Origin of the sequence: Thermococcus sp., assembly GCF_026991495.1 — an archaeon.
Taxonomy (GTDB): Archaea; Methanobacteriota_B; Thermococci; order Thermococcales; family Thermococcaceae; genus Thermococcus.
The window spans coordinates 1-55,478 of sequence record NZ_JALXBJ010000034.1 but is presented as its reverse complement, the minus strand read 5'-3'; the positions used below and the strand labels follow the sequence as shown (position 1 = coordinate 55,478).

Below are 55,478 nucleotides of genomic sequence, written 5' to 3'. Positions count from 1 at the left end.
CGTCGGCCTTTGCCTCCGCTGGGATTCCAACCACCTGGTCGCTCGCGTTGAGTAGCTGGACCACCTCAAGGGCCGAAGTTGAGAGGATTGCTGCCCTCTGGACGGGAACTTTAAGGGTAACGGTTCTCCCCGCGAAGTCCTTGACGGTTATCTCCTTCGGGGTTGCCGTTGTGGAGTTGTTAGAACTTTCAATGCAGCCGGCACCGAGGACCGAAACCAGGAGGATTCCAACTACTAAGAAAGCTTTCCACTTCATCTTTACCACCTCAGACAGGTTTTTGCTCCCCGAAGGTGCCAACCGGGAGGTTTAATCCAAATTTCTCGGCGAGCTTAAGGTAAGTTCCCGGCTCGTAGGGGCAGGCAGGGTCTTCGGCAAGCGGATCAACGTGGTAGGCGTAGGCCCTGGCCCTGCTCCCACCGCAGACATCCCTGAATTCACAGACCCCACATCTCCCCTTGAACTCGGCCGAGCGGAGCTTTCTCATGAGTTCCGAGTTCCGGTAAATCTCTGCCAAGCCCTTCTCCCTCACGTTTCCAACGCTGTAAGGCAGGAACCCGCTCGGATAAACGTTCCCGTTGTAGGCAATGAAAACTATGCCCTTCCCGTCGCGCGTTCCCATCGTCTGTGCCCTCGCCTCTCCCCCATCACCGAGGAGTTCAACCAGCTTACGCTTGAGCCTGAAGTAGAGTTCTCCCGGTTTCAGAACTTCATCCGGGTTTGTTCCCTTCTCCTCAAGGGCCTTTCTCATTATTGCCACACGCCTGAACATCGGACCTTCTGTTGTCCTGACGAGGAGGTGCTTCGATGCTTCGTAAAGGAAGTGGGTTACATCCTCCCACTCCTCCGGCCTTAAATCGCTCTCGAAGTTGCCCCTGCCGGTTGGAACGAGGTAGAAGACCTCCCAGATTTCGACGCCCAAATCTTTCAAAAGCTTCACCATCTCGGGTAAGCCTTCAACGGTCTCGCGCATAACAACGGTGTTAACCTGCACCGAAACGTTTCTCTTCAGGAACTCCCTTATCGCCCAGACGGTTCTCTCCCACGTTCCCTCGATGCCCCTTATCGCGTCGTGAACCTCAGGGAACGGACTGTCGAGGCTTATGCTGACCGCTTTAACGCCGTGCTCGACGATTTTATCTATCGTTTCCTCGGTGAGAAGGGGAGTTACAGCCGGAGCCAAACCAACGCGGATGCCCTTCTCAACCGCGCGATCAATGAGCTCGAGGATGCCCTTCCTCATGAGCGGGTCTCCACCTGTGAGGATTAGAATAGGATATGGCCTTCCGAAGTCGGTTAGAGAATCTATGAGTTTCTCCCCTTCTTCGGTTGTCAACTCGCCCGGGAGGGCCTGAAGGATAGCCTCCGCCCGACAGTGCTTGCACTTGAGCTGGCAGGCCTTTGTGGTTTCCCAGAAGACGAGGAGGGGCTTCTTATCATAGGGCCGTGAACTATTAGATTTGCCTCGGTGCATTTCGACCACCGTCTCTTAGGTTACCAGAATAAACCTTGGCCTACCGAATTATAAACTTTTCCCCAAAAAATTCGAAATTCAAAGGTAAAGAAAAAGGGCAAAAAGGCTCAGTAATAGCCCTCTGCCTCGGTGACCTTGCCCCCGAACATCTTGTAGACGTAGAGGGTGTAGCTCATGATTATCACTGCCAATATCACCGAGATCCCTAAGACCGCCTGGAGGGTCAGCGGCGAGGCCGCGAGCGTTTGGATGCTGAGCTTGAACTTCGGGTCGGTTGTTGAGATGACCCAGTTGGGGTACATTGAGTAGTAGACGAGGTAGACCACCAGCGGGAACGCGAGCCAGCTTATGTAGAAGCTGAGCTTTTCGTCGCCCTTCTTGATGAGGTAGCCGTCCAAGAGGGCCGCTATTAGGATTATCAGCGTCAGTGTAAGCCCGAGTGGTGTCAGCGCCCTGTCGAATCTTGAGGGTGCCCAGACCTTCATGCCGACGACGACGAGCAGGAGGAACACCACCGTGAGGATCCAGAAGTTGAAGGCGTGCTTCCTCATCTGCTCCTGTATCTTTCCTGTCGTCTTGTAGACCGCCCAGTTGGCCCCGTGCCACATCACCGCGAAGAGCACGAAGAGACCCACTATGAGCGGGAAGGGCCTGAAGAGCGTCAGGAGCGAGCCGTGGAAGCCTTTGGCGTCTATCGGGATCCCCTGGATTAGATTGCCGACTATGACCCCTATGATGAGCGGGATTAGCGCGCTGACGGTGGCGAAGAGGTAGTCCCAGAGCTTCTTGTACTTGTTCCTGAACTCAAAGCTGACCGCCCTGAAGATGAAGAGGAACGCGAGCAGCCAGACCGCAAGGTAGAACGTGCTGAAGAGTACGGCGTAGAGGGCCGGCCACATTGCGAATATCCCTGCACCCCAGGTGATGAACCAGACCTCGTTGCCGTCCCAGACCGGAGCGATGGTGTTTACGAGTATGTCTTTGTCCCTCTCGTCCTTGATGAAAAACAGCAGTGAGCCAAGTCCGAGGTCGAAGCCGTCAAAGGCAAGGTACATTCCCAGGAGGAAGGCCGAAAAGTAAAACCAGGCAGTCGCGTAGTCCATCACTGGCCACCTCCCGCGGCGCTGACTGCAGGGGCTGGTTTGGCAGTAACATCACCCTCAACCGGCTCGGGCCCCTCTCTGACGAGCTTCTTAACAAAGTAGAGCCAGATGTAGAACAGTATGGTGTAAACTACCACGAATCCTATGAGCGTCGTCAGCACGCTTGCCGCTGAGACGTTCGCTGAGGCGCCGTTTTTGACAGTCACCATACCCCATACCATCCAAGGCTGTCTCCCGACCTCGTGGGTGAACCAGCCCGCTTCTCCGGCGAGCCACGGGAGCGGGAGTGTAACGACGAGCACCTTGAGGAACCACCTTGCGTCGTAGAGCCTGCCGATGAGGAGCAGGAGAAGCCCAACGAGGCCGATCAGGATGAAGAGCGTTCCCAGGCCGACCATGACGCGGTAGGCGTAGAACATGAAGGCAACGGGCACGGACTTCTCAAGAATCTGAACCATCTTCTCGTTTGCCTGCGGGTCGTTCGGGTTGATGCCGTAGGCCTTCATTATGCTGTCAACTACCTGCTTCTTGACCTTTTCATTGGCGTAGTTCGGGTTGTTGAGAACCTGCTGGTACCATACGTATTTTGCTGCATCGTGAAGGCCGAGAACCTTCGCGTTCCAGTCGCCGAATGAGAGCCAGCTCAGGAGCTTTGGAATCCCGATTGCAGCCTTGACCTCCTGGTTCTTCTCGTCGACGATCCCGAAGACTATCATCGGTGCCCCAGTTTCCGTCTTGAAGAGGCCCTCGTCCGCGGCCAACTTGGTCGGTTGGTACTTGGCTATGACCCTGCCCTCGGCGTGGCCAGTTGGGTACAGCTGGATCACAGAGCTTATGGCGAGAACGACGATGCCTATTGCAACGGCGCTCCTCGCGACCTGGACGTGCCTCTTCTTGAGAAGGTAGTAGGCCCCAACCGCCGCGACTATGTAGGAACCGGTTAGTATGGCCGAGTTTATGGTATGGGTGTACTGGGAAACTAAGAGCGGGTTGAATACCGCTTTCATAAAGTCCGTAAGCTCTGCCCTTGGACCGAGCGCAGCGTTTTTGATTATGTACGCACTTGGCGTCTGCTGCCAGCTGTTTGCTATGAGGATCCAGAGACCTGAAAGGCTTGAGCCTATGAAGACGAAGAACGACGAGATCCAGCTTATGACCTTGGGGAGCCTGTCCATGCCGAAGAGGAGGACGCCTATGAACGTTGACTCAAGGGCGAAGGCGAAGAGTCCCTCGAGCATCAGCGGCGGCCCGAATATCGAACCTACAAAGGTTGAATAGTTGGCCCAATTTGCCCCGAACTCGAACTCCATGACGATTCCAGTAGGAACTCCAAGGACGAAGAAGACTCCGAGCCACTTGCTGAAGAACTTCGCCGCCTTGTACCACTGATCCTCATTGGTTATCGCCGCCATTGTCCATATCAGAAACACCATAAAGCCCATCCCTATGCTCGCCGGCACGAAAATCCAATGGTAGCCGGCGGTTAGGGCGAACTGTATCCTCGAAAGCAGCACCGGATCCATTCCGTGTCACCTCCCTGTTTGACCCTCAAACTATTCTCAGTGGGGTTCAAACTTATAATGTTTTCGGCTTTTCAAACATATGTACCCGACAAAAAACGAAAAGGTAGAGCAGGCAAACTAACCCTTGACCTTCGGCTTTGTGAAGAAGCCCAAGCCGTGCACCTCTGCCTCGTAGAGAATGAAGCAGACCGTAAAGAGCATTCCTGCGACAATCCAGACAACGTTGTGGAGCAAGAACGCAAACAAGACAAACAGCAACGTCAATGTTATCGCAGCCAGCCCGTATATAACCTCCTTTCCGGTTTCAGCTTCCACCCCCATGGGGACCACCAAGCTCAATTTTTCTCTTAACTTCTTATATCATTTTCGCTTCTGGCTCTTTTCAAACCTTGAAGGTGCGATAATCAAAAGTGTTATATACCCCCGAGCCATAAAGCTTTTGGACAGTCCACGTGGGAGGTGCTGTTATGGCGAAGGTTCTTATTTTGGGCGGTGGAACTGCCGGCCTGGTCGCCGGGAGGTACATAACGGCCGAAGCTAAAAGGCTCGGCATCGATGCAGACGTCACGATGGTGACGGCGAGCGAGAGGCACTACATGCCGCCCCTATTCATGGAGGTGGCTTTGGGCTCTGCTTCCGCCGATGAGACATGGGCACCGATAAAGAACGCGGAAAAGGTCTACGGCTTCAAGGTTGACATCGACAGGGTCACAGAGATAGACCTCGCCAACAGGCAGGTGAAAACTGAGAGCGGTAAGGTTTATGACTACGACTACCTGTTCCTTGGGTTGGGCGTCAAGTACGTCTGGGACAAGTACAAAGGCTTTGCCGAGTACGGTTACCACAACTACACCCTTGAGGGTGCTCTTGAGCTTCACAAAGCCCTTTCGGAGTTCAAGGGCGGGAAGATAGTCATCTACGCTCCAGAAGGGCCGCACCGCTGCGGTATCTACCCCTACGAGATGAGCCTCAACCTGAGGATGTACTTCGAGCACCGCGGGATTGAGGGAGTTGAGATAACCGTCGTCCACCCCGACAAGAGGCCCGGAATCGGCCTTGGGCCTGACCTGGTCAAGTTCTTCGAGGGGGAGATGGAGAAGGCCAAAGTTAACTTCATCCCCAACGGCGGCCACGTCGAGATAACGCCGAACAAGGTTGTAACCAAGAACGCCGAGGTTGACTACGATTTGCTCATCAAGATACCGCCGATAGCTATTCCCGACGTTATGTCCTTTATGGCGAGCGAGAAGGACCCGCGCTGGGCGAAGGTAATCGGCCCCGACTTCCGCTACCCGGACTACGACGAAGTTTACATCGTCAGCGAAGCGAGCATGCCGCCTCTCGGGCTCCTCACCGCTGGAGTTCCGCTCCACAACGCCTCCATCGTTGCAGCAACCAGCATTCTCCACAGGATACACGGCGGCTACCCCGTTGCGGAATATGCGCCAACGCTCTGCGTCGGCCACGGCTACAACACCGGCTTCTCAGGAAACTGCGAGTACGAGTGGGCAGGGAGCAAGTACAAGCGCGAGTGCTACCTGCTCGTCAAGAGCCCGCTCGTGAGGCTGATGAAGGACTCGTTCTACAGGGGCTGGCTTGACAGTTTGAGGCTGTGAGGTGGTGAAGATGAGCGAGCTTACCCTTACCCCCGAAGAGGTTGCAGCCATAAGGGAACTTGCCGAAGTCGCCTTAGCCCTTAAGAAGGGCGGAACCCTTGGGCTTCTCAAGGCGATGACCGAGAACGGCGACAAGCTCCTCGAAACGATAGCGGAAGAGAAGGCTCTCCTGAGGCTCCTCGGCGTTGGGAACGCCGCCTTAGAGCCGGTCAGGGAGCTCGAAACTGCGGAGGCCAGGGAGATAGAGTGGAACACCGAGGAACTCGTGAGGGCTCTTCTGAAAGCTTTAGCGAAGACCGACCCGAAGGAGGCACCGAGGGTCGGCATGACGGCAGCGTTGGGCTACCTCCGCGACGAGGACGTTCAGAAGGGACTCGGCTTCCTCTTAGTCCTTGCGAAGAACCTCGGAGCGGCTTTGAACGGCAAGCTCTGATCCTTTCCTTCTTTTGGAGGTGAAACCTTGAGGGTTCTCTTCACCTACATGGGGGCACCAACCGAGCCGGATGAAATCGAGGACTTCATATTTCGCTTTCTCTACGATGTGAGGTACCACATAGGGCTCAACGTTCCCGGGGCTAAGGCGATAATCAAAGGTATAGCCAAGGCCCGCGCGAGGCAGGTCAGGGGGCACTATAAGGTCATAGGCGGTAAAAGCCCCCTCGTCGAGTACATGATGGAGATAGCAGGGGCTGTAAGCGAAAAGACGGGCCACGAGGTAAGGCTTGGCATGTGCTACTCAAGGCCCCTCCTCGAGGAACTTAACTGGGACTTCGATCTCGTCTTCCCGCTCTACCACGTCTACTCAAGCTCAACAACCGAACGCTGTCTGGCTAAGATAAGGGAGCTCTTCGGGGAGAAGCCCTACGTGAGGGAGTGGTGGGACAACGCGAAGTTTATCCGCTGGGTTCAGAGGAACATCAAAACCGGTCTGGAGGATAGCGGTTTTGAAGAGCCCTACGTGATCCTGAGCGTTCACAGTCTCCCAAAGAGGGTAATCGACGAGGGCGACCCCTACGAGAGAACCCACAGAAAGCTCGCAGAGAGGGTTATGAAGGCCTTCGACCTGCCCTGGGAAATAGCCTTCCAGAGCAAGTTCGGGAGGGGCCAGTGGCTCGGGCCCGAGGTGCCTGAGGTTTTAGAGAGGCTGAAATCCGAGGGAGTGAGCGAGGTTCTCGTTTACCCACTCAGCTTCATCGTCGAGAACATCGAGACCCTCTACGAGCTGGACGTTGAGTATGGCGAAGTGGCTGAAAGGCTCGGCCTTAGATACAAAAGGGCCGGGCTCAACCACCGCGATCCGCTTTTGAGCGAAGCTGTAGCGGAGGTGATTGAAAATGCCGTTAACGAGAACTGAAGGTGTGGAGGTAAGGGGAACGGAGAGGTTCACGAACGCCTTCATAGCCTACATCATGGGCTTCGTCGGTGGAATTCCACTCCTCCTCATGAAGGACACCGACGAGTTCACAAAGCTGCACGCGGCCTATTCAAGCGTCATGGGCTTCTTCGCCTGGCTGGCCTTCATGGCCCTCTGGCACATGCCGATGGTGAACCCCAACTACCCGCACTTTGGACCGGCCCTCTACGTCGCCTACGCCTGGCTTATATACGCGATCTTCGGCATGTACACCTTCATAAGGGGGAAGACCTATCTCATCCCGGGGGTTGACTGGATGGCGAAAGGTCTAATAAGGGCCCTCTCCAATGCCGTGTGAGGGATGGCAATGAGAAAACTCGGCCTCGCGGCAGGGGCCCTTGCCCTGCTCCTACTCCTGCCCGCAGCGGGGGCGGTCAATCCAACGAATTTTATGGATTCCTTCATAAAAGCCCTCAACACAGGCAACTACTCGCTCATAGAGCCCTACCTGAGCGGCACGCTCGGAGAGCAGTTCACGGAGGACTATTTCAACCGGATCAGGGGGTTCACCCTGAAGAACTACGGGGAGCTGAAGGGCTACACCCCCATCGGGAACGGGACGTCGGGGGGCCTCCTAAAGTTCGAATATCGGGTAAGGGCAGAGAAGGGTTCTTTCCCAGTTCTGCTGGCGTATAGGAACGGCACCCTCGTTGGAATAGCCCTCGGCATAGCCCCGAGGCCGAATCCCTTAGGCATGGTGGCGAGCATACTCTCATCCACTGCCGCCATCCTCCTGCTGGCCTTCCGGAGGAGGCCCTCCCTTTCTGACTTCTTCCTTGGTTCCGGCCTCGCCCTGGGGCTCGCGGTGATAATACCCTTCTACAGCATCGCCCTTCTAACCGTTGGAAACCCGGTGCGGAGGGCGCTTATCCTTGCCCTGGTCTCGGCGGCGACCGTGGAGGGGTTGAAGTTCTACTTCTCACGCGGAAGGAACGGGCTCTCTTTAGGCCTCGGATTGGGCTTCGGCAAGTACGTTCTCCTAGCCATAGGCACCTTCGTCTCCGCCAACTTCCTGATGAAGATACCGGTGGCCTTCTCGGGAGGGGCGCTCTACGTCGTCCTCGAAGCCTTCCTCCTGACCGCTTACCACGGGATCACCGGGGCAATCTACTCAAGGAGCCGCAGATGGATCTATCCAACTGGCTTTTCCCTTCTACTGGCGGCCGTCTACTTTTCCCTTGCGGAAGGCCGCCCCTTGGGTATCCTGCTCTCCCTCACGGCCTTTCTTCCATTGGTGAAGGGGTGGGATCATGGAGTCCCTTGACAGGAACATACTCGAGCTACTTGAGGGGAGCGTCGAACTCGCGAAGAAGGTCGGTGAGTACGTCATAAGGAGCGGCGGGAAGAGGATAAGGCCGAGGATCGTCCTCGCGGTGGCCGAGGACCTCGGGCTTGAGGAGAGGGACGCCCTCGACCTGGCCTCGGCAGTTGAGCTCATCCACACCGCCAGCCTCGTCCACGACGACGTCATCGACCTCGCTGAAAAGAGGAGGAACAGCCCAACTGTGCTCATGCGCTGGGGCCCGGAGCTGGCCGTCTTAACCGGGGACTTCCTCTTCGTCAGGGCCCTCAGGGTCATAGGGGGCAAGAGGCTTGAAACCGTCGACTACGTGGCCCGGGCCGTGGAGGATATGGTGAAGGCGGAGATACTCCAGGAGGCCGTCCGCGGGAGGATCCACCTCGGTGTGGATACCTATTACAAGATAATAGATGGCAAAACGGGACGGCTCTTCGGCGTGGCCTTTGCGCTCCCAGCCTACTACGCTGGAAAGCCCTTCTGGGGGGAACTCGACAGGGCCGGAAACCTCGTGGGCAGGGCGTTTCAGATCGTCGACGACGTCCTCGACTACTTCCCTGGAACAGGAAAAGACCGCTTTAAAGACCTGCTCAACGGCAAGGCGACCCTCCCGCTTATCCTCTACACGGAGAGCTACGGCTCGGGCTTTGTGGAGAGCGTCCTGAGGGAGCCGAGGGAGGAGCGCCTATTGGAGCTCTTCGACAGGATGAAGGAGGCAGGGATCTTCGGAAAGTCCATTGAGGTCGCCAAGGGCTTCCTAAACAAAGCGCTCAAGATGGTGGAGGAAGCCCCCTTCGACTCCACCCGCGTCGTCTCGCTCGTTAGGGGGTACTTTGACGATGTCTTTGGGCGTTTCCCCTTGCGGAGTCGATAGCCTTTCAGGAGCTTTGACAATCGTCCAAAATCCTTTCGAGAAAAGACGAAAGACTTAAAAGGCCTAATTAGCCCAACCTAATGGAATCGGGTGGGAGGGGCATGATAGGGGTCTTGACCACTCTAACTTTCACGGTACCCATCCTGGGCGGGCTTATGCTGTTCAAACTGGACGAAAAACCCGCCGATTTCCTTATGCTGATCTCTTTTGGGTCGGCTATGCTGTTCCAGCTGTGGACTGCTTACGTCTACGTCGCCGGCCGCTTCGGCGAAATCGTTCACCTCACCTACCTGAGGAGCACCCAGTTCGGCGAGGCCTACGGCATCATAATCGACCCGATGAGCGTTCTAATCGGCACCGTTGTCGCGGTCGCCGGCTTCATCTTCATGTTCTACGGTGTGGAGTACATGAGCGAGAGGAACGTGGGGCACCCGGGCGGAAAGGGGAGGGGCCTCTTCTACGCCTGGATGACCCTCTTCGAGGGCGCGACCTTGGGCTTCATCTACTCCTCAACCTTCCTCGGCCTTCTCATCTTCTTCGAGCTCATGGGGCTCGCATGCTGGGGGGTGGTAAGCTACTACAACACGCCCGCCGCGCGGAGGGCCGGCTTCAAGGCCTTCATAATCCCAAACGTCGGGGCCATGATAGGCTTTTATACGGCCCTGGGAGTTGGCTTCACCCAGCTTCACGACCTGAGCCTCTTCTCGCTCTCACGCCTCTCACCCTCGGTAAAACCCTGGCTCTTCATAGCCCTCCTCTTCGCAGGCTACACCAAGAGCGCCCAGTTCCCCACCTACTCGTGGATTCCCGATGCCATGGAGGCTCCAACGCCAGCGAGTGCCTTCCTGCACGGCGCCGCGATGGTCGAGATGGGGGTCTACCTCGTAGCCAGGGTTCTGCAGTTCATAGGCCCCCTCCCAACGTGGATCTTCTACTTCATGGCCGCCATGGTCTCGGCGACCCTCCTCGTCCCGATGCTTAATTACCCCCTCCAGGTGGACGCCAAGAGGCTTCTCGCCTACTCCACCGTTGCCGAGGCCGGGATAATGTTCTCCGGGCTTACCTTCGCCTCCCTCGGTCTCGACGTCGGCATAAGGGCCGCGATGTTCCAGCTGACAACGCACGCATTTATAAAGGGGCTCGGCTTCCTGACGGCGGGAACCTTCACCTACTCCCTCGGTACCCTCGACCTCCGGCGGATAAGCGGGCTTAAGGAAGTTCTCCCAGTAAACGGACTCTCCTGGAGCGTCGCCCTCCTCGGACTGGCCGGCCTGCCGCCGATGGGCATAGCCTTCAGCAAGGCCGAACTGCTGATGAGCCTGAGGGCCCTCCACGTTACCCCCGTTGCCTGGATTCCAGTGATCCTCGTGCTCCTCGACTCGGTGGTCTTCCTCTGGGTCGGCCTCAAGTGGATAGGCAGGAACGTCTTCGGGAGGCCAAGCTCGGCGAGGGCGGAAACCCACTGGATCATAAACGCCTCCCTCATAGCGCTCGTCATCCTCACGCTGATCTCCGCCTACCTCGCCTACCCGCTGGTCGAGGAGATAGGCTTCGCGGGGGTGGTCTGATGGCCCACCTCTGGATTGTCAGCGCGGTTCTCACCGCATACCTCTTAGGAGCCCTCGCCGGCCTTTTCAACCACAGGAAAACAGCCTACTCCCTCTCCCTCCTCGCTTCCCTCTTGGCCTTCCCGCTGGCGGTGTACGGGATCGGCGGGGTTCATGGTGAGGTTGTTCCCTTCCTCCCCACCGAAGTCTCCATCGACGCCTTCTCAGCCCTCTTCCTCCTCGTCTTTGCGATCGTTGGCAGCTCCCTCTCCCTCTACCTCCTCTCCTACTCTCAGGGCGGGAGCGTCAGGCTCACGAGCATGGCCCTCAACGGGGCCCTCATGTCGGCGTTCCTCTTCCTCATAACGGACAGCCTCGAAAGGATGACCCTTGCCTACGAGCTCTTCGCCTTCTTCACCTTCACGATAACCCTCGCCTCCGGCATAAGAAGGGCCGAGGAGAGCGCCCGCAGATACCTGTGGAACACCCAGGTGTTCGGTATGGTGCCCCTGCTCTTGGCTACGGGCCTTGCATATTCAGCGGTTGGGAGCCTTCACGGGCTCACCTTTGAGGGCCTCTCAGCGAACGCCGAAAAGCTCCCATCGCCCTGGCTCGTCTATGCCTTCTACATCTCGGCCGCCCTCGTGAGGAGCGGCGTCTTCCCCCTTCACACCTGGGTTCCATCGACCTACAGGAGAACCCCCGCCGCCTTCGTCCCCGTCTACCTCGTGGGGGAAGCCATGGGCTTCTACATGCTCCTCAGGCTCCTCTTCTTTGCCCTTCCCCCCTCCCAGGTAGCAGGCTATACGCTGGCCCTACTGGGAGCTTCCTCCGCCTTCGCCACCCTCTACTCCTTCAGAGAGATAAGGCTCAAGCGCAAGTTTTCCTATCACAGCATAATGGACATGGGCGTCTCCTACTTCGGTCTCGGAACGGCGCTCGTCCTCGGCGGCGTCCCCGGGGTGGCGGCCCTCTTAGGTTCCATCCTGCACACCCTCTACCAAACGGTTTACAAGAGCGCTGTCTTCTTGGGGATAGGCTCCATAGAGCACTACGGCGAGGAACCCAACATATGCTCCCTCAGAAAGCTCCTCCGGGGGCACGTGATGGCGTTCATGATAATGCTCTCCGCCCTCTCCCTCGCCGCCGTCCCGCCCCTCTCGTCCTTCGTATCGCGCTGGCTTATCTACTCGGCCGCCTTCGGAACTCTCAGCCCCTACCTGTGGACAATGGGCCTCACGATAGCCTTCCTCGGCCTCTTCCCGCTCGCCTCCGTGGTGCAGCTCAGAAGGATAAACAGGCTCATCTGCAAGAGGGAGGTTGAGAGGGAGGAGATACCCCTTCTCCTGAGAGCTTCAACAGGGTTTTTAGCCCTTACGAGTCTTTTAATGGCCCTCTTCCCCGTCCTGCTCCTTCCCTGGCTCAAGGCTTCCATCGAGGGCTTTGCAGTCTTTCCCGAAAACCTGCCGCACACCCTGCTCTCGAACCCCGGCACCTCCATCGGCGGCTCTCTCCTCCTGCTCTCCCTGATAGCCGGCTGGAAGGTTGGGAACATTCCCACAGACAGGACCAGCGAGCTCCTCCTGATATTCTACAACGTCGGCGACATCCTCGGCGAGGCCTGGAGGTACCTCGTGTGGCGGGGAAAGGAGTTTTACCTCCACTCTGTGGCCCCGGTCATCAAGGTCATCCCGAAGCACGAAATACCCCTGATCGAGGACTACGACGACGCCCTCGACTACCCGGTCAGGCACCTCGATGAGGCAATGTTCTCACCGCTACTCAGGGCGATCGAGTGGCTCGCGGAATTCGGCTCCTCCGAAAGGCCGGACATGAACTACCTGATAGGGGGTTTTGCCATAGCCATGGCCCTGCTGATAGTCTTCCTGGGGGTGTTCGCGTGAACATCGTGAGTGCCTTCGACAGCGTCCTCTACTTCGCGGCGGTCATCTACACGCTGGCCTTCGTCCTCTACGGGATAAGGGCCATAAGGGGGCCCACCACCGCAGACATAATCCTCGCGGTGGACTGCCTCTCCTTCGACATGGCCGCCTTCATGGTCATCCTCGGGATCTACTTCAAGTCGATAATGCTCGCGAGCGGTGCGATAATACTGTCGCTGTGGGCCTTCATGTTGGACATCTACTACACCAAGTACGTCCTCTACGGGGAGGTGGAGGTATGATCGAGGAGGCCGTCTTCCTCATCGGCTCGATTGCGATACTCCTCGGCGCCGTTTACGACCTCATAGCCGCCATAGGGATCCTTCGCTTCCCCGATTTCTACATGAGGACGCACGCCGCAACTGTTGGGACTATAGGAGGTGCAGCGTTGCCTGTCTTCGGCGCCGGGCTCGTTGCCCTCGTCTACCATCCCCTCGGAAGCCAGAGGTTCTTCATGGCCGGCATAGCTTTCACGGTCGGCGTTCTCATCCTGGTCATAGCCCCCACGGGTTCCCACTCCATAGTCTCAGCCGTTTACTTCGGCAGGATCGGGAAGAAGCCTAAGTTAAAGGTCGACCAATTGGAGGAGGATCTCCCGGAGAGGAGCGATGTCGCCGAGCTCGTGAGGGAGCACGAGGAAACCCCCGGGGAGGAGGAAGAGCCGAAGTTCACCTTCAGGAGGTTGGGGCGGTGATAGAGCTTCACCTCATCATACTGGCCATAGTCGTTTCATTCGGCTTCGTCTTCAGCTACCTCGCCATGAAGGAGCGCGACCTGCTCAAGGCTTTAGCCCTGAGTTCAGTCCAGTCTACCTTCTTCGCCCTCGGCTTCTACATCCTCGCCGCCCCGGACATAGTCCTCGCCTACCTCGCCATAGCAGTCGGCGCCTACACGGCGCTCGTGATCCTCGCCATAAACAAGACAGAGCGCTACGAGGTGGGAGAATGAAAAAGGATGTTTTCGTGGCGCTTTCGTTCCTAATCGCCTTCCTGTTCGTATCCTACGCCGTGACCGTAAGGGACGTGCTCGGGATAGCCGAGAACCCCCTGAGACCCTTGGGGGAGTTCTACCTGAGCCACGCCTTCGCCCACGAGGGCCTGACGAGCCACAGCCCGGAGGTTGTGACGGCAATAGTCTGGAACTACCGCGGCTTCGATACCCTGTTTGAGACCTTCGTTTTCTTCCTCGCGATAATGGGGGCGTTGAGCGTCCTCAGGCTCACGAGGGAGCAGGGGATGGAGGTCCGGGCCCTTGAGGCAAGGGAACCGCACAGACACATGGACACGATAACGCGCACGACTACAAAACTCGTCGTCGTCATGATAGTCTCGATCTCAGCCTCCATAGCGCTCCACGGACACCTGACCCCGGGCGGCGGCTTCCAGGCCGGCTCCGCCATGGCCGTCGCCACGCTCCTCCTCTTCGCGGCCTTCTCCAAGTTTACGCTGGAGAGGCAGGGGCTCACACTGAGGCACACCATCTCCGCCTACGCCCTCGGCCTCGCCATAATCCTCGCAACAGTCGTTGCACCCGTGCTCCTGTACGGCGGGAAGGTGCTTGAGATAGACCTCCTGCCGGGTGAGACAGGTCTCTTCAACCTCGACGTCGGCGAGTACACGGCAGTTACCTTCGGCTTCCTGACGGTATTCCTGGCCCTCGGCGTCCCAGAGTGGATCTTCAAGCTGGTTCTGAGGAGGGAGATGAAGTGATAGCGGCTTTCCTCATATTCTACATCACGATAACGCTCTTTGCGATGATCTTCCTGGGGATCTACGGCGTTGCGACGCGCTCAAACCTCATCAAGAAGATAATAATGCTCAACGTCATGGGCGATGCCATAAACATGCTCTTCATCCTGATAGGCTACCGCCTCGTCTACCCGGTTTTCCCGCCCATCTACGAGAAGCACATAACCTTCGAAGAGTTCCTGAGAAGGGCCGTTGATCCCGTGCCGCAGGCCCTCGTCCTGACGGCGGTCGTCATAGGGATGGCAATGAACATACTCCTCACTACCTACGCGATCCAGTTCTACAGGCTGCACGGAACCGTCGATGCGAGGGACATGGCGGAGATAATGGGAGGTGAGAGGGAATGAGCTTTTCCGGCCGCCTCTCCCCGGGAACCTTCGTCTTAGTGCTCGCCGTCTACCTCTTCTACACGGGCTCGGTGAGCGAGTACGACCTCGCTACCGGCTCGGTTGTGGCCCTCGTCGTCTCCCTGATAGTCGGCCACTGGATCATAGAGGACGACCGCAAGGCATTCTCGCCGAGGAGGTGGTTCTACGCGGTGCTCTACGGCCTCCGCTACTTCCTCATAGAGGAGACGAAGACCCACATAGACGTCGCCAAGAGGGTCTTCACGCTCAGGGCGAACCCGGGAATAGTAAGGGTCCCGCTCGAAGTCGAGAGCGATTATGGCAAGGTTCTCGTGGCAAACTCGATAACCAACACTCCCGGGACAATAGTGGTGGACATAAGCGACGACGGAAAGTGGCTCTACGTCCACTGGATAGACGTCTCCACGCTCGACGAGAGGGAAGTGAAGGAGAACATCGTGGCCTACTTCGAGGACTACGCGAGGAAAATATTCGACTGAGGTGGTAAAATGGAGGTAGGGCTCGTTCCAGTAGTACCGCTCGGCTTTGCCTTCTTCCTCCCCTTCACGGCCTTCTTCACCCGCAAGAACAGGAAGGTTGTGATAGCCTACGCCCTGACCGCCCTGACTGCAGCCTTTCTCTCGGCCCTCTGGCTTTTTGCCAAGGCCTACTCCTCAAGCGAGCCCCTCGTCTACGCCTTCGGGAACTGGATAGCCCCGATAGGCATAGTGTTCGAGGTTGACAGGTTCTCCGCCAACATAGTCCTCACCGCGGCCTTTGGCTTCCTCTTGGCCGGTCTCTACTCCGCGGTCTTCATACGATCCCATGGCCTGGAGTTCTTCTACACCTTCCTCCTCGGCCTTGAGGCGGGGGCCTTCGGGGCCTTCATGACCGGCGACGCCTTCAACCTCTTCGTCATGCTCGAGGTTCTCGGTGCCTCAGCCTACGCCATCGTCGGCTTCTACAGGAACAGGAGCGACGCGGTCGAGGGCGCCTTCAAGTACGGCATAAGCGGGGCCGTTGCAACGAGCCTCTACTTCCTCGCCCTCGGCTTCGTCTACGCCTCCCTCGGCACTGTCAACATGGCCGACCTGAGCGCAAAGTTCCATGGGATAGGGTTCCCGGTAACGGTTAAGGTCTTCGGCGACCCCTCTCTCGCCCTCGCGATCTTCTTCGCCTTAACGATCTCAACCGTCATCGTGAAGAGCGCAATCTTCCCGGGCCACTACTGGCTTCCGGACGCTTATCAGGGGGCTCCAATCCCGGTGGGGGCTGTTCTAAGCGGCTTTGTTGAGGTGGTAGGGATATACGCCCTCTCAAGGTTCCTCTACACGGTCTTCCAGGGCTACCTCCCGGAGGCGCTCAGCCTGACCTTCTTCACCCTCGGGGCATCAACGGCCTTCCTTGGCTCGGTGATGATGCTCGTTCAGAAGAACGTGAAGAGGATCATAGCTTACTCGACAATACTCCACATGGGCTACCTCTTCATGACCCTCGGGGTCGGTAGCCAGCTGGCGCTGCTCGCCATAAACTTCCACATTGTGAACCACGCCCTTGCCAAGGGGCTCCTCTTCTTCACCGTTGGGGCGTTCATCTACAGGACTGGGGAGAGCAGCCTCGATGGCCTGGCCGGGGTTGGGAAGGGAATGCCCCTCACCACCGCCCTCTTCGCGGTGGCTGTCCTGAGCCTCGTTGGAGTGCCTCCGCTCAACGTCTTCTTCAGCAAGATGCTCATCTACAACGCCCTCCTGCAGGTCAGCCCGTGGCTCGCGTCGGTTGTCATAATAACGAGCGCCATCGCGGCTTGGGCCTACTTCAGGCTCTTCATAACCCTGTGGCGCGGGAAGCCTGCTGAAGTGCACGGACATCACGCCGGACAGCACGAAGGAAGCCCGGCAACTGGGGATCCCGGCCTATTCACGGGCATCAATCTCCTGCTGGCCCTCCTCGTAATCGGCATCGGTCTGCTGGCCCCGACCGTCATAGACCTCTACTTCCACCCTGCTGCGGTTCAGGCGATGGACTACGGAGCCTACATTGACGCGGTCAGGAAGCTCGCACTCGGGGTCTTTCACTAACCTCCTTCTCCACAGACCAATCCTCAAGGAGAAGACCGATCTCGTTGTACAGCTCGATTCTTTCGAAACCCTGCTCCCTGAGTACGCTTATCGCGTCCCTTAAAATCCTCCTCTGGACGTTCACTGCTATCGTCTGGCAGAAGTGGCACTCGGGCGTTGACCTCGCCAAGAGGAGGAAGACCTGGACGAGCTTTCCCTCAACCGTCAAACCGTACACGAGCCCCTCATCGACTATATCAAGGCCCGTCTCGGGGTCAATGACGCTTTTGAGCCTCTCAACGACGGCCATTACCTCGGGGGGAAGGTCTTCCCTCGGCCCCTTCTTGGGCCTCCTCTTGGGCCCCTTAAATATTCCGAAGAGCCCCACGCTACACCCTCTCCCCGCTGAGGTCTCCTGCCTTGTAGCCCTTCTTGTTCTCGAAGACGCCGACGAGATGGTTGCCGAGGTCGTAGACGTAGACGTTGTCGAACTTAACCAGGGCGAAGCGCTCCATTATGTCCCCGATTATCTTGGAGTAGGCTATCGCGCTCTCGCCGATTATGTTGTGTTCCGCGTTGCTCTCGAACTTCAGCCACACCTTGAGAACCCTCTCCCCGACTTCAAGGCCGGCTATAACCCCGGAGTCGAGGACATCTCCCCCTGTGACAGGATCGGTTATCTTCCCGAGCTCCTCGAGGACCTCCCTGTACTCGGGGGGCCACTCCCTGTCTGGCGTGTAGACCTTCATGCTCTCACCGGCTGGAGTTCAATGACCATGTTATAAGCTTTCTTGGGCATTTTTGGGGAATTGAATCCGGTTTAAGCGCTTCACCCAGAGGTTCAAGACCCCACCGGGAACCGGGAAAAGCTTTATAACCGGGCCTTTTAAGTTAAGCCGAAAGCTCATACTGGAAAGGTGGTGTGTTATGGGAAGAAGGGAAGAGATGATCGCAAAGATCAAAGAGCTCATGACCCAGCCTGAGAGGATCAGGAACATGGGCATCGCCGCTCATATTGACCACGGCAAGACGACTCTGAGCGACAACCTGCTCGCCGGAGCCGGGATGATTAGCGAAGAATTAGCTGGAAAGCAGCTCGTCCTCGATTTCGACGAGCAGGAGCAGGCGAGGGGCATCACAATCAACGCCGCCAACGTCTCGATGGTCCACAAGTACGAGGGGCAGGACTACCTCATAAACCTCATCGACACCCCCGGCCACGTGGACTTCGGAGGAGACGTTACGAGGGCCATGCGTGCAATAGACGGCGCGATAATAGTGGTTGACGCCGTCGAAGGCGTTATGCCCCAGACCGAGACCGTTCTCAGGCAGGCCCTCAGGGAGTACGTTACCCCCGTGCTCTTCATAAACAAGGTGGACAGGCTCATAAAGGAGCTCAAGCTCGGGCCGAACGAGATACTCAACAGGTTCGCGAAGATCATCACCGACGTCAACAGGCTCATCAAGCGCTACGCCCCGGACGAGTTCAAGAAGAAGTGGCTCGTCAACGTCAACGACGGCAGCGTGGCCTTCGGTAGTGCGTACTACAACTGGGCCCTGAGCGTTCCGTTCATGAAGAGAACCGGCGTGACCTTCAAGGATATAGTTGAGCTCACCAACGCCGGCGACCTGAAGACCCTAAGGAAGAAGGCCCCGCTTCACGTCGTCGTCCTCGATATGGTCGTCAGACACCTCCCCAACCCGCTCGAAGCCCAGAAGTACAGGATCCCCCATCTCTGGAGGGGAGACATAGACACCGAGATAGGGCAGGCCATGATGGGCTGCGACCCCAAGGGCAAGATGGTCATGGTTGTAACGAAGATAATCCTCGACAAGCACGCCGGTGAAGTGGCAACCGGGCGCGTCTGGAGCGGCACCGTGAAGGCGGGCCAGGAGGTCTACCTGATAAACAGCAAGAGGAAGGCGAGGATACAGCAGGTCGGCATCTACATGGGGCCGGAGAGGATCAACATGGAGGCGGTGCCTGCCGGGAACATAGTGGCCGTAACGGGGCTCCGCGACGCAATGGCCGGTGAGACGGTCTCGGTTGAGAAGATCGAGCCCTTTGAGGCACTCCACTACACGAGCGAGCCCGTTGTTACCGTCGCTATAGAGGCCAAGAACGTCAAAGACCTTCCAAAGCTGATCGAGGCCCTGAGGCAGCTGGCGAAGGAAGACCCGACACTCCACGTCAAGATAGACGAAGAGACCGGTCAGCACCTCCTCAGCGGCATGGGCGAGCTCCACCTTGAGGTAAAGCTCTACAGGCTCAAGACTGAGTGGAAGCTGGACGTTGACGTCTCGCCGCCGATCGTCGTCTACCGCGAGAGCATAACCAAGGTGAGCCCCATAGTCGAAGGGAAGTCCCCGAACAAGCACAACAGGTTCTACATAACCGTCGAGCCGATGCCGGATGAGATATACGAGGCGATACACGAGGGGGACATACCCGAGGGCCGGCCCAAGAACCCGAAGGAGGTCGCCAAGAAGCTCGCCGAGCTCGGCATGGACTACGAAATCGCCAAGGGCATCGTCGACGTCTACAACGGCAACATGTTCCTCGACAACACCAAGGGTATCCAGTACCTCAACGAGGTCATGGACCTGCTCGTGGACGGCTTCCACATGGCCATGGACGAGGGCCCGCTCGCCAAGGAGCCCGTTATGAAGGTAATTGTCAGACTCCACGACGCCAAGATACACGAGGACAACGTCCACCGCGGCCCCGCCCAGATCTACCCCGCGATAAGGACGGCCATCCACTGCGCCATGATGAAGGCCAACCCCGTCCTCTACGAGCCGTACCAGAAGGTCATCATCAACATCCCCTACGAGTACATGGGGCCCGTCAGCAGGGAGCTCAACCAGAGGCGCGGCCAGCTCATAGACATGCGCCAGGAGGGCGAGGTCATGATAATCATAGGCGAGGCCCCGGTCGCCGAGATGTTCGGGTTCGCCGGTGCCATACGCGGCGCGACCAGCGGAAAGGCCCTCTGGACAACGGAGCACGCTGGCTTCAAGCGCGTCCCGAGCGAGCTCGCGGTCAACGTGATAAGGCAGATAAGGCAGAGGAAGGGGCTCAACCCCAACCCGCCCACGGAGAAGGACGTCTGCCCGCAGCAGTGAGCCTTTCTTTACCTTTTCTAAATGTTTCAGCGCGCGTACCTGATCTTCCCCTCCCTGAGCTCAACGTACCTCGCCATGAGGAAGAGCAGGTCGCTGAGCCTGTTGAGGTAGACCAGGGCGCTGTGCCCAAAGCCGTGTTCAAGGACGAGCCTGGATACCATCCTCTCGGCCCTCCTCGCCACCGCCCGGCAGACGTCGAGCTTTGCGCTCGCAGGGGTTGAACCGGGTATTACGAAGCCCTCAAGGGTCACCTCGGACTCGTACTTCCCAATGAGATCTTCCAGCCACTTTATGTCCTCCCCCTTTACCTTATCAAGCTTTCCCCTGCTCGCTACCTCGGCCATGAGGTCGTACAGCTTCACCTGTAACTTCTCTATTATTCCAGCCATATCCTCGGGCAGCTGGTGCTTTGCCTCGCCGAGGAAGCTGTCGAGCTCGTCTATCGTGCCGTTGGCCTCCATTATCGCCGAGAACTTGGCCACCCTCTCCCCAGTGAAGAGGCCGGTCATACCCTTATCTCCCGTCTTCGTCGTTATCGGCATAGCACTCACCACCTCTAAAGCGACCTGAACCTTTTTATCCCTTTGCCGGGCCAAAAAGTTCATAATCAGTGGGGATTAGTTGGGACGGTGGTCGGCGTGAAGAAGATAGGCCTAATCGGCGGAATGACACCCGAGTCAACCCTCTACTACTACCGGAACTACATACGGATGAGCCGCGAGCTTTTAGGCCCCTTCACATTCCCGGAGCTGATGATCTACTCCATAAACTTCTCGGAGTTCAAGGACAACCCCCGGGGCTGGGAGGGAAGGAAGGAGCTCCTCATAAACGCGGCGAGGGCCCTTGAGAGAGCGGGGGCAGAGATAATCGCCATGACCGCCAACACGCCACACATGGTCTTTCCGGAGGTTCAGGAAGCGGTGAACGTTCCAATGGTCAGCATAATAGATACCCTCATCGAGGAGATGAAGCGCAGGAGAGTTAAGAAAGTCCTCCTCCTTGGGACGAAAACCACCATGACGGCCGGCTTTTATAAAAACGCCCTTCGCGAGGCAGGCTTTGACGTGGTAACACCGACCGAGGAGGAGATGGACGAGGTCAACAGGGTAATCTTCGAGGAACTGTCCTTCGAGAACCTGAAGAGCAAGCCCTATCTGATAGAGCTGGTCGAGAGATACGCGAGGGAAAAGGGCATAGAAGGAGTTATCCTCGGTTGCACTGAGCTTCCCCTTGCCATAAAGCCCGGCGACGTTCCGGTTGAGGTCTTCGACACCGCGAAAATCCACATGAAGAAGCTAATCGAGCTGGCGAGCGGTTTTTAAGCCCCTCGGGTGAGAGAGATGGAGATAAGGGAATTCCAGGAGATGATCAGGGAGATATACTTCCACAAGGACTCCAAGAGGGGTGTCGAGAGAACCTTCCTCTGGTTCGTGGAGGAGGTCGGCGAGCTGAGCGAGGCGATAAGGAAAAGGAACAGAGAAGCCATGGAGGAGGAGTTCGCAGATGTTTTAGCGTGGCTCGCCAGTTTGGCGAACCTCCTCGGAGTAGACCTTGAAGATGCCGCAAAGAAGAAGTACCCCGGCGTCTGCCCATACTGCGGGAAGAAGCCGTGCGAGTGCGAGGAGAGGTTCTGAGACAAAATCAAAAACGAGAAGCGGGGTCAGAAAACTTCCCCTGCCCCCTGGGGGACTTCTTGGACGTTCTCAGATGGCAGCGAGACCGCCCCTATCAGTATTATCAGGCCGCCGATGAGGCTGTTGAACAGGAGGGAGATTATGGAGGGTATCATGACCTTGTCCTTTGCCTCCCTGTACCGCCCTGCGTCGATGAGCTCCAGCGCGTCCTTAACCCTCATGTGCGTCCATATGGCTATGACGAGTGGTATCCAGCCAACTATTATGCCGATGCCGAGGCTGAACACCGTTATCACCAAAAACACGAGCACCCCTATTATCAGGTTTATTATGTCCCCAATGTGTATCAGGCTTCTTGCGGAATCCGGGTCACCCATGGTATCACCTCAAATGTTATCTTTTTAAGAGTTAAAAAACTTTACTGCCACATGCTGTCTCAAAGGAATCCCCCGAACTCAAACTCCAGGCAGCCGAGAAGATCCCGGAGGGAACCGGCCTTTTTAATGGCCCTCTCAAGCGAGCCGTGGCAGAGGCCCCTGCACACAACCGTTACAACCGGGCACTCCCCTCCCCCGACTTTTATATCCCAAACCGCCTGGTTAAGGGAGTAGTCAAGGCCGTCCGCTACCCGTAGTATTGAGGCCAGGGCCCTGACAGGGTAGCCCTCCCCCCGGAGGTCAGTTGAAGGCCTGTGATGATAGATCAGCCCTGAAAAGAGCTCGGCCTCAAAGCCCTCCAGCCAGCCAACGCTCCTAACGATGACCGCGCCCACGAAGTTGTGGTTCTCCTCATCAATCCCCACTCCAATGTCGTGGAGAACGGCGGCCAGAACCAGGGGCTCTAAGCTCCCTTCCCCAAGGCCGAGCCGTTCAGCCAGCGCCAGCCAGAGGAGAATCGCCATCTGGGTGACCTTCGAAGCGTGCCCGATGCCCCGCCCGAAATCGTAGACTTCTCCAAACTCGATTGCACGATCCAGTTTATTCCTGGGCAGCTTCATCAGGGCATGTAAAGCCCTCAGCATTCCCGAGAACCGACCTTCCCTCGGAGGAGAGCCCGTGTAGACTTCCCAGCCGAGGTTCAGGAGCTCAAGGTTCTCGGGGTTTGAGGTCTCTGTGGGCACTGGACCCATCGCTTCGGCCCAGCGGAGGACTTTCCACAGCTGGAGGAGCTGGATATCTGCGTAGGGCGGGAGGGGGATGTGAAGGAGGCTCCCCCGGCGGGAGGATCCGCCGATGACGAGCAGGGGGTTCGGTGATCGGACGAACTTCATATTACCAAGTAAAGTCCGTTGCTCAAAAACCCTCTTTTCGACCACCATCTAAACGGAAAGGATTTTATACCTTGGCGGGCACCTTTAATGCAGTGAACCGAGGTGGTGCGCATGCATGAACTTGTAGAATTCGCCGTCGAGAAGGCCCTTGAGCTCGGCGCAGACTACGCCGAGGCCCGCTTTGAGGAGAAGAACGGCACTTCCTTAGCAATGAAGAACGGCTCTCCAGAGGGCCTGGAGATTTTAGCAGATAGGGGCATTGGAGTTCGCGTTCTGCTCGGCGGAGGAATGGGCTTCGCAAGCACGAACGTCCTCACGAGGGAAAGCGTTGGAGAAGCCGTGAAGAAGGCTGTAAAGCTCGCTAAATCTGCCTCCCGCGTCAGGAACGAGCCGATTCGTTTTTCGGAGGAGGACTTCCACGAGGTCTATTATGAGGTCAAGATGAGGAAGGACTTCCGCGACGTTTCTCCGGAGGAGAAGCTTGAGCTCCTCAGGAAAATCGAGGAGGAGGTAAAGGGCACGGGCGTAAACGTGCCGATGCGCTACCTCGGCTATTCAGACCAGGTGTGGCACAAGATAATGGTCAACAGCGATGGAGCCTTCATCGAGAGCATCATCCCGCGCGTCTCCACGATGTACAACCTCGTTGTTTTCGAGAACGGTCAGATGGAGCAGGCGCCCTTTGTTGAGAGGGCCTTTTCCGGCGGTTTGGAGCTCATCGAGAAGGACGAGCCCTGGGAGTGGGCGGTTAAAGACGTTAAAGCTTTGAAAAGGCTCATCACCGAGGGCAAGAAGCCGCCCGAGGGGAAGGTCGACCTCGTGATAAGCCCTGAAGTGGCGGGCATAGCCGTCCACGAGAGTGTCGGGCACCCATACGAGTCCGACAGGATATTCGGAAGGGAGGCAGCTCAGGCTGGAGAGAGCTTCGTTAAACCTGAGATGCTCGGAGAGAGGATTGGCAGTGAAGTCGTTACGGTAATAGACGACCCGACTCTGCCGAACAGCTGGGGCTTCTACCTCTACGACGACGAGGGCGTGAAAGCGAGACCGAGGTACCTTATACGGAACGGGATCATCACCGAGTTCCTGACGAACAGGGAATATGCTTACAAGCTCGGTCAGCGCTCAAATGCCGCAGCTCGTGCCATCAACTACAACCGCGAGCCTATAGTCAGGATGGCGAACACCTATCTCGCTCCCGGCGACTACAGCTTTGAAGAGCTGATAGAGGATGTGAAGCTCGGCGTCTACATGGTGAGCTTCAACGAGTGGAACATAGACGACCGCAGGTATCAGCAGAGGTACATAGGCACGGAAGCTTACCTCATCGAGAACGGGGAAATAAAGCACCCTGTTAGGAGGCCGATCTTAGAGATAACGACGAGGGCACTGTGGAGCAGTGTTGACGCCGTTGGTAAAGAGGTTGAGTTCTATCCGGGAACCTGTGGAAAGGGCGAGCCCGGACAGGGCGTCCCGGTCTGGATGGGGGGAGCGCATGCAAGGCTTCGCGACATACCCCTGAGGAGGCCGTGAGGTGAGAAAGATGTTCGAGCTTAACGATTTCATCCTTAGGAATGCGAAGGAGCTCGGCTTCGGCGATGTGGTTGTTCTCGCCTATGAGAGCAACAGGAGGCAGGTTAGATTCGCGAACAACGAGATAACCGTCGCCAAAAACTGGCACGAGAGAAAGGTCGAGCTCTTCGTTGAGCTGGAGAAGAGAATAGCTGGAACGACGATAACCGAGCTGAGCGAGGAGAACATCGAGCGCACCCTCAAAACGCTCCTGAGCAACATGAAGGGGATGGCGCCAAAGGAGGACTACTACGGAATAGCGGAGGGGCCCTTTGAGTATAGGGACATCCCGGAGACCTTTGATAAAGCCATCGTAGAACTCGACGAGCCGAACGAGTACGTCGAGAGGGCCATAAACTCGGCCCTTGAGGAAGGCGCTAAAAGAGTTGCCGGGGTTCTCTACACCGACCACAACAGGGTTTACCTCACCACGAGCAACGGTGTGGAAGCCTTCGATGAGGGAGCGGGCATAGAGATAAGCGTTAGGGCCTTCATCGGCGACCTTGAGAGCGGGCACGGGACGAACTCAGTTAGGGTTCTCAAAAAGTTCGACCCCGAATCGGCTGGAAGAAAGGCAGGAGAGATAGCGAGCTTAGCTAAAAATCCGGAGCAGGGGCCTGAAGGGAAGTTTGATGTCGTCTTTGATCCTCTGGCATTTGCAAACCTGCTGAGCTACATGAGCTTCATGACGTCAGCCTACGCTGCAGAGGCGGGCTTTTCGCCCTTCGTGAACAAACTCGGCCAGAAGGTCGCGAACGAGATAGTCACGATCAAGGACGTCGGAAACCTGCCCAACGGCTACGGAAGCAGGAAGTTCGACGACGAGGGCGTTCCAACGAGGGAGACGACGATAATTGAGAACGGAACCTTCAAGAGCTTCCTCCTCAACACGAGTTTAGCGAGGAAGTACAAGACCGAGACAACGGCTAACGCCGGCCTGATAATGCCGCACGCGTGGAACGTCGTCCTTGAGCCGGGCAACTACTCAAAGGAGGAGCTCTTCGGCGAGGTTGAGCGGGGAATCTACGTAACCAACGTCTGGTACACGCGCTTCCAGAACTACGTCACCGGGGACTTCTCGACCATCCCGAGGGACGGTATTTTCCTCATCGAGGACTGTGAGCTTAAGCCTATAAGGAACATCCGCGTTAGCGACAACCTCCTTGGGATACTGAGCAGGATTACAGCCCTTACAAAGGAGAGCTGCCACGTCCACTGGTGGGAGGTGGAAACTCCGGTAACGACGCCCTACGTGCTTGTGAAGGACGTCGGGATAACGAGGGCGACGAAATGATTTTTTATTTTTTACTCTGAACGTGAAAGGATGATCAAAAAATGGTTCTCAATCTTTTAGATGGACGATTTCTTAATCTTTAATTTTGTCGTAGTTTAATTTTGAAAATGCCCGAAATTCCTATATACTCTTTCCTCGAATATGACCAGGGGGGAAGAACATGGTCGTTGGAAAAAATTACAAGCACATTAGCGTTGATGAGGTTCTCAAAGAACTCGGGACGTCGAGAAACGGACTGAGCTCTGATGAAGCTGAGAGGAGGCTTGAGAAGTACGGGCCAAACGAGATACCTGAGAAGAAGGTAAACCCTGTCATAAAGTTTCTCTCATACTTCTGGGGCCCAATTCCATGGATGATAGAGCTTGCGGCGGTTCTTTCGGCAATAATAAGGCACTGGGCTGACTTCTGGATAATCATGACCCTTTTGGCTCTCAACGGTATCGTCGGCTTCTGGGAGGAGCACAAAGCTGAGAACGTTATTGAATACCTCAAGCAGAAGATGGCGCTGAAGGCGAGGGTTCTGCGCGACGGCCAGTGGAAAGTCATCCCGGCGAGGGAGCTCGTCCCGGGCGATATAATCCGCCTGAGGATGGGAGACATAATCCCCGCTGACGTCAAGCTCATAGAGGGTGAATACCTCCTCGTTGATGAATCGGCACTCACCGGTGAGTCACTTCCAGTTGAGAAAAAGGTAGGAGACATAGCATTCTCAGGTTCTCTCGTTAAGAAGGGCGAAATGACGGCAGTTGTCACCGGAACCGGTCTGAACACCTACTTCGGCAAGACGGTTCAGCTCGTTGAGAGCGCTAAAACGGTCAGCTCGTTCCAGAAGATGGTCATCAAGGTCGGTGACTACCTTATAATCCTCGCCCTCCTTCTCGTCTCCGTCGTGTTCATTGTGGCTATCCACAGGCACGAGAGCCTCATCGAGGCCCTACGCTTCAGCCTCGTCTTAACGGTGGCGGCTATACCAGCAGCGATGCCGGCGGTACTCTCAATAACAATGGCGATAGGGGCCTTAAATCTCGCCAAGAAGCAGGCCGTTGTTACGAAGCTCGTCTCAATCGAGGAGTTGGCTGGAGTTGACGTCCTCTGCTCCGATAAAACTGGGACGCTCACGAAGAACGAGCTGACGGTTGGAGATCCGGTTCCCTTCAACGGCTACAAAAAGGAGGACGTCGTTTTCTATGGCGCGCTGGCGAGCAGGGAAGAGGACAACGACCCGATAGACCTTGCGATTTTAAGGGCCCTTGACAGGTTCAAGCTTAAGGATGCGATATCGAAGTTCAGGCAGGTTCACTTCACGCCCTTTGACCCGGTGATAAAGAGAACCGAGGCCGAGATAAGCAACAATGAGAAGTTCAAGGTAGCCAAGGGCGCACCGCAGGTTATCCTCGACCTCTGTAAGGCGGATGAGAGGCTCAGGGAGGAGGCAACAAAGGTCGTTGATGAACTGGCAGGGGAAGGCTACAGGGCCCTCGGAGTTGCGAGAACACGGGACGGTAAATGGGAGTTCGTGGGCATAATCCCTCTCTTCGATCCGCCAAGGGACGACGCGCCGAAGGCCATAAAGGCCATAAGGAGGCTCGGCGTTAACGTCAAGATGGTCACGGGCGACCACATAGCGATAGCGAGGCACATAGCAAAGATACTCGGCCTCGGGACGAGGATAGTTTCCATGACCGAACTGCTCAAGGCGAAGCGCGATTCTGAGGTTGAGAGGCTCGTTGAGGAAGCCGATGGATTCTCCGAGGTCTATCCGGAGCACAAGTTTAGAATAGTTGACGCCCTTCAGAGGACGGGGCACATGGTGGCTATGACCGGCGACGGCGTAAACGATGCTCCCGCACTCAAGAAGGCCAACTGTGGTATAGCGGTCTCGGGAGCGACCGACGCGGCGAGGGCAGCCGCCGATGTTGTCCTCCTCCAGCCAGGGCTGTCGGTTATAGCCCATGCAATTGAAGAGGCAAGGAGAATCTTCCAGAGGATGGAGAGCTACGTCGTCTACCGCATAACCGAGACGATAAGGGTTCTTTTCTTCGTAACGTTCGCCATACTCGTCTTCAACTTCTACCCAATAACAGCCATAATGATAGTCCTCCTTGCCCTCTTCAACGACGCACCCATACTGGCTATAGCGTACGACAACGTCGTAACGCCGAGAAAACCCGTCCGCTGGAACATGTACAAGGTTCTCGTCCTCTCAACACTTCTCGGCTTCGTCGGGGTGATAAGCTCCTTCCTCCTGTTCTACATAGCCGAGAGGATTCTCCTGCTCAGCAGACCGGAGATACAGTCCTTCGTCTTCCTGAAGCTCGCGGTGGCGGGGCACCTAACAATCTTTGTGACGAGGGCGAGGGGCCACCTCTGGGAGAAGCCCTATCCGAGCGGTCTCCTCTTCTGGTCGGCGGTGATAACAAAAGTCCTCGCGACGCTCATAGTGGTCTACGGCATCTTCGTGACCCCGATAGGCTGGAAGCTTTCGCTCCTCATCTGGGGCTACGCCCTCGCCTGGATGCTGGCGCTCGACGAGGCAAAGGTAATCGTCCTAAGGAGGATGGAGGGACTCTGAGAACCTAAAGATTTGTTCCCGTATCTTTTTATCAATCTTCTGCCAGATGTCTCAGCTCAAGGGCATCGCCGAGGACGCCGAGGGCCTGAATGGCCTTAAGAGCTACTCCTATCCCGAGGAGGAGAACTGCAAAGGCCAGCCTCGCCTTTCGAAGTCCAAGCCAGTCAACCGCAAAGCCGTAGAGAGTGTAGAAGACCGCCATCACAATGGCGGAGAACATCATGTTAAGGGAGGTTATAGTGGCTCTCTTCTCGCTCGGTATCCTGTGCTGGAACTCGATGACAACGTTAAAGGCAAACGCCGCGTTCACTAACGTAGCTACTATTCCGAGGATGACCACGAAGAGCGGGTTCATGTATACGGTAGAGAGGAGGGTCAAAAACGGGGTCAGAACGGGTGCCAGTTCGTAGGCTTTTCTGCTCCACTCGTCCCTCATCCTCACCCCAAGGAGTTTGGGGAGGGCTTTAATGAGGACTTCAACGACTCCGAGGAGGCCGAGGGTGCCCATCAGAGTCGTCCGAAGGCTCTTCGCAAGCATCTCCCCGAGGTAGGGCTCGAAGAACTTCCTGAACTGGTTCATAGAGAGGGCCACGAAGATCGAGAAGAGCACGAACCAGAAGATGTCCTGTCTAAGGAGCTCCCTGGCGGAGCCGAGCACGTGGAGAGGGTAAGAAACATCGGGCTTTTTGAACTCGTACTCCGGGATTGAAAAAGCCACGAAGAACATGAGAACTTCAACCGCCAGCGTCATCGCGAGGGGCAGGGTAAAGCCGTAGAACTGGGCAAGGAAAGCACCTAAGGGAATCGTAACTGCCGAGATTAAAAGGCCGAGGCTTTTAGCATCTCTCATGACCTCTCTAAACCTTCCTTCCATCCCAAGGTGCTTGAGGTCGTCAAAGAGCCACGCCTGGAGGCTCCCGCTCACGAAAGTCGCGCCGAGGGAAGAGATTAGGGCGTAGACAACGAGCATAAGGAAGTTCTGGAGGAAGAGGAGTATGACGGAGCCGAGGGAGAAGAGGGCAATCCCAATGAGAACGCTCGTCTTTCTGCTCACCTTGTCAGCAACAACACCTGTAGGAACTTCAAACAGAAAGAAGCCGAGGGCGCTGAGGGCACTGACAAGACCGATCTGGCCGTAGGTGAACCCCTTGTGGAGGTAGTAGATTACAAGGAGATTCCCTAAAAAACCGGTGCCTATGAGGACGAGCAGGAGCTTGAACCTCCTCAGAACGTCCATTTGACCACCCCGGGTGGAAAGATGCAACCGCTGAGGATTTAATGTTTTGAAGGATACCACTTTAATGCTTGGTTTCCAGCTTCAGTTATCAACACTGTTTCCCGAACCAGAAAAACCTTTTGGTCATACATGATTGCTTTTTGTCATTTCTGTAAACACCTTCTCTATTGGAGGTTCTTTTGGTTTTACTTCGTATACATTGACCCCTTGTGTTAAGAGTATCTTCATTATTGCAGGAGTCTCCTCATTATAATTAGAAACCCTCACAGCAACTCCGGTGCTTTCCACCTCAACAGGATATCCGAACTTCTCCAGTAGTTCTTTTGCCCGTTGTTTTTTGTCGACTTTAAAAAGTACCTCAATGTTGCTGATTCTGTTGAGCAGGTTCTCCAGTTTTTCCTCCAAAATGAGTTTTCCATCTTTCATTATTCCAACCCTGCATCTTGTCCCCTCAAAGTTCTGGAGCTCACTTAGAATGTGCGTTGAGAATAAAATTGTCTTGCCTTCTTCCAGCATTTCAAAGATCTTATCCCTCAAGCTTAAAACTGTGGGAATGTCCAAGTTACTGAAGGGCTCGTCTAAAACCAAAATATCTGGATCGTGAAGCAATGCCCTGGTTAGAGCCAGCCGTTTCCTGAGCCCCCTGCTCAAATATCCCGCTTTTGTATCTCGATATTTTTCAAGTCCAAATTCTTTTAGAAGTTCATTAATCCGCTCTTCTTCAACATCATAAATTCTGGCGAAAAATCGCAGATTCTTGTAGACAGTTAAATCCGGATAAACTCGCTCCCCCTCTGGCAGATACCCGATCTTTCTTTTAGCTTTTTCAGGTTCCACCCAAAGATCGATTCCATCAACCACTACTCTGCCCTGAGAAAGGGGTAAAATACCGGTGATTGCTCTAAATGTCGTGGTTTTACCTGCACCATTGGCTCCCAGCAATACATAAATTTCCCCTTTAATTGCGATAAAACTTAGATTTTTTATCACATCGCCATTACCATAACCTGCACTAATATTTTCAACCTCAAGCATGGAATCACCCCTTTAATTTGTAATGAATACTAGGCGGTTGATAACACGCTTGCCAAACATTGCAGTTATAAGTGATACCACTATTGAGACAGTCCCTAGGAGCATATAAACTTGAAGAACACCTTCCAGTCTCATTCTGTAAGAGATGAAGGATATCACGATTGGAACTAAAACTAAAGGGAAGCTTATGACGTTCACTAGCTCGGGGCTTTTTATTTTTATACTAACTATTAACCCGACACTAATAGAAAGAAAGATCATTGAGAAGGGGACAAATACCGCAATAACAAGAAAGTATTTCGTTGGGATCCACATGCTTCCCAGAGTCTTTAAATGTAGGTACTGCAAAAGGCCGAGAACGGCCACAAAATTAGAACCCCACGAAAGTAGGCTAAAGAGCAATCCAGACAACAGTTTTCCCAAAAGAATCTCAGATTCAGAGAGAGGAGACGAAAAAAGGATCTCCATTGTTTTATTTGACTTCTCATGAAATAGTGACGCCACCATCGAGACGTAAGAACTTAAGGCTGAGGCCAATATTATTATAACCGGTAATTGTGATACCAATGAGGCAAAGGTTATTGCACTCTCACCCATTCTTGCTACATCTTCCTTGGACAGTCCGAATACTGAAGGATTCTCCGATATTTGATTTATAGCCACTTGTTTTGAATATGGGGTTAGATACTGCGGTCCGGTCATAATCAGCAATAGACCGATGACAAGTATGACCAAAGCGTTTGTCGAGAGCACAATCAAGTTCTTGTTCGAAAAATACTGCCAAAATTCTTTTACAACGATCGGCTTAATTCTCATTATTTTCTCACCTCTATGACTTTCTCTTTTATGCTATTGTCTAGTATAGCGTCTATAACTTCGTGGATATTGTCAAAAGCTAGGTAGTATCTTTTTCCATCTATGTCATCTATAAGCAAGCCAGAATCTGAAATAGCATATGAAAACACCTTGCCATATTTGCCTTTATATCTGCCAAGTCTATATCGGCCAAATTCTAGTCCCCAAAGTCTCCAGACAAGCACATCTCGATAATCTTTAATTTGAAAATCTTTAAGTTTAATTGAAATGTTTTTTCTTTTCGTTTTTATTGCAAGAATCGTCTGATTGTTTTCGTGTTTAATAATCACTGCTTGAGGGGTGTGGGCATCGAAGTAATATTTTATGATCACAAGGACCAATCCAACTATCCCTAAAGAGAAAAGTAGGGACAGTAAAAGGGGACTACCCCTCACCGCTCTCACACTCCATTATGATTAATATTTTGAGCAGCCTTCTGTATTATGTCTATAAAGTGAACATTCTTATTCCCTTTTTGTAGATATATGAACTCATTTGTAAACAACCATAGTATGGCGCTCTTCAGATCATTTTTTATTATTTTCCTTGGGATTTCGGGATATATAAAGTGCAGATGCATGACAAGGTCTGAAAATTTTACACTCCCCCTTTTCTGAAGTATTCTTATAATCTCCCCCATAGTGGGATTCATCACTGTGATTTTCCAGGTAATTGGATTGAATCCAATAACTCTTCCATCATGCTCAAACCTAAATTTTGAGTTCTTGGGTAGGTTAATTGTGTATTTATCGGAGCTTACTTCATGTAACAAATTTTTAACATGATCATTAATATTGACTATTAAGTTACTAGTTATCATATTGATAGCACCTCCTTAATCTTTCTTGCTAGATTAAACAAATCCTCCTCGTCTAAGCGTAGAAGATTTAAGTAATCCGAATCTATCCTCGTCATAAACAGAGATTTTAACCTGAGAAAATCCTTTTCAGTTTTTAGATAGGAGGATATTGACAAAAGCACTGGATTAGTCCTCCACACATATTCTAACCCTTCTTTCCATAGTTTTTCTATCCCATCTGAAACGTGACCATATGCCAGACTTAGATAGGGCGTTGGAAGTATGTATCCTTCTGCACTTATTGAAAGAGAGATTAATGAAGTATATGGCCCAATTATAATATGCTCAGTTGGATCCCCAAATTCGATTCTGGTAGAGTACTCATGACTGTGTTCAGATATCCATGTTATTAGTTTTCTGTACTGATCATCGGTTGGTATTAACTTTATATGTCCATAGGTTTCAGGAACAAAATACATTGTGCGAATAGATAAAACACCAAGTTTCTCACCTAACTCAACGATGTTTGGGAAGTCACTTATGTTCAATCTTGTTGAACAGAAACTTACAATTGTCGGAATACTGTATCCGGTTAGATTCTTTATTGCATTAATAGCCCTATCATATGAACCTTTAGGTCTTAGTTTTTCCATAATCTCAGGTTTAGAGCCATCCAAGGATACTTGAACCGCAGCAATACCACTTTCAGCAAGTTTTGAAGCAAAGTTATCAGATATTAATGAGCCGTTAGTTACCATGTTAACATCAATCCCCCTTCCGTTAGCATACTGTATAATATCAAACAAATCCTTACGAAGTGTTGGCTCGCCTCCACATAAACATAAGACTAAAACATCTAATTTTGCGAGTTCATCTATGACATCAAATATTTCTTCTTTACTGAGCTCTCTGCGAGTTGCATTTGAGAAACAACCAACATAACAGTAGGGACAATTATAGTTACATCGATACGTAATATCGATTGCTGCAGAAACAGGACCTTTCAGATCTTCTGGCCAGATGTGATACTTGCGATAAAGCTTTCTAAGCTCACTAAATATCTCCGGAAGCTCTTTTAATTCTCCGGCCCTGTAAGGTACAGGTACACTATTGGACATTCGAATAAATCTGTCGAAAATAGCCGAAAAAGAATAATAAAACGTTTGAAGCTCATTTGACAAATTGTCAACACTTACTCTCATTATCTTCATCCTCCATCTGTAGTTTTTAGTCAAAGATACTATCGCTGTATTCTCAAATCTTTAATTGTGGAGACATTACCCTGTAAAAGCCACTTTGCTATTGGTCCAAAAATTCCCCAAACAATTGCAATGTACATTCCGGCAATAACCCATACTGCAGCTACTGCTGTGACTGTACCCCCAATATTCAACACATATGCATGACTTATTGCTATTTTCTCAGTAATTCCAGAATTAATACCAACATCACCACCAACAGGGGGCACGTAGCTCATGCGTTTTCACCTCCTGATGTTTTGTCTTTTAACGGTAAGGACCAAATAACTACGAAAAGAACTGGCATAATCTGAGTGAATATTGGCCCCGGACCACCGACTTCAACTACAACACTGCCAAGTTCATGTCCGAGGTCTTCTCCGACGGGAGGGATATACCCTTCCATTAATACCCCCTCAATCTTATGATCATACATGATTCGACTGATTTAATGAATATTTATGATTTTCGTAAACTTATAGTTTACAACATAGAGTTAATAATTTTTAAAGAAGTAAGCTTTCAGAAGACTCCTTAGAAAAGATAGGGGAGAAGTAATGTAATAAAATTTTGGATAGTATTCAATTTGAAAAAATACACCACAGGAGTGAGAACTATACCCTAACTAAAACAACCATACAGTCACATCAATCCTCGACGAGTGCAATAGCCTTCAGCTTCTTCAACCTCGGTGCATGGGGGGCGATATACGCCTACACCCCGGAGCTCTACCCGACTGAGGTCAGGGGGACTGGAACGGGCTGGGCCGGGACGATGGCGAGGATTGGCGGCGGCATAGCGCCGATACTGGCCGGAAAGATAATGGAGCTCAGCGGGGTGGCGCTGGCCGTTTTGCTCATAGCGGTCGTCGCGATAGCGGGAGCGCTGGACGTTCTTGCGCTTGGAGAGGAAACGATGGGGAAGGAGCTCTCCTGATTTTTCTCTCCCAGTGGGCGATGATATTCAGAGAGTTTGGGAGGTTAGAGAACCTCAGGCCCTCCTGACCTCCACCCACGTTGAGTGGTACGCTGAGCCGTTCCCGTAGCCCTCAACGGTCTTGTCCGCCGTGAGGAAGTTGGCGTTCCAGCCCAGTAAGCTAACCCAGAAGGCCTTGTAGAGGAGAACGACACCCTCAGGAACGTCTTCGCTCAGCTTTGCCCTTGTCTGGATCCTTCCGTAGTCGTTGAAGACCTCTACCGCCTCGCCGTCTTGGATGCCCCTCTCTTCAGCGTCCGCGGGGTTGATGTAGAGGTTAGGGTCTATCATTCCGTACGTGTTGTGGTACTGGCTCGTTATCGTCATCCTGTGGGTGGGAGTGAGGAGCCTGAGCGGGTATCCCCCCTCAAAGCGGCGATACTCTGGGAAGGGACTCAGGCCCCTTTCGACGGCCCTCTGGGAGTAGAACTCTATCTTCCCGCTCGGTGTCTCCCACCTTCTCCGCTTTTCTGGCACTTTGACGAAGCCTCTCTCTTTAAGCTCATCCCAACTCAGACCGTTGACTTCGAGGACTTTCCTTGTCACTTCCTCGTCGCTCTCGTAGAGATATGGGTTGTCTATTCCCAGGGCGCTCGCGAGCAACCTCGTCACCTCGCTGTTGCTCTTTCCGTAGAGCTTCGCCACAGGCTCGTTTAAAGCCACGTAGCGGTGGTAGTAGCTGTCCGCTATGTCCAAGCGCTCGAAGAAAGTATTTGCAGGCAGAACGACATCCGAGTAGAGTGCAGTATCGGTCAAAAAGATGTCGTGCGTAACTACGAAGACGTCACTCTCTTTCAGGGCTTTTCTCAGTCTGCTCTGGTTCGGCAGGCTCGCGAGCGGATTAGAGTTGTATATGTAGAGGAACCTTATCTCCCCGCGCTCGATGTACTCTGCCAGCTTCATCTGGGGTATCACCTTTGCTGGCTTCTTCCTCAGGAAAGCGCCCTCGGCGTAGCTCTTGTCTATAGTCTTCATGTCGTAGATGAAGCCGAAACGGTGGCCGACCAAAGCAGGCAGGATGGCTATCGCCCTGACGGCTTCACCTCCTGCCAAAGAGCGCTGGAAGCCGTAGCCGATGTGGATTACGCCCCTCTTTTCGACGTATTCTCTGGCGAACTCCTCGATCTTCTCAATGCTCAAGCCCGTCTCCTGGCTTACATAATCAAGCGATAACCTTTTTACATAATTCTTGAATTCTTCAAAACCGTATACGTTCTCGCGGACAAAGGCTCTATCGTAGATGTCCTCCTCTATGATGACCTTCGCAACACCGAGGGCAAGTAGAACGTCGGTGCCGGGCCTTATCTGGAAGAACCTGCCGCTCCTCTTGGCCGTCTCTGTTCTGACGACGTCAACCGTCCAGACTTCGAGGTTGTTTCTCCTCGCGAGCATGAAGCCGTGAAGGTTAGTCCAAAAAGCGTTTAGTCCCCAGTAGACGATTAGCCTCTGGTTTCCCAGCTCCTCGGGGTCGAGGCCAACTGCAGTGCCGTAGACGTCCTTTAGGGCCTCCTGTCCGGCCCTGTCGCAGATGCCGTAGTCGAGCATCGCCGCGTTGAGGTGGTGGAAGAGCCTCAGCGGGAAGGCGTAGTTCACAACCCCCCTGTCGCCGGCGTATTGGTAGACGAGGACGCTCTCGCTTCCGTGCTGCTCGATCGTCTCTCTCAGCTTATCCGCAACGAGCTTTACTGCCTCTTCCCAGCTTACTTCCCTGAACTCGCCGCTCCCCCTCTCACCGGTTCTCAAGAGTGGGCTTTTCAGCCTGTCCTTTGAATGAAACCACCTCGGCAAAAGCGCCCCCTTCGGACAGAGGAAGCCAGCAGTTACCGGGTGCTGGGGATTCCCCCTAACCCTGAGCTCTCCACCTTTAAACTCGCTTATGATTGAGCAGGTGTCGTAGCAGTCGCGCATGCACACGGTGAACATATTTCGACCCTAAGGTGGTGCCCTCAAACTTTTTTAACCTTTTTTCACCCATAACGCTATGTGCAGCAAAGTACCCAAAAGTACATCTAAGGTTCACAGTGAGAAACAAAAAACTTTATTAATCTCCCGTGCCCATATATATCTAACAACTCTCGGAGGTGCCTTAAATGAAGAAGGTGCTCGGAATACTGGCGGTTTTGACCGTTTTTGCCGTCCTCGTGACCCCGGCGGGAGCCTTTAGCCTTGGAGGCAACAGCTACTACCACCCATACCCAACTGGGATACAGCCCGGGGACATAGTCATAGGGCACAACCCAATAAGCGACCTCTTCATACCCGGCTACTGGACGCACACGGGGATGATAGTCTACTACGACTCAAACGCCAAGGACTGGGTCGTTGTCGAGGCGTGGGACAACCCGAGTGAGGTAAGGCTCGTCTACCTGAGCGACTTCCTCAAGAGGTACGATGCCGTCGCGGTTCTCCGCGTTAGAACCACCGATGCCGTTAGGGAAGGTGCCATCAGCTTCGCTCTCCAGCAGCTCGGGAAGCCGTACGACTGGGAGTGGTGGACCAAGCACGTCTATGGGGACAAGTACTACTGCTCAGAGCTCGTCTGGGCCTCCTACATGGCCGCTGGAGGGCCTGACATCGACGCTCACCCCGGTTTCAGCTGGAAGTACCTATGGGGCGTCGCCCCGCAGGAGATATACGACGATGACGACACCTACGTGATATACTACGACTCGGCCTGATCCCTTCTTTTTTCACATTCTCAGGCCGAGCGCCGGTCCGAGTGTTATGGCCATGCTAAGCAGCCCGCCGAGGAGTAAGGCCGGGACAACCTGTCTCTTCTCTACCCCGAGGAGGTAGGCCGCGAGGGAGCCCGTCCACACCCCCGTCCCGGGAAGCGGTACCGCAACGAATATCAAGAGGCCCCAGAAGCCCCACTTCTCGACGTAATGGTGGGCTTTTCTCCTCACTCTCTCAACGTAGGTTAGGTAGAGCCGGGCCATCTTTCCCAAGGAAGTGCCTTCGAGCCAGAGCATCAGCCTGTCTATGTAGGGGAGCAGCGGGGGGAGAGTGAGGGAGAGCAGGAGAACACCGAGGGAAGCCGACAAGAGCGTCCCCCAGAGGGAGTAGCCCCTCCCTATCCCGTAGACTATCGCGTAGCGCCCCTCAAAGGTTGGAATGAGGGAGAGAAGGAAGATCTGAAGGAACTCATTCAACGTCCAGCACCCCCAGTCCCAATCTCCTGATGGTTTCCCTGTACCCCGGGAGCCACAGCCCCTCGGTGAGCTCGACCAGCAAACCGACCCACGGCCCGAGGAGGAGGGCGAAGAGAACGTCGCTGAACCAGTGAACGTGGAGGAGGAGCCTCGTCAGGGCTATGGCGAGGGCCCAGCTCCACCAGAGAGGCCAGAGCTTTTTCCAGCGTTTTGAGAGGAAGTAGGCGAAGAGCGACGCCCTCGCGGTGTGACCGGAGGGAAAGGAGAAGTAGCTCACATTTCCAATGCGCTCAAGAAAGCCCCAGCCGACTGGAGCCTCTTCCGGCCTCGGAAAGTCTGTTAAGGCCTTGAGGAGGGCAACGATTAGCGTTGAGAGAACAAAGGCGACGGTAAGGTTGAGGGTAAACCTGCTGAGCCTTCCGCTTTTCACAACATCAAGGAAGAAGAAGGCCCCCAAATAGAGAACCGTTGCAATCCCGACAGTACCCGTGAGAAGGGAGGTGAAAAGGCCGCCCTTGGGCAGACTTGAATCGACCGACTCATTGATGCCGGCAAGGAGGTTTAGCACCTGCGCCGTGAGCAGGAGCGCGAGGAAACCCGTGAGAGTCCAGAAAATTCCCTCCCTTGGTTTCATGGGGCTTAGAACGAGGATCAGATTAAAAGCTTTTCTAAATCAGCCCCTCGGTGTAGAGCGCGTGGTAAGCCTTGAGAAGCGCGTTCTGGATCCTCTTTGGCCCGAAGGTTCTCACGGCTTTCCCAAGCCCCTCGTTGTACACGCGCCGCATTATGAAGTCCGTCTCGCGGTTGAGGTTGAGTTTTTCCTTGTTTTCTAAATAGAGGCGCGCTATCTCGGCCGGTTCGCGGTAGTTGAGGGCCTTGAGCCACTTGAGCGGTATCCCCTCCTCAAAGCGTTTTATAACCTCAAAGCTTATGACCGTAACTTCGTCGTCCCCGTGGAGCTCCCCGTATATCCTCGAAAGCTCCCTGAGCAGCTCCTTAACGTTTGAAAAGCCGTCGAGCCTCGCATCCTCGTTCGTGAGCTCCCTAACCCTCTTCTTTTCAACGCCGGTTATCCTGAGCTTCGCAACTGCCGTGTCGCTCGGCGTCACGACGAGGTAGACATCACTCCCGGGCCTGGCCTCGTAGTCCCCGTAGCGTATTGTGGTGGTCTTCTCCCCCCTCAGAATCCTCGCCTTGTAGGAGCCGTCAATGAGCAGGAACTTCCTTATCTGAACCTTCCTCACTGTTGAGCCCCCGGATTATCTCGACGACCTCCTCAAGATCCCTCACCGTGAAGTCGGCGTACTCCAAGTAGTCCAGCTCCCTGTTGGCGTACTTGCCGTACTTGAACCAGATGGCCGTCATGCCGACCCTCTTCGCGCCGTAGACGTCCGAGTAAAGCCTGTCCCCTACAACCGCGGCCTCGTGGGGCTTCAGATCGAACATCTCAAGGGCCTTCTCGAATATCTTCCTGTGGGGCTTCTTAACGCCCACGGAGTCCGATATGAGAACCGCCTCGAAGTAGTCGTCTATCCCAGTTCTGAGGATCTTCTCCCACTGCTTAACCGGGTCGCCGTCGGTGATCACGCCGAGCTGGAGTCCCATCTCTTTGAGCCGCAGGAGGGTCCTTCTGACGCCTTTGACCGTCTTCAAGTAGGCTATTTTTGTGTTGTGGTATCCTATAACGCCCGCCGCCACCCATTTTGGCTCGTATGGGAGGTCGAGGCGCCTCAGCAGGTAGTCGAAGTGGTGGGGAAAGTTGCTGCCGTACTCGTTTATGAGCTCAAGGAGCTCGTGGTAGGCTATCCCGAAGTCAACCGGGAGACCATGCCTTATCATGTTCTCTATGGCGTTCTTCCTGGCGTTCTCGGCGAGCTTGCTCGTGTCTATCAGGGTATCGTCCAGGTCGAAAAACACGGCCCTTATCATGGCTCCCCCCTTGATGATTGTTCGCTGGGTATTTAACTGTGTCGAGGCAAGGTTTATAAAACCGGGACTCAACCATCACCGAGGCGAGACCGGTGGGCAGGGAGATCAGTGAGGAGAAGCTGAAGAAGTATTTTGCCGTGACCGGAAAAGCCCTTGAGACCCTTGAGGTGGCGGTTCACGAGAAGAGCCTCCTGATGGAGGTGGCGAGGGACTTTTTGGAGATGGCGAGGAGCTATTTCGAAGACGCTAAGTACTACTACGAGAAGGGGGATTACGTCACGGCCTTCGCCGCCTTGAACTATGCCCACGGTTTCATCGACGCCGGCGTTCGCCTTGGCGTCTTTAGGGGGGAAGACGAGAGGCTCTTCGCCTTCGGATGAGGTGAGGGACATGGGGGACTACGTCGTCGTTTTGGAGACTCCGATTATAGTCAGGGATGTTGAGACGCGGGAGGACGCCATAAACGTTGCCGTGAGCAAGGTAACGAAGGCGCTGAACAAGGAGAACCTCGACTTCGTTCGGGTTGAGATCGGCTACTCCCAGTGCCCCGTCTGCGGGGCTCACTTCGAGAGCGCCTTCGTCATAGGCTCCGTCGGTTTGGTCGGGATGTACCTCACACTAAAGGTCTTCAACGCCCAGAGCGTTGAGCACGCGGAGAGGATAGCGAAGGCCGTCGTCGGCAAGGCCCTGAAGAGGGTTCCCCTCAAGGTCTACGAGATAAGGGAGTTAGGGGAGGACAGAGGGGAGGGCGTTGAGGTCACGAAAGGGCCATAACTAAAGGCCCCTGATACTTTTTGGACGGCCGATTCAGCCTTTGCCCATCGCTTGCCCACCGCCGGATGCGGCTCAAAGTTTTTAAGCACCTAACAATCAAGAGACGACATAGCCTATGGAGGTTTTGCCATGGGAAAGTTCATCTTCGTCACGGGCGGCGTCGTCAGCGGGCTCGGAAAGGGCATAACCAGCGCTTCCCTCGGGATGCTCATGAAGGCGCGCGGATTTAGAACTGCCAACATCAAGATCGACCCCTACCTCAACTACGACGCGGGGACGATGAACCCCTACCAGCACGGGGAAGTCTTCGTCCTCGACGACGGCGGCGAGGTCGACCTCGACCTCGGGAACTACGAGCGCTTCCTCGACACCAACCTGACGTTCGACCACAACATAACGACCGGGAAGGTCTATTCTGCCGTCATCGAGAAGGAGAGGAGAGGTGAATACTTGGGCGCGACGGTTCAGGTTATCCCTCATATCACCAACGAGATAAAGGAGCGCATCAGGAGGATCGCGAGGGACTATGAAGTAGTTGTCGTTGAGATAGGCGGAACCGTCGGCGACATCGAGAGCATGCCCTTCCTTGAAGCTGCCAGACAGATGCAACTCGAAGAGGGCAGGGACAACGTCGCCTTCGTCCACGTCACCTACGTTCCAAAACTGAGGGTCGTTGGCGAGCAGAAGACCAAGCCAACTCAACACAGCGTTAAGGAGCTCCGCTCCCTCGGAATTCAGCCGGATGCGATAGTGGCCCGCTCCGAGGACCCGCTGGAGGAGGGGGCGAGGAAGAAGATAAGCCTCTTCACGAACGTTCCGGAGGAAGCCGTCGTCAGCGCCCACGACGTTGAAGACACCTACGAGGTTCCCCTCCTCCTTGAGAAGGAGGGGCTTCCGTCTTACCTCACGAAGAGGCTCGGCCTTCTAGAGAGGGAGCCTGAACTCGATGCCTGGCGTGAGATGGTGGAGAAGTACAAGTCCCTGAGCGAGGAGGTTGAGATAGCCGTCGTTGGAAAGTACGTCAAGTTAGCCGACTCCTACCTCAGCATAAAAGAAGCGTTAAAGCACTCCAGCGTTGCCAGCGGTGTAAAGGTCAGGATACGCTGGATAGAGGCGGAGGACGTTGAGAGGGAAGGAACTGCCCTTTTAGAGGGCGTCGACGGCATCATAGTTCCGGGAGGCTTTGGAGCTAGGGGAAGCGAGGGGAAGATAGAGGCCATACGCTACGCCAGAGAGAACGACGTACCCTTCCTCGGAATATGCTTCGGCTTCCAGCTGACGGTTGTCGAGTTCGCGAGGAACGTTCTCGGGCTTGAGGGGGCGCACTCGACCGAGATAGATCCTCAAACGCCACATCCCGTCGTTGACCTGATGCCCGAGCAAAGGGGTTTGGACAGGCTCGGCGGAACGATGCGCCTCGGGGCGTACCCCGTTAAGGTGAAACCGGGCACCTTAGCTCACAGGCTCTACGGAAGGGAGCTGATATACGAGAGGCACAGGCACCGCTGGGAGGTGAACCCAGACTACATCGAGAAGTTCGAGGATGCGGGGCTGGTCTTCAGCGGTATCGCCGGCGACGACGAGAGGAGGATGGAGATACTTGAGTTGCCCGGGCAGACCTACTTCATAGCGACCCAGTTTCATCCTGAGTTCAAGTCGAGGCCCATGAACCCGGCACCGGTCTTCAGGGGACTGGTTGAGGCCGCGAAGGAGAGGAAGTTTGGGGGTTGATAATCCATAGTGCCTCAAGACGCGGTATTTGCCGGACAAACCCAAACACGCCTGACTTTCTTTATCCCTTTTTCTTTTGCAGCCTTCGGGGTGTGAATGGGAAACTGGCAGCCTAACCTTTTTGCAGCCGAAACATTTTTAAATTTCTGGAAGGTAATACTCCCTCAAAGAAGATCCTTGGAAACGACCCAAGTATTCCAAGAGATAACCCCACCTGGCTTTGGGGGTGAGTAGTTGGTGGCATGAAACCTCGCCTCCGGCAGCTGATCCGTGGATGTCGTCGTTGAACTAAAACCGTAAGGAGGGTTCGTGGTGGATGCGAAGAAAGCTACTTCCCTCTTTATCCTTTTCCTTTTAGCTCTGGCTGTAGGCTACATAACGTTCAATGGAATCAAATCTGATTCAGGCCATCGGGTTGGCAGGTCACCTCCCAACGGCCTTTACCCTTCCAGCCCCTCCAAATACGCGGAGCTGTTTGATGGCGTGCTCAGGAACTACTCAACCTACTACTCGATGGAGGATGCCCTCTACGGGGAGTACCTCTGGGGCAGGTTGGATTACAGGACATACAACTGCACCTTAACTAAGAACGTCACCCTTCTAAGGGGTAGCGTCAATCATCTTGTCTCCCTGTATAAAAACCTCTCAAGGCGTGAGGTCTCTGAGGGGAGTGTGGTGGGGGTTCTTCTCTTGGGAGACCTTAGGGTTGAGCTTTCCTTCCTCGCTTCCAGCGGGGGAAAAGAGCTACAGTACAAGACGGGTGAGATATGCATACTTAAGGGAAGGTTAACGAACTTCGATTCGTTTAAGAAAAAGGCGTTAGGGGTTTACGGCAAGCCCCAATTCTCATATGAGAAGCTTTTAAACCTCAGCTTGCGCCTTAAGAGAGAGGTAGGTAAGACTTATGGAGCGCCGTTCAGCGGTGAATGGCCCGTGGAAACCCGCTTCGCCCTCCAGCATTTTGTTTACGTAGCGTCTCAAAACGGCACTCTCTTGGATTCATTCATGAACGGGTACGACCCTGAAAAAAGTTACAACCTGATGAGAACGCTCCTCGGAGAATTGAACGAGAACCCGTACGCTAAGGCGCTGTTTAAGCCATCTATAGTTTATCTTTCCGAGCTGTGGCATGAGGAATACGTTGAATCACAGGACAAGGCTGCCGTTGATGACCACTACCTCAGGGTTTTCTGGGCTTGGTATCAGCTCGTAAAGCCCGAGCAGTTCCTGGGGTGATGGCGATGAGCAGATGGGTAAAGCTGATGTTCCTGATTTTCTTTCTGCTCGTTCTGATAGGGGACTTAATGTCCCTCATAAACCTGTACCTTATGGAACCAGCCCAGAGGAGGCTTATCTTGAACGTCCTGCCTCCCACGTACTGGAGCCTCAGAGCCCTTGAGATCTTGGTTTCAGGCCTTTACATCTTCGGCGTCGTAAACGGTTTTGGAAGGAAGAGCATGGCGGGGTTGGCCTTCCTCTTCACCCTGCTCAGACTGCTCTCGACTGGGATCTTAAACGGCGTTGAGACGAGAATAACGTGGAGGCTCTTAGTTCAGTATTCCATCTTCTACGTAGCGGGGATCATAACGGCGTACCACTTGAAGGAGGGGGCATGAGTGCTGAAATACCTGACTAAAATCATGGTTCGGAGGATGAGCTTCTTCCTTCTTATATTGATGTCCTTTACGGTCTCCCTCTTGATCTTCGGTATCGTGGGGCAGGTAGGTCACCTCGTTGATGATAACGTAGAGTACACGTTTGCCCACTACCGCCCACATGCCGTCTACTCCTTGGACTTTGCATTCGGGAGAAACACCGCGCCTTCCGCTGTGCGGTGGGAGACCGTGAAGGTTATGAACGCACTCGAAAAAGACCTCAATAAGGAGAACCTAAGCGCCGGTTTTCTCGTGACCCTTCCCGTTACTTACATAAAACCCCTTAAGATCAAAGGCCATACCGTGTACTTTCAGGCCTACTTCTTTAGGAACATCGGGGATGTTGAGGAGTTTGGATTCAAGTTTAACCGCCCGGAGAATCACGCTGTCCTCCTGAGCTACAATTTATCCGGGAACTTAACTCCAGAAGCTGTCTCAGCGCGTTTCTTTGACGGGAACGCTTCTCTAGTTAGGGCATACGGGATTTTTAGGGAATACCCCCTCAACCACCTATCCAGCGTTGAGTACGTTCAAGTTGCGGTGCCCCTTACCAATAAAACGCTCACTGAATACTTCAGATGGTTAAATCAGGACATCCTAAACTCTTCCGGACTTAGGGTGACCCTATACGTGGCATCCAACATCAAAAACCCCGTCAGGGATCCCCACATAATCGAAAGCCTCGTAACCTCAAAACTGCCCCGCAGTCTGATTGCAGATGTCATCGGTTTCTATACTAAGAGATACGGAAAAGGGGGAGTTGCAGTTGACGTCATGAACGGCATCAACGGTTCCCGCTTGGTGTACTTCAACGGAACCTGGATCGACCCAGCGCGTAACGAGGAGTACCTGATGAGGGTGATCAATCGGAATCGGGGCATCAGATCGGTTTCGTTCGACATCTCCCTAAGACGGGCCGATATAGTTGATTTAGTAAAGGAAGCTGGAACGCAAACCGTGGGATTCTTTGAAAAGTATGGGGGGCTTCTTGTCGTTATCTACCTCCCCTTCTTCCTCTTAGTTTTGTACGCCTCCTCCACAGTGTTCAGAGACCTGCGCAATGACCTCGAGGTTCTCGAGCTTAGAGGGATCCGGAGAAACTTGGAAGTTGTTCAGGAGTTCCTTATTTTCTTGGCGGCTGGATTGGCCTCAGCGGTTGCGTATGCCTTTCTCTCCATACTTCCAGACTACTCCCCATCCCCTCTCACTTTCGTAGGTGTGACCGGGCTCGTCTATCTGACCATGCTAATAGCCAGAAATGGAAGCACTTGGAGATTGGGCAGGGGCTCCCTTCTCTCCTTAACTGCCCTCCTCGTCGCCTTCATTCTACTCGGCTACATGAGGGTGAACGGGTTGGTTCTCGTCAGCAGGGGATACGGGGCTTTAATGTTGCTTTTCTCCCTTCTCATGGCCTTTGTCCCCATCATGGGGATTTTCGTGGGCTACCTCTTCCACAGGGCATGCAGTGGCCTAATACGGCTTTTCGAGCCTATGTTCGACGTGAGGTACTACCTAAGGTCCTTGGCGGGATATTCGTACGTCTTAACTTTCTCAGCTTATTCCTTGGGCATATTCATGCTTCCAAGGATTGCATCCCTCGACAAGGTGGTTAACGCCGTTCTCAGGAATAGCGACTACATGGCTATAGTTGGGTACAATGGCGTAACCTCCCTTGGTCTTTTGGCCGACTACCTGGACAAGCTAAGCGGGGGCTTTGGCGTCATGGGGTTACTCGCGATCTCCCTGATTTTTATAGTCTCCCTGAGGAAATACCGCTCTGTGAGGGAGTACTCAAGCCTTAGGGGAGGTGATTTAAAGGCCGTCCAGAGGAGCTTCCTCAAGTTCCTGTTTCTAAAGATCGGCTTAGTAGTGGTTCTGTCCGTAGCGGTAGCTCTGGTCCTGGCGGTTTTCCTCGATGCGTACATCGGTGTCACGTACACTTCAGGAAAGCTCTTGGTTGAAAACGGGAGGCTGACCCTTCAATCCCTCTTTAAACCGCCTCACGTGCTCATATGGGGGTGATCAAAGTGGGTGTCGTTGAGTTTGAAGACGTCTTTGTGAAGTATGAAACCTACACAGGCAGCGTCTTGGCTTTAAGGGGGGTAACTTTCTCCCTCGGGAAGGGGGAGACTATCCTTGTGATGGGCCCGTCTGGAAGCGGTAAAACCACGATCCTCAGGGTTATCCTCGGTCTCGTTCAGCCTATGCACGGAACCGTTAGGGTTTTTGGAATGGAGCCGAGGGATGGGAAGACCGGACTCGAAATTAGAAGGCGGGCGGGTTATCTGACTCAGGAGGGGAAGATGATAAACGAACTCACGGTGTGGGAGAACATAATGTTTTACGCAGAGGGGAGGGGCAGGAGGGTAGATGAGGAGAGGGTCAGGGAGCTCGCGAGGGAGCTGAACGTTGAAGCAGTGCTCAACAAGCATCCAAACCATCTCAGCGGAGGGGAGCTCAAAAGGGCCGAGCTCGTAATGGTCCTATCGGATGAACCGGAGCTCCTCCTCCTTGACGAGCCGACGTCGATGCTTGACGCCGAGAACTCCGAGGTGGTCATAGACCTTCTCTCCACCTTCAAGGGCAGGGTTCCTATGATAGTGACCTCCCACGACCCAAGGCTGTTTGAAATCAGTGACAGGGTCCTGGAGGTTGTCGGTGGGGTAGTGGGGAAAAGTCTGAGGGAGACTGCCCCCTCACCCCGAAGGGATAGCCATCTTGAGCGATGACGCCCAAGTTTCCATTTTAAGGGCCGGCCTTCGTGGCTGGAAATCAGCCCCACGTCACGTTTCTGTTGAAGAGGAAGCGGACGATAAAAGACGCACCTATGCCAACAAGGTTGGCGAGGAGGTAGTTTACGCCGAGGTAAACGAGGGGGGCGTATATTACCCACTGAACGAAAGCCCCGGTTAGGGCAGCGACGTGGAAGCTAAAGAGCCTCCTCCACAGGGGGGATTTTCTAAGATCCCTGAAGGTCCAAAGGTCATTCCAGGTGAAGTTGTTGAGGATGGCAAGCTCGGTCGCGGGGATGTTGGCTATGTACTTGCTCATCCCGAGCCACGAGACGAACAACCACAGGAAGCCTTCGTTCACGAACACTCCCGAGGTTCCCACGATGCTGAACTTGATCAGCCTGTCAAGCTCTCCAGACCAGTGCATGAGGCGGTAGACATGCTTCAGATAGGCCACCATTGTCTTCCCGCCGAGCTTGCTCTCCCCTGCCCTCCTAAGACCGAAGGTGAAGGGCACCTCGACGACCTTCTTGTATCTGGCCTTCACGAGGATCTCCATGAGGATCTTGAAGCCTATGGGGTTCAACTCAACCCCCTCGACGACCTCCCGCCTCAGGGCGAAGAAGCCGCTCATAGGATCCTTCACGCTCCTTATCTTCGGAAGGGCCAGCCGCCCGAGCATTATGGCCCCCTTCGAGATGAGCTTCCTGTACCAGTACCAGTTCTTAACCTCCCCCCCGGGTACGTACCTGCTCGCTATGGCCACGTCGGCGCCATTCTCTATTGCCTCCACCAGCTCGGGTATCTTCTCGGGGGGGTGCTGCAGATCCGCGTCCATAACGACGAGAACTTCCCCGGAGGCCTCTTTAAAGCCCCTGATCACAGCGGAGGAGAGGCCCTTCTCGTTTCTCCTCCTGATGACCTTCACGGGGTACTCCATCCCGAGCTCCATTGCGTACTCCCAGGTTCTATCGGGTGAGTCGTCGTCAACCACTATGATTTCAAAGCCGTAGCCGGCCCCGCTTAGAGCCTCGGAGATCCTCCTGAAGAGCTCCCCTAAGTTTTCCCTCTCGTTGTAGGTGGGGATTATGACTGAGACCTTTGGCTTCTCTCCTTCCGCGGGCATTCTCTTCCCTCCCTGGCCAAGAAAGTAAAACCCGCAAACTTTATAAGCTTTGCAGAGCCCCTAAATGCCGGGCATGGGGCCGTGGGGTAGCTTGGCCCATCCTGCGGGCTTTGGGAGCCCGTGACCCGGGTTCAAATCCCGGCGGCCCCACCAGGTTCTCGGGTGATAAGATGAGGCTCGCCCTCAGGATAGCCTACGACGGAACGGCCTTCTACGGTTTCCAGAGGCAGCCAGGAGTGAGAACCGTTGAGGGGGAGCTGATCCGTGCCCTCAGAAAGCTCGGGATAATAGCGGACCCCGCTTCCTCGAAATTTAAGGGTGCCTCAAGGACGGATAGAGGAGTCTCGGCCTTTTTTAACGTCGTCGCCTTCGATCCCCTCAAGGGGAAGGAGGGTCTCGCAACACCAGAGGTGCTGAACCACCACCTCAGGGACGTCTGGATTATCGGTAGGGCCCAAGTACCGGATGACTTTCACCCGCGCTTCGCCGCTGGATCGAAGACCTACCGCTACTACCTCGTGGATGAGGGGCTGGAAGCCGGAACCATGCTTGAATGCGCCAGGCTATTTGAGGGAACCCACGATTTCTCGGCCTTTGCGAGGCTCGAACCCGGCCGGAATCCGGTGAGAACGGTAAACTCGATCGAGCTAATGCAGAGGAGGGGCTACTACGTGATCGAGGTCACCGGTAGGAGCTTCCTATGGGAGATGGTCAGGCGGATCGTCAGCGCGATAAGGTTCTGCGGCCTCGGCCTCCTAAAGCCCTCCGAGGTCGATGAAATGCTCTCGGGGAAATACGGGAGAAAGATCCCACCCGCTCCACCAGAGAACCTCGTCCTGTGGAGGATAGAGTACGGCATCCAGTTTGAGGTCAGCGAAAAAGCCCTTAGGAAGGTTAAAGAGGGCCTCTTTTCACGCTATTCTCGGGCCCTCGTTCGCGCGGCCCTGCTCGGCGACTGGCTTATCTCACTGTAGGTTCTCTCAAGCTCCCTGTCGTAGTACCTTCCGTAGTACTGCTTCAGGGCCTTCTGGCGCTCTATGAAGTGGGCGAACAAAAGCGGGTCGTCGTCCCTTACGTCCACTATTACTGCGGTCATTCCTTTCTTGGGCCGGAGGGCCCGTCCAATGGTCTGTATCGTCATGATGTCGCTTTTACCGCCGCCGGCGAGTATTATGGCCGAGATCTCGGGTATGTCAACGCCCTCCTTTAGGAGGGTCGATATCAGGACGTTTATCTTGCCCTCCTTGAAGGCCTCCAAAACCTCCCTCCTGTTGGGGCTCTTCGAGCTCAGGAACTCGGCGTTTACGCCCTCTTTCCTGAGCATCTCCCTGAGGATCTTCCCGTGCTCCAGCCTCTTGACGTCTATTAGAACCCTGTGGCCCTTCCTCGCGAGCTCGACCGCCTTCCTGACGATGGCCCTGTTCCTCTCCTCGTTGTTCATTATCACGTCCTCGTAGAGCTCCTTGTACCTCTCGCTGAACGAGGGCAGGGCCGGGCTGTAGGTCACGACCTCAAAGCGGGGCCTTGAGAGGAAGCCCTCCCTTATCAGATCCTCCGCCTTCACCTCGTATATCACCGGCCCCACAACTGCCTCTATCTTGAGCTCCTCTCCCCTTATGCGCCTCCAGGGAGTGGCGGAGAGGCCGAAGCGGTAGACCTGGGGGAGCTTCAGACCGAGCTGGTAGAACTTCTCCGCGGCCGACGTCCTGTGGCACTCGTCAAAGAGTACCACCCCGTAAGCACGCTGGAGCTTTTCTGGTCCCCTCGACAGGAGCGTCTGGATCATTGCGACCGTTACCTTCCCCTCCTCCCACTGGTTGTCCCCGATGAGCCCCGGCTTGACGTTCAGGGTTTCCTCAACCTTCTCCCCCCACTGGTAGAGGAGCTCCTTGGTGTGAACCACTATGAGGGATGAGAGGCCGAGCTCGTGGATTATCCTGAGGCCGACTATCGTCTTCCCGCTGCCCACAGGAAGCGCAAGCACGCCCATTCTCTCCTTCAGCGCCTTCCTTATGGCCTTCTTCTGGTACCTCCTCAGGGAGAAGGCCCCGTTCCACTCGCTCTCAAGCCTCTCCGCCCTAACCTTTCTCCTGTCGTAAACCCTAACGGAGTAGCCCTTCTCCTTCAGAAACTTCCTCACCCTGTAAAGCAGGCCGAGGGGAAAGGAGTTGGAGTAGGGGTCGTAGAGGCTCTCGGGCTTCTCCCACTTCCCAAAGTTCTTCCTGTAGGTGAGGAGGTCGTAGATTAGGAAGTAAACCTTGGGGTCGGCCTTCCGTATGTAGACCAGTGTCGAACCTTCCGGGACCTCCATCGTCACTGTGGACATCGCCAGTCAAAGTGGGAGTTCAGGAAAAGGGCTTTATAGTCTTTTTGGAAGGGTTATTGGTGGTGGCATGCTGAGGGAGATACTGGAGTCCTTCGGTGATGAGGTCGTTGTCATCGAAAAACCCGTGAAGAAGAACCTTGAGATAACGAGGTACCTCCTCAAATACCGGGACAGGCCGGTTCTCTTCAAGGACGTGGAGGGGTGGGAGGTAGCGGGCAACGTATGGAGCACGCGGAAGAGGATAGCCAAGTACTTGAAAACTGACGTTGGTGGATTGCTCGATCTGATGACCAGGGCTATGAGCCATCCAAGGCCCTTCGCCACGGTGGGGACTGCGCCCTTCCTCAAAAACCGGAGCTCCGATTTTTCGCTTTTGGAGCTACCTGTCCCCAAGTACTACCCCGGTGACGGGGGGCCTTACTTCACGTCGGCGATGATAATCGCGAGGGACGGCGGCTTCGTCAACGTCTCCTTCCACAGGATGATGGTGCTCGATGAGAGGAGGGCCGCTGTGAGACTCGTCCCGAGGCACCTCTACTCCATGTGGAGGGAGAAAGCGGAGGGAGGCGAAGAGCTCGACGTAAGGATCGTCGTCGGAAACCCCGTTCACCTTCTCCTCGCAGGAAGCACGAGCGTGGCCTACGGGGTGAGCGAGCTCGAAGTAGCCTCGGCCATGAGCGAAGTAGCTTTCGGAGAGCCCCTGCGAACGGTTAACCTCGGGGGCATTCCAGTACCAGTCGAGAGCGAGTTCGTGTTTGAGGCGAGGATAACCCCTGAGCTCGTGGACGAGGGGCCCTTCGTCGACATCACGGGGACGTACGACGTCGTCAGGAAGCAGCCGGTTGTGGTTTTTGAGAGGATGTACCACGTTGACGAACCGATATTCCACGCCCTCCTCTCAGGGTCTTACGAGCACTACATGCTCATGGGTCTTCCAAAGGAGCCCCAGATCTACGAGAGCGTGAAGCGCGTTGTTCCAAAGGTCCACGGGGTCAGACTGACAGAGGGGGGAGCAATGTGGCTCCACGCAGTTGTCAGCATTACCAAGCAGCACGAAGGCGATGGAAAGAACGCCATTCTGGCGGCCTTCGCGGGGCATCCGAGTCTGAAGCACGTGGTCGTTGTCGACGATGACGTGGACATCTACGACGACCGCGAGGTCGAGTGGGCCGTGGCGACGCGCTTCCAGCCGGACAGGGATCTCGTCCTTATTCCAAACGCCCGCGGAAGCTCCCTCGATCCCTCTGGAGAGGGGGGCATCACAACCAAATGGGGAGTGGACGCAACCAAGCCCCTGAAGGGAGGGGAGAAATTCGAGAGGGCGAGGCCTTAGCCCTTCTCCTCCACCAAGCTCAGGAACACCTCCTCAAGGCTTGGGACGCGCACCATGAGCTGGAGGATCTTGGCCCCCTGCTTCCAGACGACATCGTTTATCTCCGGCCTGACGTCGTCTGGGGCCTTTATCTTGTACTTCGTCGGGCTGACCCTCTCAACCTCCCAGTCAACGTTTTCGAAGCTGATTGGCCTGTCCGTTTCAAGGAGGATAAGGTAGCCTGCTTTCTTCAGGAACTGGTTTTTTATGTTCTCTATGCTGTCCTCCACCCTTAGTTGTCCCCTAACTATAACCCCGACCGTATCGCAGACCTCCTCCACGTGAGCTAAGATATGGCTTGAGAAGAACACGGTCTTCCCGGCCTTTTTCTGCTCCCTTATGATGTCCTTGAACTCCGCTATGCCCTTTGGATCGAGGCCCGTCATCGGCTCGTCGAGGATGAGGAGATCCGGACTCTGGACGAGGGCCTGGGCGAGGAGGAGGCGCTGCTTCATGCCCTTGGAGAACTTCCCGACCTTCTTGTTCCTGACGTCCCACAGGTTGAGGAGTTCCAAGAGCTCCCTTGCCCTCTTTGCCCTCTCCCCCTTTGACATCCCAAAAGACTCCCCGATGATGTCTAAGGTCTGCATGGGAGTTAGAAAGTCCCAGAGGGTTGCGTGCTCGGGCATGTAGCCTATTCTCTTCTTTGCCCTTACGAGTTCGGCCTCCCTGTATTTTCCGTCCGCGAAGACTTCCCTGCCGAAGAGGCTTATCCTCCCAGCCTGGGGATTTATGAGGCCGAGGGTGCTCAGTATCGTAGTGCTCTTTCCGGCCCCGTTGGGCCCCAGGAAGCCGTATATCTGCCCCTCCTTGACAGTGAGGTGGAGGCCGTCGAGGGCTTTGACGTCCCCGTAGTTCTTGACCAGGTTCTCGATCTCGATCATCGCCATCACCTCAGATCCATCCTGAGGAACCGGAATACAGCGAAGCCGGCGTAGGCTATGATCGTCCCAATCATGAGCACCAGGTTCACGAGGTGGAACCTGAGGGAGTGCCCAACGCCCGCGTAGACATCCTGGCAGCTACACGTATAGATCACCTGTCCCACCCCTGGATAGCTACTCGAGCCCCACACTCCCGAACAGGTGGGAACCTCCTTCTTCTCCAGTACCCTTTCCTCGCCGTTTGGTTCTATCCTCTTGGTTATAGCGAAGCACGTCCTCTCCGTCATGTTGCTCAGCATCACCTCTATCTGGCTTGAGGGGTCGAAGAAGAGGTACTTCGTCTTGTACTCCTGAAGTACGTGGCCTTGGTAGTCCTTGTAGCTGGCGGCGTGGGTGAAGGCCTCGTACTCGACGACCGCGGGCGCTATCTTCCATACGATGAAGAAGAGCACGAGGGCCAGGACGAGGGCGTTTATGGGGGACTTGATGAACGCCGAGAGAAGGTAGCCGAGGAAGAGGAGGCCCGTTATGCCTATGAGGAGGAGTACGTTGAGGAGCACCATATCCCAGACGAAGCCGGCGGTCAGGTCTATCCCGATCAGGGCCATCCCCCCTATCGCCACGCCCACCGAGACGAGAAGGGCTATGAAGAGGATTGTCACATGCGCGAGCATCTTTCCCCCGATGTAGGCGAGCCTCGATATCGGCTTACTCATCGCCACCCGCAGGGTTCCCTTCTCCACCTCAGAGTTGATGGCGGTGGCGCCCATTATCATGGCCAGCATGCCGACGAAGAATATGGCTATCCCGGTTACGAAGTTGGACATCGTGGCCATTATCTCCCTGGTGCTCATGTAGGTGCCTGGCTCTTCCTTCAGGAAGTAGAGGAAGGGCACGTACAGGAAGAGGATTATGAGCAGCGTCCCTATCAGCTTCTTGCTCCTGAGACCCTGTTTCAACTCCAGCTTGAAGCCCCACAGCAAAGTTCACACCCCCTGTTCATCCCGAACTATTACCTTCGGTATAAAAATCTTTGCCTATCAGTGGGGTTTAAAATGAACGCGGTGAGTTAAGGGGAGCCGGGGCCCTTACCCCTTGAAAAGCGGAGGGCAGCGATGATTATGTAAACCACCGAAAACACCCCTAAGTTCAAGACGTTCAGGAGGCCTCTCCATGTACCCGCTTCACCGAGCGCCTCCCCCATCTGAAGGGTCGGTTCGAAGGGGAGGTAGAGCGTCAGGTACCTCCACATCTCCTCCCTGACCACCGCCGGGCTCTTCACAAGCTCCCCCATCGGGGCGTACTCTAGCATGAAGAGGAACGTCACGGCCATCGGTATCATTATCAACAGCACGAAGCCCGCTGAGAGCGCTGTAACGAGGCAGACTGACCCCTCCTCGGAGAGGGTGGATATGAGGTAGCCGAGGGCTAAGAGCTGGAGCACAACCAGGGAAAATAGGGCCCCGGTCGTAAGAACGGCCTTAAGCAGGTCATCGCTGAACGCGGCTCCAAAGTGTACGAGGATCAGAAAACCGAGGAGGACGGAAGCGAAGGCCGCCGCCGAGAGCACAGCCGCGTGCCCCGTGAACCTGCCCAGCAGGTAAGCGGGGCGGGAGGGAACTTTTGATGGTTCATCCTTGGTCGAGTACGCCCCAACGAGCAGGGCGAAGAAAAGGGGAAGGATGCCGAGCATGCCCAAAGCCCCCATTGGAACCACCGGATCTACGGCCTCGTAGATTATCCTCATCACCTCCCCCGGATCCCAGAGGGGGAGCCTCCTTCCAGCTGCGAGGACGAGCGGGAGAGGGGTGAGGAACACGGCAAACGAGAGAGCTGCCGTCCATCCCCCGATGCTCCTCCTAAACCCCATGGCAAAGCTCCTGAGCAAGGTTCCCACCCCTTAAAGATCCCTCAGCTCCAGTACCTTTTCCGCTTTCTCCCCGCAGTATTTCCTCAGCCTTTCAACAACCTCGCCCTTACCCCCGAGGACGGGCCACAGAATCGAGTCTATATGGAGGGGAGGGACTCCAGTTTCCTCGGCGATCCTGTTCCAGAAGTTAACCGGCGGCTCGTTGGTGATGTGCTTCGTGTAGGCGTTTATCCGGACGTCCGCCGGTATCTCTACTCCCATCGGGTACGGGACGAACTCACCGAAGGCTATCCTGCCCGCGTAGCCGAACATTTTAACGGCGAAGACAACGGTCTTGGCACTTTTAGAGGAGCCTAAGGTCATCGCGAGATCCTCCCGGAGGCGGATCATCCCGTCGAAGTAGTAGGCTCTGAGATCCCTTAGGGTGAGCTCCCCCAGCAGGGGTTCAAGCTTCTCAAGCCGCCTCAGCTTCCCGGCCGTGAGCCGCCTGTTCGTCCTCGAATTCGGGAGGAAAAGGGTGTAGGCTTCAACAATCCCCCTTCCCCGCAGCCCTTTTGAGAACCACCTGGAGAACTCCCACCACCAGTCCTCCCCCTTCCCCGAGAGCTGGTAGCTGACTATGGAGTTGGCCACGACGAGCTTGAGGAAGGTTTCATCGTCTCCGAGCTTCTTCCGGAGGCTCCTCAGCGCATCGAACTGGAGGTCAACGCGCTCCTCTATCCTCCTCGCGCATCCAACGCCGAGCTCCCTCAGGATGCCTGTTAGCTTCCCGACCTTTTCCCTGTCTTCCCTGTATTTAATCCCGACGAAGCGGTCGAGGGTCATTCCATCACCCCACGCTGAAGCCCCTGTTCCTCGGAATCCCGAGCTCTATCCTCGCCCTCAGGCCCAGCTCCCTTAAGTAATCCTCCGCCTCTTCTTTGATCCCCTCAAACTCCCCCCTCCTTATGAGGCCGTAGACCGTTGGGCCCCAGCTGCTCTGGCCGCAGCCGTACGTCCTCTCCTCGAGGAAGCTTAGAACGGCCCCGAGGTCGGGCCTGAACTCACCCCCCTGAAAGCGTGAGAAGTGCCTCCCGACGAGCCTCTGAATCGCCGTGAGGTGGGCACCGAAGGACTCTATGTCCCTTTCAACGAGCGCGGGCAGGAGGCCCAAGAGTACCCTGTGGCTTATCCTCGCCGCGATCCCGGCGCTTCCAAAGGACGAGTCCATCGCGCTCCTCTCCTCTATTTCATCCGGTCCGGCCTTGAGCTCAGGGGTTATGAGGATCAGGGCCCACTCCTCGGGGAAGTCGTGCCTGACTATAAGCGGGGGGACGCCTTTCCCAACTCCCCCGTCAATCACGAAGCCGCCGAGCTCAAAGGCGTATATCCCCACGCCG

Annotated in this window: 61 protein-coding genes, 1 tRNA gene and 1 pseudogene (1 of these 63 running past the window's edge); 33 read left to right on the top strand and 30 right to left on the bottom strand. The window is 54.9% G+C overall.

All coding sequences use genetic code 11. The features are described 5' to 3' along the window. The 5 genes from MVB78_RS04325 to MVB78_RS04305 form a co-directional block, all read right to left on the bottom strand. Nucleotides 1-256: the beginning of an ABC transporter substrate-binding protein gene (locus tag MVB78_RS04325; RefSeq protein WP_297488312.1), read on the bottom strand. Its footprint begins 803 nt before the window's first position; the window shows 256 of its 1,059 coding nt (coding positions 1-256); the start codon lies at nt 254-256; its stop codon lies beyond the left edge, outside the window. A 10-nt stretch (nt 257-266) separates the two neighbouring features. Continuing rightward, the gene (locus tag MVB78_RS04320) at nt 267-1,472 is read right to left on the bottom strand and encodes a TIGR04053 family radical SAM/SPASM domain-containing protein (protein WP_297488309.1); all 1,206 of its coding nucleotides are present in this window, start codon (nt 1,470-1,472) and stop codon (nt 267-269) included. Nucleotides 1,473-1,579: 107 nt separating this feature from the next. After that, nucleotides 1,580-2,575, bottom strand: coding sequence for a cytochrome d ubiquinol oxidase subunit II (gene cydB / locus MVB78_RS04315; RefSeq protein ID WP_297488306.1), 996 nt, complete (start codon nt 2,573-2,575; stop codon nt 1,580-1,582). Next, nucleotides 2,575-4,098, bottom strand: coding sequence for a cytochrome ubiquinol oxidase subunit I (locus MVB78_RS04310; RefSeq protein WP_297488304.1), 1,524 nt, complete (start codon nt 4,096-4,098; stop codon nt 2,575-2,577). Before MVB78_RS04310 ends, cydB begins: the two co-directional genes overlap by 1 nt. Nucleotides 4,099-4,215: 117 nt before the next feature. After that, nucleotides 4,216-4,419: a hypothetical protein gene (locus MVB78_RS04305; RefSeq protein ID WP_297488372.1), complete on the bottom strand. Its 204-nt coding sequence runs from the start codon at nt 4,417-4,419 to the stop codon at nt 4,216-4,218. Nucleotides 4,420-4,565: 146 nt separating this feature from the next. Here MVB78_RS04305 and MVB78_RS04300 point away from each other — a divergent pair, with 146 nt between their 5' ends. From MVB78_RS04300 to MVB78_RS04230, 15 genes are all read left to right on the top strand, one after another. Beyond that, nucleotides 4,566-5,714, top strand: coding sequence for an FAD-dependent oxidoreductase (locus MVB78_RS04300; protein ID WP_297488301.1), 1,149 nt, complete (start codon nt 4,566-4,568; stop codon nt 5,712-5,714). Nucleotides 5,715-5,724: 10 nt separating this feature from the next. Next, the gene (locus tag MVB78_RS04295; protein WP_297488370.1) at nt 5,725-6,147 is read left to right on the top strand and encodes a DUF1641 domain-containing protein; all 423 of its coding nucleotides are present in this window, start codon (nt 5,725-5,727) and stop codon (nt 6,145-6,147) included. A gap of 27 nt (nt 6,148-6,174) precedes the next feature. Continuing rightward, nucleotides 6,175-7,068: a ferrochelatase gene (gene hemH, locus MVB78_RS04290; protein WP_297488298.1), complete on the top strand. Its 894-nt coding sequence runs from the start codon at nt 6,175-6,177 to the stop codon at nt 7,066-7,068. Further along, nucleotides 7,049-7,426: a hypothetical protein gene (locus tag MVB78_RS04285; protein WP_297488295.1), complete on the top strand. Its 378-nt coding sequence runs from the start codon at nt 7,049-7,051 to the stop codon at nt 7,424-7,426. The genes hemH and MVB78_RS04285 overlap by 20 nt, the downstream gene beginning before the upstream one ends. Before the next feature lie 3 nt (nt 7,427-7,429). Beyond that, nucleotides 7,430-8,392 carry a DUF3887 domain-containing protein gene (locus MVB78_RS04280; RefSeq protein ID WP_297488293.1) on the top strand — a complete coding sequence of 321 codons (963 nt, stop codon included), beginning with the start codon at nt 7,430-7,432 and terminating at the stop codon, nt 8,390-8,392. Beyond that, complete coding sequence (locus MVB78_RS04275; RefSeq protein ID WP_297488291.1) at nt 8,379-9,299, top strand: polyprenyl synthetase family protein; 921 nt, start codon at nt 8,379-8,381, stop codon at nt 9,297-9,299. Before MVB78_RS04280 ends, MVB78_RS04275 begins: the two co-directional genes overlap by 14 nt. An 80-nt stretch (nt 9,300-9,379) precedes the next feature. After that, nucleotides 9,380-10,867, top strand: a complete 1,488-nt coding sequence (locus tag MVB78_RS04270) for a hydrogenase 4 subunit D (protein ID WP_366940157.1) — start codon at nt 9,380-9,382, stop codon at nt 10,865-10,867. Beyond that, nucleotides 10,867-12,750, top strand: a complete 1,884-nt coding sequence (locus tag MVB78_RS04265) for a complex I subunit 5 family protein (RefSeq protein WP_297488285.1) — start codon at nt 10,867-10,869, stop codon at nt 12,748-12,750. Before MVB78_RS04270 ends, MVB78_RS04265 begins: the two co-directional genes overlap by 1 nt. Next, complete coding sequence (locus MVB78_RS04260) at nt 12,747-13,031, top strand: monovalent cation/H+ antiporter complex subunit F (protein ID WP_297488282.1); 285 nt, start codon at nt 12,747-12,749, stop codon at nt 13,029-13,031. The genes MVB78_RS04265 and MVB78_RS04260 overlap by 4 nt, the downstream gene beginning before the upstream one ends. Further along, entirely contained in the window at nt 13,028-13,483 is a 456-nt protein-coding gene (mnhG, locus tag MVB78_RS04255; protein ID WP_297488279.1) for a monovalent cation/H(+) antiporter subunit G, read from the top strand. Before MVB78_RS04260 ends, mnhG begins: the two co-directional genes overlap by 4 nt. Next, nucleotides 13,480-13,737 carry a hydrogenase subunit MbhD domain-containing protein gene (locus MVB78_RS04250; protein WP_297488276.1) on the top strand — a complete coding sequence of 86 codons (258 nt, stop codon included), beginning with the start codon at nt 13,480-13,482 and terminating at the stop codon, nt 13,735-13,737. The genes mnhG and MVB78_RS04250 overlap by 4 nt, the downstream gene beginning before the upstream one ends. After that, entirely contained in the window at nt 13,734-14,498 is a 765-nt protein-coding gene (locus MVB78_RS04245; protein WP_297488273.1) for a Na(+)/H(+) antiporter subunit B, read from the top strand. Before MVB78_RS04250 ends, MVB78_RS04245 begins: the two co-directional genes overlap by 4 nt. Then, entirely contained in the window at nt 14,495-14,884 is a 390-nt protein-coding gene (locus MVB78_RS04240; protein WP_366940158.1) for a sodium:proton antiporter, read from the top strand. Before MVB78_RS04245 ends, MVB78_RS04240 begins: the two co-directional genes overlap by 4 nt. Then, nucleotides 14,881-15,384, top strand: coding sequence for a Na+/H+ antiporter subunit E (locus MVB78_RS04235; protein WP_297488269.1), 504 nt, complete (start codon nt 14,881-14,883; stop codon nt 15,382-15,384). The genes MVB78_RS04240 and MVB78_RS04235 overlap by 4 nt, the downstream gene beginning before the upstream one ends. A 9-nt stretch (nt 15,385-15,393) precedes the next feature. Then, on the top strand, nt 15,394-16,962 hold the full coding sequence (locus MVB78_RS04230) for a proton-conducting transporter membrane subunit (protein ID WP_297488266.1): 1,569 nt from the start codon (nt 15,394-15,396) through the stop codon (nt 16,960-16,962). Here MVB78_RS04230 and MVB78_RS04225 read toward each other — a convergent pair. Then, entirely contained in the window at nt 16,931-17,329 is a 399-nt protein-coding gene (locus tag MVB78_RS04225) for an iron-sulfur cluster assembly protein (protein WP_297488263.1), read from the bottom strand. The two genes, MVB78_RS04230 and MVB78_RS04225, sit on opposite strands and share 32 nt — an antisense overlap. 1 nt (nt 17,330) lies before the next feature. After that, entirely contained in the window at nt 17,331-17,690 is a 360-nt protein-coding gene (locus MVB78_RS04220; RefSeq protein ID WP_297488260.1) for a hypothetical protein, read from the bottom strand. Nucleotides 17,691-17,868: 178 nt separating this feature from the next. On the opposite strand from MVB78_RS04220, the gene MVB78_RS04215 reads away from it, so the two are divergent. Continuing rightward, nucleotides 17,869-20,067, top strand: coding sequence for an elongation factor EF-2 (locus tag MVB78_RS04215; protein ID WP_297488257.1), 2,199 nt, complete (start codon nt 17,869-17,871; stop codon nt 20,065-20,067). Between the two features lie 26 nt (nt 20,068-20,093). Here MVB78_RS04215 and MVB78_RS04210 read toward each other — a convergent pair whose 3' ends face one another. Continuing rightward, nucleotides 20,094-20,609 (bottom strand): cob(I)yrinic acid a,c-diamide adenosyltransferase, encoded by a 516-nt coding sequence (locus tag MVB78_RS04210; RefSeq protein ID WP_297488361.1) that lies wholly within the window; start codon nt 20,607-20,609, stop codon nt 20,094-20,096. A gap of 96 nt (nt 20,610-20,705) precedes the next feature. Here MVB78_RS04210 and MVB78_RS04205 point away from each other — a divergent pair, with 96 nt between their 5' ends. Next, the gene (locus MVB78_RS04205; protein WP_297488358.1) at nt 20,706-21,389 is read left to right on the top strand and encodes an aspartate/glutamate racemase family protein; all 684 of its coding nucleotides are present in this window, start codon (nt 20,706-20,708) and stop codon (nt 21,387-21,389) included. A gap of 18 nt (nt 21,390-21,407) precedes the next feature. Further along, the gene (locus MVB78_RS04200) at nt 21,408-21,701 is read left to right on the top strand and encodes a MazG nucleotide pyrophosphohydrolase domain-containing protein (RefSeq protein ID WP_297488254.1); all 294 of its coding nucleotides are present in this window, start codon (nt 21,408-21,410) and stop codon (nt 21,699-21,701) included. A gap of 26 nt (nt 21,702-21,727) precedes the next feature. Here MVB78_RS04200 and MVB78_RS04195 read toward each other — a convergent pair whose 3' ends face one another. Further along, complete coding sequence (locus tag MVB78_RS04195; RefSeq protein WP_297488251.1) at nt 21,728-22,078, bottom strand: hypothetical protein; 351 nt, start codon at nt 22,076-22,078, stop codon at nt 21,728-21,730. Nucleotides 22,079-22,137: 59 nt separating this feature from the next. Then, nucleotides 22,138-22,971 carry an HD domain-containing protein gene (locus MVB78_RS04190; protein WP_297488249.1) on the bottom strand — a complete coding sequence of 278 codons (834 nt, stop codon included), beginning with the start codon at nt 22,969-22,971 and terminating at the stop codon, nt 22,138-22,140. A 111-nt stretch (nt 22,972-23,082) separates the two neighbouring features. Between MVB78_RS04190 and MVB78_RS04185 the strand changes: the two genes are divergently transcribed. The 3 genes from MVB78_RS04185 (at nt 23,083) to MVB78_RS04175 (ending at nt 28,409) form a co-directional block, all read left to right on the top strand. Beyond that, on the top strand, nt 23,083-24,504 hold the full coding sequence (locus MVB78_RS04185; protein ID WP_297488246.1) for a TldD/PmbA family protein: 1,422 nt from the start codon (nt 23,083-23,085) through the stop codon (nt 24,502-24,504). A 10-nt stretch (nt 24,505-24,514) separates the two neighbouring features. After that, nucleotides 24,515-25,837: a TldD/PmbA family protein gene (locus MVB78_RS04180; RefSeq protein WP_297488244.1), complete on the top strand. Its 1,323-nt coding sequence runs from the start codon at nt 24,515-24,517 to the stop codon at nt 25,835-25,837. 160 nt (nt 25,838-25,997) lie between these two features. Continuing rightward, nucleotides 25,998-28,409, top strand: a complete 2,412-nt coding sequence (locus MVB78_RS04175) for a plasma-membrane proton-efflux P-type ATPase (protein WP_297488242.1) — start codon at nt 25,998-26,000, stop codon at nt 28,407-28,409. Between the two features lie 31 nt (nt 28,410-28,440). Here the strand turns inward: MVB78_RS04175 and MVB78_RS04170 are convergent, their stop codons facing one another. The 8 genes from MVB78_RS04170 to MVB78_RS04135 all read right to left on the bottom strand — a co-directional run bounded on the left by MVB78_RS04170 (nt 28,441) and on the right by MVB78_RS04135 (nt 34,009). Next, the gene (locus MVB78_RS04170) at nt 28,441-29,646 is read right to left on the bottom strand and encodes an MFS transporter (protein WP_297488240.1); all 1,206 of its coding nucleotides are present in this window, start codon (nt 29,644-29,646) and stop codon (nt 28,441-28,443) included. 123 nt (nt 29,647-29,769) lie between these two features. After that, entirely contained in the window at nt 29,770-30,681 is a 912-nt protein-coding gene (locus MVB78_RS04165) for an ABC transporter ATP-binding protein (protein WP_297488236.1), read from the bottom strand. A gap of 12 nt (nt 30,682-30,693) precedes the next feature. Continuing rightward, on the bottom strand, nt 30,694-31,497 hold the full coding sequence (locus tag MVB78_RS04160; RefSeq protein ID WP_297488233.1) for an ABC transporter permease: 804 nt from the start codon (nt 31,495-31,497) through the stop codon (nt 30,694-30,696). Beyond that, nucleotides 31,497-31,931: a hypothetical protein gene (locus tag MVB78_RS04155; protein ID WP_297488230.1), complete on the bottom strand. Its 435-nt coding sequence runs from the start codon at nt 31,929-31,931 to the stop codon at nt 31,497-31,499. Before MVB78_RS04155 ends, MVB78_RS04160 begins: the two co-directional genes overlap by 1 nt. A 5-nt stretch (nt 31,932-31,936) precedes the next feature. After that, on the bottom strand, nt 31,937-32,356 hold the full coding sequence (locus MVB78_RS04150) for a hypothetical protein (protein WP_297488227.1): 420 nt from the start codon (nt 32,354-32,356) through the stop codon (nt 31,937-31,939). Beyond that, nucleotides 32,353-33,546, bottom strand: a complete 1,194-nt coding sequence (locus MVB78_RS04145) for a radical SAM protein (RefSeq protein WP_297488224.1) — start codon at nt 33,544-33,546, stop codon at nt 32,353-32,355. Before MVB78_RS04145 ends, MVB78_RS04150 begins: the two co-directional genes overlap by 4 nt. A gap of 29 nt (nt 33,547-33,575) precedes the next feature. Continuing rightward, nucleotides 33,576-33,812 (bottom strand): hypothetical protein, encoded by a 237-nt coding sequence (locus MVB78_RS04140; protein WP_297488221.1) that lies wholly within the window; start codon nt 33,810-33,812, stop codon nt 33,576-33,578. After that, the gene (locus MVB78_RS04135; protein WP_297488219.1) at nt 33,809-34,009 is read right to left on the bottom strand and encodes a hypothetical protein; all 201 of its coding nucleotides are present in this window, start codon (nt 34,007-34,009) and stop codon (nt 33,809-33,811) included. The genes MVB78_RS04140 and MVB78_RS04135 overlap by 4 nt, the downstream gene beginning before the upstream one ends. 134 nt (nt 34,010-34,143) lie before the next feature. Between MVB78_RS04135 and MVB78_RS04130 the strand changes: the two genes are divergently transcribed. Then, on the top strand, nt 34,144-34,509 hold the full coding sequence (locus tag MVB78_RS04130; protein ID WP_297488216.1) for an MFS transporter: 366 nt from the start codon (nt 34,144-34,146) through the stop codon (nt 34,507-34,509). 54 nt (nt 34,510-34,563) lie between these two features. Here the strand turns inward: MVB78_RS04130 and MVB78_RS04125 are convergent, their stop codons facing one another. After that, nucleotides 34,564-36,471, bottom strand: a complete 1,908-nt coding sequence (locus MVB78_RS04125) for a molybdopterin-dependent oxidoreductase (protein ID WP_297488213.1) — start codon at nt 36,469-36,471, stop codon at nt 34,564-34,566. Nucleotides 36,472-36,638: 167 nt separating this feature from the next. Here MVB78_RS04125 and MVB78_RS04120 point away from each other — a divergent pair, with 167 nt between their 5' ends. Further along, nucleotides 36,639-37,226: a YiiX/YebB-like N1pC/P60 family cysteine hydrolase gene (locus tag MVB78_RS04120; RefSeq protein WP_297488208.1), complete on the top strand. Its 588-nt coding sequence runs from the start codon at nt 36,639-36,641 to the stop codon at nt 37,224-37,226. A gap of 12 nt (nt 37,227-37,238) precedes the next feature. Here MVB78_RS04120 and MVB78_RS04115 read toward each other — a convergent pair whose 3' ends face one another. Genes MVB78_RS04115 through MVB78_RS04100 form a run of 4 tightly spaced genes read right to left on the bottom strand, consistent with a single transcriptional unit; the run spans nt 37,239 to nt 39,629 of the window. Next, nucleotides 37,239-37,700 carry a COG2426 family protein gene (locus tag MVB78_RS04115; protein ID WP_297488204.1) on the bottom strand — a complete coding sequence of 154 codons (462 nt, stop codon included), beginning with the start codon at nt 37,698-37,700 and terminating at the stop codon, nt 37,239-37,241. Beyond that, complete coding sequence (locus tag MVB78_RS04110) at nt 37,693-38,334, bottom strand: phosphatase PAP2 family protein (RefSeq protein WP_297488201.1); 642 nt, start codon at nt 38,332-38,334, stop codon at nt 37,693-37,695. Before MVB78_RS04110 ends, MVB78_RS04115 begins: the two co-directional genes overlap by 8 nt. Nucleotides 38,335-38,368: 34 nt before the next feature. After that, nucleotides 38,369-38,944 carry an ASCH domain-containing protein gene (locus tag MVB78_RS04105; RefSeq protein WP_297488198.1) on the bottom strand — a complete coding sequence of 192 codons (576 nt, stop codon included), beginning with the start codon at nt 38,942-38,944 and terminating at the stop codon, nt 38,369-38,371. Then, nucleotides 38,907-39,629: a TIGR02253 family HAD-type hydrolase gene (locus MVB78_RS04100; protein WP_297488195.1), complete on the bottom strand. Its 723-nt coding sequence runs from the start codon at nt 39,627-39,629 to the stop codon at nt 38,907-38,909. The genes MVB78_RS04105 and MVB78_RS04100 overlap by 38 nt, the downstream gene beginning before the upstream one ends. Nucleotides 39,630-39,721: 92 nt before the next feature. Between MVB78_RS04100 and MVB78_RS04095 the strand changes: the two genes are divergently transcribed. From MVB78_RS04095 to MVB78_RS04065, 7 genes are all read left to right on the top strand, one after another. Next, nucleotides 39,722-40,009 carry a DUF357 domain-containing protein gene (locus MVB78_RS04095; protein ID WP_297488192.1) on the top strand — a complete coding sequence of 96 codons (288 nt, stop codon included), beginning with the start codon at nt 39,722-39,724 and terminating at the stop codon, nt 40,007-40,009. A gap of 10 nt (nt 40,010-40,019) precedes the next feature. Then, complete coding sequence (locus tag MVB78_RS04090) at nt 40,020-40,403, top strand: DUF555 domain-containing protein (protein WP_297488188.1); 384 nt, start codon at nt 40,020-40,022, stop codon at nt 40,401-40,403. A gap of 129 nt (nt 40,404-40,532) precedes the next feature. Continuing rightward, entirely contained in the window at nt 40,533-42,134 is a 1,602-nt protein-coding gene (gene pyrG / locus MVB78_RS04085) for a glutamine hydrolyzing CTP synthase (RefSeq protein ID WP_297488186.1), read from the top strand. Between the two features lie 309 nt (nt 42,135-42,443). After that, complete coding sequence (locus tag MVB78_RS04080) at nt 42,444-43,370, top strand: hypothetical protein (RefSeq protein ID WP_297488182.1); 927 nt, start codon at nt 42,444-42,446, stop codon at nt 43,368-43,370. Further along, nucleotides 43,370-43,750: a hypothetical protein gene (locus tag MVB78_RS04075; protein ID WP_297488179.1), complete on the top strand. Its 381-nt coding sequence runs from the start codon at nt 43,370-43,372 to the stop codon at nt 43,748-43,750. The genes MVB78_RS04080 and MVB78_RS04075 overlap by 1 nt, the downstream gene beginning before the upstream one ends. Then, the gene (locus MVB78_RS04070; protein ID WP_297488176.1) at nt 43,751-45,811 is read left to right on the top strand and encodes a hypothetical protein; all 2,061 of its coding nucleotides are present in this window, start codon (nt 43,751-43,753) and stop codon (nt 45,809-45,811) included. It abuts the gene before it with no gap. Between the two features lie 5 nt (nt 45,812-45,816). After that, nucleotides 45,817-46,518, top strand: a complete 702-nt coding sequence (locus tag MVB78_RS04065; protein ID WP_297488172.1) for an energy-coupling factor ABC transporter ATP-binding protein — start codon at nt 45,817-45,819, stop codon at nt 46,516-46,518. A gap of 43 nt (nt 46,519-46,561) precedes the next feature. Here MVB78_RS04065 and MVB78_RS04060 read toward each other — a convergent pair whose 3' ends face one another. After that, nucleotides 46,562-47,647, bottom strand: a complete 1,086-nt coding sequence (locus tag MVB78_RS04060; protein ID WP_297488169.1) for a glycosyltransferase family 2 protein — start codon at nt 47,645-47,647, stop codon at nt 46,562-46,564. A gap of 75 nt (nt 47,648-47,722) precedes the next feature. Here MVB78_RS04060 and MVB78_RS04055 point away from each other — a divergent pair. Continuing rightward, nucleotides 47,723-47,800, top strand: a tRNA-Pro gene (locus MVB78_RS04055). Between the two features lie 17 nt (nt 47,801-47,817). After that, nucleotides 47,818-48,621, top strand: coding sequence for a tRNA pseudouridine(38-40) synthase TruA (gene truA, locus MVB78_RS04050; RefSeq protein WP_297488167.1), 804 nt, complete (start codon nt 47,818-47,820; stop codon nt 48,619-48,621). Here truA and MVB78_RS04045 read toward each other — a convergent pair. After that, nucleotides 48,564-49,973: a DEAD/DEAH box helicase gene (locus MVB78_RS04045; RefSeq protein ID WP_297488164.1), complete on the bottom strand. Its 1,410-nt coding sequence runs from the start codon at nt 49,971-49,973 to the stop codon at nt 48,564-48,566. The two genes, truA and MVB78_RS04045, sit on opposite strands and share 58 nt — an antisense overlap. Nucleotides 49,974-50,040: 67 nt before the next feature. Here MVB78_RS04045 and MVB78_RS04040 point away from each other — a divergent pair, with 67 nt between their 5' ends. Continuing rightward, complete coding sequence (locus MVB78_RS04040) at nt 50,041-51,306, top strand: UbiD family decarboxylase (protein WP_297488161.1); 1,266 nt, start codon at nt 50,041-50,043, stop codon at nt 51,304-51,306. Here the strand turns inward: MVB78_RS04040 and MVB78_RS04035 are convergent. The 5 genes and pseudogenes from MVB78_RS04035 to MVB78_RS04015 all read right to left on the bottom strand — a co-directional run. Further along, nucleotides 51,303-52,229, bottom strand: coding sequence for an ABC transporter ATP-binding protein (locus MVB78_RS04035; protein WP_297488355.1), 927 nt, complete (start codon nt 52,227-52,229; stop codon nt 51,303-51,305). The two genes, MVB78_RS04040 and MVB78_RS04035, sit on opposite strands and share 4 nt — an antisense overlap. A gap of 5 nt (nt 52,230-52,234) precedes the next feature. Next, entirely contained in the window at nt 52,235-53,212 is a 978-nt protein-coding gene (locus MVB78_RS04030; RefSeq protein WP_297488158.1) for an ABC transporter permease subunit, read from the bottom strand. Nucleotides 53,213-53,298: 86 nt separating this feature from the next. After that, nucleotides 53,299-54,117 carry an ABC transporter permease subunit gene (locus MVB78_RS04025; RefSeq protein ID WP_297488155.1) on the bottom strand — a complete coding sequence of 273 codons (819 nt, stop codon included), beginning with the start codon at nt 54,115-54,117 and terminating at the stop codon, nt 53,299-53,301. Nucleotides 54,118-54,129: 12 nt separating this feature from the next. Further along, entirely contained in the window at nt 54,130-54,924 is a 795-nt protein-coding gene (locus MVB78_RS04020; RefSeq protein WP_297488152.1) for an N-glycosylase/DNA lyase, read from the bottom strand. Nucleotides 54,925-54,928: 4 nt separating this feature from the next. Next, nucleotides 54,929-55,478 (bottom strand): annotated as a pseudogene (locus MVB78_RS04015) (GHMP kinase); the annotation flags it as partial.

Excerpts from the sequence above, each read along its gene's own strand:
- MVB78_RS04285 (WP_297488295.1), top strand. The coding sequence starts at position 7,049 with ATGCCGTTAACGAGAACTGAAGGTGTGGAGGTAAGGGGAACGGAGAGG.
- MVB78_RS04210 (WP_297488361.1), bottom strand. The coding sequence starts at position 20,609 with ATGCCGATAACGACGAAGACGGGAGATAAGGGTATGACCGGCCTCTTC.
- MVB78_RS04120 (WP_297488208.1), top strand. The coding sequence starts at position 36,639 with ATGAAGAAGGTGCTCGGAATACTGGCGGTTTTGACCGTTTTTGCCGTC.
- MVB78_RS04100 (WP_297488195.1), bottom strand. The coding sequence starts at position 39,629 with ATGATAAGGGCCGTGTTTTTCGACCTGGACGATACCCTGATAGACACG.
- MVB78_RS04320 (WP_297488309.1), bottom strand. The coding sequence starts at position 1,472 with ATGCACCGAGGCAAATCTAATAGTTCACGGCCCTATGATAAGAAGCCC.
- MVB78_RS04075 (WP_297488179.1), top strand. The coding sequence starts at position 43,370 with ATGGCGATGAGCAGATGGGTAAAGCTGATGTTCCTGATTTTCTTTCTG.
- MVB78_RS04275 (WP_297488291.1), top strand. The coding sequence starts at position 8,379 with ATGGAGTCCCTTGACAGGAACATACTCGAGCTACTTGAGGGGAGCGTC.
- MVB78_RS04090 (WP_297488188.1), top strand. The coding sequence starts at position 40,020 with ATGGGGGACTACGTCGTCGTTTTGGAGACTCCGATTATAGTCAGGGAT.
- MVB78_RS04280 (WP_297488293.1), top strand. The coding sequence starts at position 7,430 with ATGGCAATGAGAAAACTCGGCCTCGCGGCAGGGGCCCTTGCCCTGCTC.
- MVB78_RS04195 (WP_297488251.1), bottom strand. The coding sequence starts at position 22,078 with ATGGGTGACCCGGATTCCGCAAGAAGCCTGATACACATTGGGGACATA.
- MVB78_RS04035 (WP_297488355.1), bottom strand. The coding sequence starts at position 52,229 with ATGATCGAGATCGAGAACCTGGTCAAGAACTACGGGGACGTCAAAGCC.
- MVB78_RS04110 (WP_297488201.1), bottom strand. The coding sequence starts at position 38,334 with ATGAAACCAAGGGAGGGAATTTTCTGGACTCTCACGGGTTTCCTCGCG.
- MVB78_RS04045 (WP_297488164.1), bottom strand. The coding sequence starts at position 49,973 with ATGTCCACAGTGACGATGGAGGTCCCGGAAGGTTCGACACTGGTCTAC.
- MVB78_RS04300 (WP_297488301.1), top strand. The coding sequence starts at position 4,566 with ATGGCGAAGGTTCTTATTTTGGGCGGTGGAACTGCCGGCCTGGTCGCC.
- pyrG (WP_297488186.1), top strand. The coding sequence starts at position 40,533 with ATGGGAAAGTTCATCTTCGTCACGGGCGGCGTCGTCAGCGGGCTCGGA.
- MVB78_RS04145 (WP_297488224.1), bottom strand. The coding sequence starts at position 33,546 with ATGAAGATAATGAGAGTAAGTGTTGACAATTTGTCAAATGAGCTTCAA.
- MVB78_RS04215 (WP_297488257.1), top strand. The coding sequence starts at position 17,869 with ATGGGAAGAAGGGAAGAGATGATCGCAAAGATCAAAGAGCTCATGACC.
- MVB78_RS04220 (WP_297488260.1), bottom strand. The coding sequence starts at position 17,690 with ATGAAGGTCTACACGCCAGACAGGGAGTGGCCCCCCGAGTACAGGGAG.
- MVB78_RS04170 (WP_297488240.1), bottom strand. The coding sequence starts at position 29,646 with ATGGACGTTCTGAGGAGGTTCAAGCTCCTGCTCGTCCTCATAGGCACC.
- cydB (WP_297488306.1), bottom strand. The coding sequence starts at position 2,575 with ATGGACTACGCGACTGCCTGGTTTTACTTTTCGGCCTTCCTCCTGGGA.
- truA (WP_297488167.1), top strand. The coding sequence starts at position 47,818 with ATGAGGCTCGCCCTCAGGATAGCCTACGACGGAACGGCCTTCTACGGT.
- MVB78_RS04180 (WP_297488244.1), top strand. The coding sequence starts at position 24,515 with ATGTTCGAGCTTAACGATTTCATCCTTAGGAATGCGAAGGAGCTCGGC.
- MVB78_RS04265 (WP_297488285.1), top strand. The coding sequence starts at position 10,867 with ATGGCCCACCTCTGGATTGTCAGCGCGGTTCTCACCGCATACCTCTTA.
- MVB78_RS04150 (WP_297488227.1), bottom strand. The coding sequence starts at position 32,356 with ATGATAACTAGTAACTTAATAGTCAATATTAATGATCATGTTAAAAAT.
- MVB78_RS04200 (WP_297488254.1), top strand. The coding sequence starts at position 21,408 with ATGGAGATAAGGGAATTCCAGGAGATGATCAGGGAGATATACTTCCAC.
- MVB78_RS04165 (WP_297488236.1), bottom strand. The coding sequence starts at position 30,681 with ATGCTTGAGGTTGAAAATATTAGTGCAGGTTATGGTAATGGCGATGTG.
- MVB78_RS04125 (WP_297488213.1), bottom strand. The coding sequence starts at position 36,471 with ATGTTCACCGTGTGCATGCGCGACTGCTACGACACCTGCTCAATCATA.
- MVB78_RS04135 (WP_297488219.1), bottom strand. The coding sequence starts at position 34,009 with ATGTATGATCATAAGATTGAGGGGGTATTAATGGAAGGGTATATCCCT.
- MVB78_RS04235 (WP_297488269.1), top strand. The coding sequence starts at position 14,881 with ATGAGCTTTTCCGGCCGCCTCTCCCCGGGAACCTTCGTCTTAGTGCTC.
- MVB78_RS04020 (WP_297488152.1), bottom strand. The coding sequence starts at position 54,924 with ATGACCCTCGACCGCTTCGTCGGGATTAAATACAGGGAAGACAGGGAA.
- MVB78_RS04140 (WP_297488221.1), bottom strand. The coding sequence starts at position 33,812 with ATGAGCTACGTGCCCCCTGTTGGTGGTGATGTTGGTATTAATTCTGGA.
- MVB78_RS04190 (WP_297488249.1), bottom strand. The coding sequence starts at position 22,971 with ATGAAGTTCGTCCGATCACCGAACCCCCTGCTCGTCATCGGCGGATCC.
- MVB78_RS04060 (WP_297488169.1), bottom strand. The coding sequence starts at position 47,647 with ATGCCCGCGGAAGGAGAGAAGCCAAAGGTCTCAGTCATAATCCCCACC.
- MVB78_RS04310 (WP_297488304.1), bottom strand. The coding sequence starts at position 4,098 with ATGGATCCGGTGCTGCTTTCGAGGATACAGTTCGCCCTAACCGCCGGC.
- MVB78_RS04185 (WP_297488246.1), top strand. The coding sequence starts at position 23,083 with ATGCATGAACTTGTAGAATTCGCCGTCGAGAAGGCCCTTGAGCTCGGC.
- mnhG (WP_297488279.1), top strand. The coding sequence starts at position 13,028 with ATGATCGAGGAGGCCGTCTTCCTCATCGGCTCGATTGCGATACTCCTC.
- MVB78_RS04230 (WP_297488266.1), top strand. The coding sequence starts at position 15,394 with ATGGAGGTAGGGCTCGTTCCAGTAGTACCGCTCGGCTTTGCCTTCTTC.
- MVB78_RS04295 (WP_297488370.1), top strand. The coding sequence starts at position 5,725 with ATGAGCGAGCTTACCCTTACCCCCGAAGAGGTTGCAGCCATAAGGGAA.
- MVB78_RS04245 (WP_297488273.1), top strand. The coding sequence starts at position 13,734 with ATGAAAAAGGATGTTTTCGTGGCGCTTTCGTTCCTAATCGCCTTCCTG.
- MVB78_RS04175 (WP_297488242.1), top strand. The coding sequence starts at position 25,998 with ATGGTCGTTGGAAAAAATTACAAGCACATTAGCGTTGATGAGGTTCTC.
- MVB78_RS04160 (WP_297488233.1), bottom strand. The coding sequence starts at position 31,497 with ATGAGAATTAAGCCGATCGTTGTAAAAGAATTTTGGCAGTATTTTTCG.
- MVB78_RS04305 (WP_297488372.1), bottom strand. The coding sequence starts at position 4,419 with ATGGGGGTGGAAGCTGAAACCGGAAAGGAGGTTATATACGGGCTGGCT.
- MVB78_RS04040 (WP_297488161.1), top strand. The coding sequence starts at position 50,041 with ATGCTGAGGGAGATACTGGAGTCCTTCGGTGATGAGGTCGTTGTCATC.
- MVB78_RS04270 (WP_366940157.1), top strand. The coding sequence starts at position 9,380 with ATGGAATCGGGTGGGAGGGGCATGATAGGGGTCTTGACCACTCTAACT.